This is a genomic window from Williamsia sp. (assembly GCF_036566845.1).
In the GTDB taxonomy this organism is placed as follows: domain Bacteria; phylum Actinomycetota; class Actinomycetes; order Mycobacteriales; family Mycobacteriaceae; genus Williamsia.
On record NZ_DATCVM010000171.1, the window covers coordinates 1 to 44,253 of the forward strand.

Genomic DNA, 44,253 nt, shown 5'->3' on the forward strand with positions numbered 1-44,253 from the left:
CCTGCCCCGCCGGACCCGACAAACCCGCCTCGCTGGAGGTGTTGATCAAACGGCCGAACACCGGACCACCGGCCGCCTTCGACTGCGACCGCCAGTACGCCGCGGCGTTTCGGCACATCAGGAAATGCCCGCGCAGATGAACCCGGATCACCAGATCCCAGTCGTCGTCGGACATGTTGAAGAGCATCTTGTCGCGGACCAGGCCCGCGTTGTTCATCACCACGTGGAGTCCGCCGTGTTGCTCGGTCGCGACACGCATGATCTCGGTGGTGGTCGCCGCGTCGGAAATGTCACCGACCACCGGCACACCCACTCCGCCTGCGGCCTCGATCTCCGCGAGCACATCGCTGCCGTCCAGCGCGCCGGCGAGGTCGTTGACGATCACCGTGGCGCCGAGAGCACCCAGTCCGATCGCCTCGGCGCGGCCCAGTCCGGCTCCGGCGCCGGTGACCACGGCCACCCGGCCTGCCAGGCCGGTTCCGGCCTCCAGGTCACGATCGGCATTCGAATTCGCGCTCACAGATCCTCCACTCGATGTCACCAGACCGGTGAAGCCTGGGGCACACGCCGGGTGCGTCGAGACCAATGTAGAACGTGTTCTCGATTTGGGGCAACTATCGACGGTCTGTGAACTCGGGATCAGATGCCCGGTGCGCCGCAGCGGGCACACCGGACATCGCGCATCACTCCTCTACGGACAGTGCCGACTTGGGGCAACTGCTGACAACCTGACGCATCTCCTCGCGCCGCTCTTCAGGAACGTCTTCTTTCAATATGACCAGGTAGTCGTCATCATCGAGATCGAAGACATCCGGCGCCATGCCCACGCAGACACCGTTGGACTCACACAGATCGAAATCAGCCTTGATCTTCATCGCCACGAGCTTCCTTCCCTTGCCGCCATCGGCGGCCCCAGTATTGACGGACACCTACCAACACGTTAGAACGTGTTATAGAAGAGGTGCGACCGGAGCCCCCCGGCCACGCCCCCGCATGCCACCCGAAACCCTGGAGCACAGATGCGCATCGCTTACACCGACCAGCAACATGAGCTTCAGCGCGAACTTCGGGCGTACTTCTCCCATTTGATCACGCCGGAGCGCCGATTGGCACTGTCTTCCACCAGCGGAGAGGTCGGTGAAGGCAACGTCTACCGCGAGGTCGTCAGCCAGATGGGCCGTGACGGCTGGCTCGCACTCGGCTGGCCGAAAGAGTACGGCGGCCAAGAGCGTTCGATGATGGATCAGCTGATCTTCACCGACGAGGCAGCCATCGCCGGAGCCCCCGTCCCGTTCCTCACGATCAACTCGGTCGCCCCGACGATCATGCACTTCGGTACCGAGGAGCAGAAGGCAAAGTACTTGCCCGCCATCGCATCCGGGGACGTCCACTTCGCGATCGGCTATTCCGAACCGGGTGCCGGCACCGACTTGGCGTCGCTGCGCACGACCGCGGTCCGCGACGGAGACGACTTTGTCATCAACGGCCAGAAGATGTGGACCAGCCTGATCCAGTACGCCGACTACATCTGGCTCGCCTGCCGTACCGATCAGGAGGCGAAGAAGCACAAGGGTATCTCCATGCTCATCGTGCCGACCGACGTCGAGGGCTTTTCGTATACACCGGTGCACACGATGTCGAGCGTGGACACCAGCGCCACCTACTACCAGGACGTCCGGGTCCCCGCCGATTCGTTGGTGGGCGAACTGAACGGCGGCTGGCCGCTGGTCACCAACCAGCTCAACAACGAGCGGGTCTCGTTGTGCAGCGCCGCACCGATCCAAACCGCACTGCGCGAAACAATCGAGTGGGCGCAGAACACAAAAATCGCGCGTGGTGGGCGGATCATCGACTCCGAATGGGTCCAGATGAATCTTGCCAAGGTCCACGCCAAGGTCGAGTTCCTGAAGCTGATCAATTGGAACATCGCGTCGGAAGCCACCGGCGGCGGGTCGCCTTCCCCCGCCGACGCCTCGGCGACCAAGGTGTTCGGCACCGAGTTCGCCACCGAGGCCTACCGGCTGCTGATGGAGGTCCTGGGGCCGGCGGCCACGCTGCGGCCGGGCAGCCCGGGCGTCCACCTGCGGGGTCGTCTCGAACGCTTCCACCGGTCATCGCTGATCCTGACCTTCGGCGGCGGCACCAATGAGGTCCAACGGGACATCATCGCGATGCTCGCACTCGGCCAACCCCCCGCCCGCCGCTGACTTCGGACAAGGACAACAACCATGGATTTCCATCGCAGCGAGCAGAGCGCAGACCTGGCCGGTCTGACCCGCGACATCGTCACCAAGCTGGTCACCAAGGAACGGCTGGAGACACTCGAGCACCGTGGGAGCGCACCCGGCGCCCACCAGGGTGACTTCGACTCCCACCTGTGGGCCCAGTTGGCCACCTCCGGACTCCTTGCCCTCGAACTCGAAGACGGCCTCACCGTGCTCGACAACACCGCGGTCGCAGAGGAATTGGGCCGGGCCCTGGCACTGGTCCCGTTCGGTCCGGTCGCCTTCGCGGCGGTCCCGGCCATCGCCCGCTTCGGCACCGAGGCGATCAAACAGCGCTGGCTCCCAGGGTTGTCCGACGGCACCTCGATCATCACCGTCGGCCTCGACGAGGACCTCGCCGACGACCCGCTGACACCGGTTGCGAGCGCCAAAGCCGTGGGCGACACCCAGATCCTGGCCGGCGCGAAACTGAATGTGTCGTATGCCGAAAGCGCCGACGCCATCATCGTCAACGTCTCGGGTCCCCACGGCGTCCAGGTGTTCATCGTGCCGACCGATCGCGACGGACTCACCATCACCCCGACCCTGTCGACGGGTCAGGGACCCGGCGCTTTTGTCGAACTCGACGGCGTCCACGTCACCGCCGACGATCAACTCGGAGATCCCGCCGCACCGGTGACCGAGTTCCTGCGCGACCGGATGACGCTCGCGTTGTGCGCCGAACAGACCGGAATCCTCGAGCGCGCACTGGACCTGACCGCCGAATACGGCCGTGAGCGTGAACAATTCGACCGCAAGATCGGATCATTCCAGGCCGTCGCGCAACGCCTCGCCGACGCGTACATCGATGCCCGGGGTCTCAAACTCACCACCCTGCAAGCCGCGTGGTTGTTGTCCGAAGGCCTGGGCGCCGACACGGAACTCGCGACCGCGAAGTTCTGGGCGGCCGACGCCGGCCACCGGGTGGCGCACACCGCGGTCCACATCCACGGTGGTGTCGGAATCGATGTCGATCATCCCGTCCACCGATACTTCCTGCGGGCCAAGCAGAACGAGTTCAACCTCGGCTCGGCACCGGTGCAGCTGCGACGAATCGGCGCGGCGCTCGCCGCCGAACCCGCGTGAGCGGATGAGCACGCCGAATCACGTCTCACCGGCACCGGGAACGGTCGGAGCCCTGCTGGCACCACTGGTCGAGACAACCGATGCGGGCCTGTACTTCGAAGACGAGTTCGTCTGCTGGCGTGACCATCTCAGATTGTCGGCCACCCGGGCGGCGGCGCTGCGCGGGCTGATCGACACCGGAGCACCTCCCCACCTGGCACTGCTGCTCGAGAACATCCCAGAGTTCAGCTACCTGTTGGGGGCCGCCGTCCTCGGAGAGCTGGTGGTGGTCGGCCTGAACCCGACGCGCCGCGGCGCTGCGCTGGCGGCCGACATCGCCACCTCCGACTGCCAGGTCGTGATCGTGGAGAACTCGACTGCCCATCTCCTCGACAACATCGTCAACGCCGACGTCCGGGTGTTCAACGTCGACGACCCGGGCTGGGATCAGCTACTCGCCCCGTACGTCGATACCGAGCCCGACTTCGGGAGCCCGGATCCCGATGCGCTGCTGATGCTGATCTTCACCTCCGGCACCAGTGGCGACCCGAAGGCCGTCCAGTGCAGTCATCGTAAGCTCGCGGCCAGCGGGGTGATGCTGTCGAAGCGGTTCGAACTGGGCCCCGAAGACGTTGTGTACCTGTCGATGCCGATGTTCCACTCCAACGCGATCATCGCCGGGTGGATGGTGGCGGTCGCGGGTGGTTCATCGGTGGCCCTGCGCAGGAAGTTCTCGGCGGGCGCCTTCTTCGACGACGTCCGCCGCTACCGGGCCACCTACGCGAACTACGTCGGCAAGCCGTTGTCGTATGTACTGGCCACCGCGCCCCGTCCCGACGACGCCGACAATCCACTGCGAATCCTCTACGGCAACGAGGCGTCCGCGTCCGACATCGCCGCCACCACAGCTCGATTCGATGTGCGGGTGGTCGACGGCTTCGGCTCCACCGAGGGCGGCGTCGCCATCGCCCGTACCCCGGACACCCCGCCGGAGGCACTCGGTCCGTTGACCCCACCCAATCAGGTACGCAACCCAGACACCGGCGAGATCTGCGCTGTCGCCCGCCTCGACGCGTCAGGCCGGCTCATCAATGCCGACGAAGCGGTGGGTGAAATCGTCAACAGTTCCGGCGGCGGCCTGTTCACCGGCTACTACCGCAATCCCGAGGCCGACGCCGAGCGCATGCGCGGCGGCATCTATCACACCGGCGATCTCGGGTATGTCGATGAGCGCGGATACGTGTATTTCGCAGGACGACTGGGTGATTGGGTCCGCGTAGACGGCGAGAACATGGGCACCGGCCCCATCGAGCGAGTGTTGCTCCGGCATCCGTCGATCACGATGGCCGCCGTGTACGGCGTGCGAGCCGCGGTGGGCGACGAACTCGCCGCCGCGCTCGTCGCACCCCGGCTGAGTGCCGATCAGCTCACCGAGTTCCTGGCCGCCCAGCCGGATCTGGGACCCAAGCAGTGGCCCAGTCGCATTCGGCTCGTCGACGATCTCCCCCGCACCGACACGTTCAAGATCCTCAAACGCACACTCGCCGCCGATACGTCCGCACCGACGTGGGTGCGCCCCGACCGCGCCCTGGAATACGTTCCCCCACCGACCCGATGATGTGCCCTTTTGGCGAACAAAAGCCCAGGTGAGCGCCGCCAAAAGGGCACATCATCGGGGGTCGGGGGTCAGCTCCGATCGACGCGGGCCAGATACTTGGCGCGCTGCGTCTCGTCGAACTCCAGAAACATTTCGTCGAAACCGAAGTATTTGCCGTACAGGTTCTTCATGAACCGCGGCGTCACCATCCAGCCGAGAACGGTCATGCTCTGGCGTGGGATCACCACCCGGTCCCGGTTGGTCTCGATACTCCGGACGATCTCTCGGGCAACACCTTCGGGTTCGATGGGCGGCATCATCTTGGTGGTCTGGAGACCGTCTATCAGTCCGGTCTTGGTGAAGTTCGGCATCACCGCGAGAACCCGCACACCGCCGGCGCTCAGTTCACCGTCCAGGGCCTCGGAGAACGCGATCACGCCGGCCTTGGCGGCACTGTAGATACTCAGTCCGGGCAAGGGGACCAGCCCGGCGACCGAGGAGACGTTCAGGATCTGGCCGCTGCCCCGGGCGACCATACGGCGGGCGGCGAGACGACTGCCCCGCACCACCGCGAGCAGATCGATCTCGAAGTTGCGGGTGATGACCGCATCGGAGAAGTCGAGGAACGGGCCGGTCGGCATGATCCCCGCATTGTTGATCAGCACGTCGAACCTGCCGAACTCCGCGTCGACCCGATCGAGGAAGGCCGAGAAGGACTCATCGCTGGTGACGTCGAGCGGATAACCCTCGCATCCGAGATTGGCGGCCGCCTTCGCGACAACCTCTTCGTCGATGTCGCCGAGCACCACCTTGGCGCCCTTGGCCCGCAGCTCTGCGGCTGTGGCGAGCCCGATACCGCGTGCGCCGCCGGTGATCACAACCACCTTGTCTCGCAACGAGATCGCGGCACCTCTGCGGCTCCGCACCACTGCTCGCACGTTTCCGGACTTCCCCATCTGATCCCTCACCTCATCTGCTTGCGGCCACGATCGATGACCTTCTCGCGTGACCGGGCCACCGAGGCCGGGTCGAACTCGGCCATCCAGGCCTCGGAATGTCTTGCCTCGGTATCGAGTTCCGGCCCGAGCGCGTGATGCTGGGCCTCGCGATACGACGCGAGCAACGCGGAGACGGCCGTGGTGTTGTTGCCGCCGATGTCGGCGGCCAGGGCCAGCGCGGCCGGAAGGAGTTCCTCGTGGGCGACAACCTCGGTCACCAGCCCGACCCGCAGCGCGGTCTGGGCGTCGACGAAGTTGCCGCTCAGGCTGATCCGCCGCGCAAAGGCCCACCCGACCGCGGCCGGGAGGCGTCCGGTCAGGCCCCAGGCCGGGACCATCCCGACGCGGGCGTGGGTGTCGGCGAAGCGAGCCCGCTCCGAGGCGACGAGAAAGTCGCACGCCAGTGCCAGTTCCAGACCTCCGGTGACCGCGGCCCCGTTGATGGCACCGATGACCGGCTTACCCAACGGCACCCACGGGAAACCGGTTGGCGGACCGGCGAAGTTGACGTCGTCCCATCCGCCTTCGGCACCCAGTGCCTTCAGATCGACACCGGCGGAGAAGGCCGGATCGCTGCCGGTGAGCACCACCGCACCCACCGAATCGTCGGCATCTGCGGTCGCCAGCGCGCTGCGGAGCTGCGCGATGACACGACCGGTGAGGGCATTGCGTGCTTCCGGGCGATGGAGTGTCACCACCGCGGTGGCACCGGCGTCGGTCTCGATCCGCGTCGTGACTACCACGTCGTCATCACGATCGGTCATATCCCCGCACCTCCTACGCCCCTGAGATTCCCCCGGCGGCTGGAAAGCCCCCGACGGCTGTGACCATATCTGATCACAGCCGTCGGCAAAAAGAGTCGGCGCGGTACCCAGCCCCACCGCTAGCGGTCGCTAGCGGGCCTTTTGCATCCGCTCCACGGCCACGTCGTACTCGCTGACCAGGTCGTCGATGAGCTCGGCGGTGGGAGTGATGGCGTTCATCCGCCCGACGATCTGGCCGGCGGGCATCGCCACGACCCCGGGATCGTCGGCAGCCGAAATCCTGGCGTGTGCCTCGGCCACGAGAATGTTCTGCAAGGGCATCGGCAAGGCCTCGGGTGCGCCGGGGGCATCCCAGGCGTCGGTCCACTTGGTCTTGAGCAGGCGTGCGGGCTTGCCCGAGTAGATCCGCCGGCGCACCGTGTCCTTCGAGGTGGCGTTCAGGATCGCCTGCTGCACCACCGACGGACCAGCGCCGCGGACACCGAGTTGGTACTCCGCGGCGGTGAGCCAGTAGGTGCCCATCCAGACACCGCTCGTGCCCATGGCCAAAGCGGCAGCGATCTGACGACCGCTGCCCACCCCTCCGGCGGCCAGCACATGTGCGGTATCCCCAACGGCATCAACAATTTCCGGCCACAGGATCATCGACGTGACCTCTCCGGTGTGGCCACCGGCCTCGTAACCCTGCGCGATCACCAGATCCACCCCGGCGGCAACATGCCGGAGCGCGTGCTCTTTGGCGCCCGCCAGCGCCGCGACCTTCACCCCGTGCGAGTGGACGTTGGCGATCACGTCATCGGGCGGTGAGCCCAGCGCGTTGGCGATGAGCTTGATCTGCCCGTACTTGTCGGCGTGGGTCATCGCCACGTCGACGTGGGACCGGGCCACCGAGTGCAGCCACCCCAGGACACCGGCGTTGACACGATCGCCGTCGGGCAACGGAGGTACGCCGAGGTCGTCGAGGGTGCGCTCGACGAATGCACGATGTTCCGGCGGGATCATCGCGTCGAGGTCGATCTGCGAACCCTCCGTGGGGATCTTCGCGGGCATCACCACATCCACGCCGAACGGTTTGCCGTCGGTGTTCTCGCGCATCCAGTCGAGGGTGGCGTCGAGTTCCTCCGCCTCGTTGAACCGCACGCAGCCCAGGACGCCGAGACCGCCGGCCCGGCTGATCGCCGCCGCCACGTGCTCGGAGGGTGTGAACCCGAAGATGGGGTACTGGATTCCGAACTCGTCGGATAGTGAGGTACGCACGGGCGTCAGGCCTTTCGGGTGCTGGTGGTCAGGGTTTCATCGGCCGGCCGGGAGGCCGCGATTTCCGCACCCCAGCGGTAGTTCGGTTTACCTGCCGGGGACCGCTTGATCTCGTCGACAAACCACACCGACCGCGGGCACTTGTAGCCGGCGATGTCGCGGCGTGCGGCTTCGTTGATGTCGGAGAGGCCCGGCCGGGCACCGCTGCGGGTGGCCACGATCGCAGCGACCCGCTCGCCGTACCGCTCGTCGGGCACGCCGACCACCACGGTGTCGAACACGTCGGGGTGTCCTTTGAGCGCGGATTCGACCTCTTCGGGGTGGATCTTCTCACCGCCCGAGTTGATGCAGACCGACCCTCGCCCGAGCATGGTCACGGTGCCGTCGTCCTCGACCCTGGCCTGGTCGCCGGGGATCGAATACCGAATTCCGTTGTACTCCTTGAAGGTTTTGTCTGTCTTGACCGGGTCGTTGTAGTACCGCAGCGGGATGTTGCCGGTGCGCGCGAGGATGCCAACCTCGCCGGCGCCCGGTTCGATGATCGAACCGTCCTCGCGCAGAACAACTGTCGATCGGTCCTTGTTGACCCGCGGACCGCCGCCGGTGTGCGCTGTGTCCTTGGAGATCACGCCCATACCCGAGAATCCGGTCTCCGACGATCCGATCGCGTCGATGATGACCGCGTTCGGGAACTTCTCGACGAACTGGTCTTTGACGCTGGCCGAGAACAGTGCCGCCGACGACGCAACGGAGACCACCGAAGTGACGTCGTAGTCCTTTTCTTCCAGCGCATCGATCATCGGACGGCCCATGGCATCTCCGGTGATGAAGATGACGTTGACCTTGTGTCGGTCCACGATCTCCCAGGTCTGGTGGGCACCGAACTCCGGATACACGATCGCCTTGCCTCCGCCGAACAGCGCCTGGAACACCGCCCACTGAGACCCGCCGTGGATGAACGGCGGAATCGGGAAGCGCACCAGCTGACCGCCCTCGGCCCCGGTCTTGGCGAAGTGCCACTCGTCGGTGATCGCCTCACCGGAGTACCAGTCGATACCGCCACCGAGGACCCGGAACACGTCTTCCTGCCGCCACACCACGCCCTTCGGGTTACCGGTGGTGCCGCCGGTGTAGAGCATGTAGATGTCGTCGTCTGAGCGCGGTTCGAAGTCTCGCTGCGTGCCGCCGTCGGCGACGGCCTTCTCGTAGGGCAGACCGTCGACGACGGCGAGATCGAGATCCGAGCCGTCCTCGATCACGATCACCGCCTGCAGCTTCGGCGCCTTTGGTAACACGTTCGCGACCCTGCCCAGGTACTGGCGCTCGACGACCAGGACCACCATGTCCGAGTCGGTGAAGATGTGTTCGAGTTCGCTCTCGACATAGCGGAAGTTGACGTTGACCATCACGGCACGGGCCTTGAAGATCGCCACCATCGCTTCGACGGCCTCGATACCGTTTCTGCTGTACAGACCCACGGAGTCACCCGGCGCGACGCCGAGCTCGCGCAGGGTGTGCGCCAGCCCGTTGGCCCGTTGGTCGAGTTCGGTATAGGTCTCGCTACGCCCGTCGGTTTCCAGCGCCACCCGGTCGCCCATCAAGTCGACGGCATGCTCGATGAGGTCGGCAATGTTGTAAGCCATACCGACAAACTAGAACGTGTTACCGTTTGATGGCAAGGCCCCCAGAGATACAGGTCACAGGCGCCCGCGCGCGTACTTGCCATGCAAAAAACCATCACTTCGTGCGAGAAATCAGGAGCAAATCATGTCGGACGCTGCCCCCCACTGTCTTGTCGAGAAGCGCGGGCACACGTTGATCGTGACGATGAATCGTCCCGAGGCCCGCAATGCCCTGTCGAGCGACATGCTCGCGATCATGAACGAGGCGTGGGATCAGGTCGACTCGGACCCCGACATCCGCGTGGCGATCCTCACCGGCGCCGGTGGCTATTTCTGCGCCGGGGCCGACCTGAAGAACATGAACAAGAAGGCCCCCGGCGATTCCTTCAAGAAGGGCGGCTTCGACCCGAAGATGCTCGACGCCCTCCTCAAAGGCCGCCGCCTGACCAAGCCCCTGATCGCCGCGGTGGAGGGACCGGCCATCGCGGGCGGAACCGAGATCCTGCAGGGCACCGACATCCGAGTGGCCGGCCAGAGCGCGAAATTCGGTGTCTCCGAGGCCAGGTGGGGCCTGTACCCACTGGGCGGATCGGCTGTCCGGCTGGTTCGGCAGATCCCGTACACCGTCGCCGCCGACATCTTGCTCACCGGACGTCACATCACTGCGACCGAGGCGCTCGAATACGGCCTCATCGGGCACGTCGTCGCCGACGGAACCGCCCTGGACAAAGCGCTTGAACTCGCCGACCAGATCTCGGCGAACGGACCGATCGCGGTCCAGGCCATCCTCAAGACCATCCGCGACACCGAGGGTATGCACGAGCAGGACGCATTCAAGATCGATGCCGATCAGGGCATCAAGGTCTTCATCAGCGACGATGCCAAGATCGGGCCAAAAGCCTTCGCGGAGAAGCAGACCCCCGAGTTCACCGGCAAGTAGGACCGGGGCCGGCCGGACCGCCTCCGGGCATTCCGGCCGCCCTCAGACCGTCGGGGTGCCGTAGCAGAGAAATCCGACGACGGTCTCGACGGTCTCCTCGACATCGAGTTCGGCGGTGTTGTCGAGCATCCGCGGCAGGACTGCGGCGAGCAGGCATGACACCATCGCCTCGCCGGCGTACTCCACGTCGAGGTCCTCGCGTAGGTAGCCGTCATCCACCCCGTGCCGGAAGTACTGCCCACACAACTGACCGAGCTGAACATAGCTACCGGTCAGCAACTCGAGGGAGGCCTCGTCGATACCCGGCGCCTCCATCACCACAAACGTCAGCACGTCGGGACGCTTGTCGACGTAGTCGACGAGCCTGCGCACGAGCGACTCCATCGCGGCCACGAACTCGGTCTCGTCCCGCGGGCCCGGGCGGTGCAACTCGGCGATGGCGGCGAGTTCGGCCAGCTCGCGCTCCAGGACTGCGTCGAGCACATCGCGTTTGCTGTCGAAGTAGTTGTAGAACGTGCCGTGACTGCAGCCGATCCGGGCGACGATCTCGGCGACTCCCACGGCGCTGTAACCGTATTCGATGAACGTCGACAGGGCAGCGTCCAGCAGCTGGCCACGACGGAGCCGGGTCCGTCGGGTATCCGTACGAGCTGTCGGCTGACCCATCACTCCCTATCCGTTGACGGCAGGACGCTTCATGATTCCATGGAACGCCAGGTCTGTGGCCGCGCCGACCAATCGCGCGCGTTTGTCCGGATCACTCTCGCCACGCAGCGTCATGACAACTCCGGGCAGCGCCAGCATCATGACCAACCGGGCAACGATCCGGCTCTGCGGTTCGGTCAACACGAACCATTCGTTCTCCACTGCCCGCTCCAGCGCCCTGACCACCAGCGAATTGATCAGGGACTCGAGCCCGACCACCCTCGCCTTGAGTTCTTTGTCGATCGCACTGGCCTGGATCCCGATCAGCTTGAGGATCGCCGGATCATCATCGACCAGCCGGTAGAGCCGGTCGCCGATGACCTGGATATTCGCCGCCATATCCCTCGCCGTCTCCGCTTCGGCGGCGAGCAGTTCGTAGGGATCGACCGTCGCGAATGTCTTCTCGACGGCCCAGTCGAAGACCATGTCGAGCAGTTCCCGCTTGCTGTTCACATAGCGGTAGACGGTGCCCTGCCCCATACCCGCCCGCTGCGCGATATCGGCGATACTCGTTCCGTCGTAACCCTTTTCCGTGAGGACCGCGAACGCGGCCTCGACGATCTGGGTACGCCGATGATCGGCGAGCCCCTCGATCTTGGGGCGTCCACGAGGCCGGCGCGGCGGAACGTCGGAGGTCATTGCCGGACGATCAGGCTCTCAGCACGCGGCTGGCCAGGAATCCGACGTACCCGATCAGGCCGACATACCCGACCGTGCGGGTCAGCTTGTTGGCGATCGCCAGACCGATCAGGGTCTCGCAGGCACCGTTCGAGTAGGTCCACCGGGTGGTGTTCTCGGGGAACGCCGGCTTGGTGATCGGCTCGAACAGCTTCGGGCTGATGAAGTGCGCAACCCCGGTGGCAGCCAGCCCGAGGCCCAACACCCTCGGCAGGATCGCGTTCCGCGGCGCTGCGGGGGCACCTTGTTCCAGAGCGTTTGTCATTCTTCACCTTTCGTCTGCGTCAACACTATCGAAGCCAACAACCGAGTCGGCCATCGGTGAACCCTGACCGTGTCAACGTGTCTGCACCCGGGAACCCGGTCGTTCCGATTCGGCCGGCAACCTGATTGGCGCGCTGCGGAATTCGTAGTCCCGCATATTGACGTCGCGGCTCTCCCGCCGGGCCTCGAACAGACTGGTCGGCCGGATGTACGGCATGTCGCCCTGCGAGTTGACGTAGTAGGTGCGCAATCCCTTGTTCAACGTGCCGAAGTAGTACGCGATGTTCGCCCCTGCTCACGCACTTTTCTGTGATATCGCTCGTGGGCTGTTTGTGACACTTCGGCAATCTGGTGCCCTTCCCGGCGTGCATGATCGATCACGTTGACCGCATGACCTGACGAGATCTCCACCAATTCATGCCATCCGGTCCCGATCCACGAATACGGACCCACGAGCATCCACCGGTTCGGGAGCCCGGGCACCGACACGGACTGATAGGCCTGCAACCGCTGCGTGTTGTAGAAGTCCGCGAGGTCGAAGCCGCCGCGGCCGACGACCGCCCCGTGGTGGTAGCTCTCGGGATCGGAGAACAATTCATATCCCGTCGCCAGGACTATCGCATCGACATCCCGCTCGACACCGTCGGCGGTCCGGATTCCGTGCGGTGTCAGGGTTGTGATGGCACTGGTGACGAGTTCGACGTTGTCGCGGTTGAAGTTCGGGACGTAATCGTTCGAGAGAGTCGGACGTTTCCCCAACACCCCATAGGACGGTGCCAGCTCCGTCCGCGTCCGTTTGTCCTTGACGATCGCGCGCAGGTAGGCCCGGTACACGCCGCGACCGACCGCGTCGAATGCGCGGGCGCCGGGACGAAACAGCGCCTTGGGCGTCTGGTAGACGACCCGGAGGACCGTCTCGACCACCACATTCGTGGCGAAGGCGATCGAGGTTCCCACACCCCGGATCCGCAGACCCCGCCGCATCCAGGGCCTCATCGCCATATCCGGTTTCGGCAGGCACCACACCGGAGTGCGCTGAAACACCGAAAGCTGCTGCACAACAGGGGCTATCGACGGCGAGATCTGCACCGAGCTCGCGCCGGTGCCGATCACCGCCACCCGCTTGCCGGACAGGTCGTAGTCGTGATCCCAACTGTCCGGCCGCAGGATCTCTCCACGGAAGTCACCGAGACCATCGATACCGGGATCGTCCTTCGCATGGATGTAGGCGCCGATGGCGGAGATGACAAACCGGCCGGTGATCACCCCGTGACCGTCGGTGTGTACCTCCCACCAGCCATTCCGCTCGTCCCAGACCTCGCGGACGACACACACACCGAACCGGGCGCGCGCACCGAGTTCGAACTCGGCGGCCACCTCCCGGTGATAGGCCAGCACCTCGTCGCCCTTGGGGAACATCCAACTCCAGTCCGGGTTCTTCCGGAACGAGTACTGATAGCAGAATCCCGGAACATCCACCCCCAGCCCCGGATAGTGATTATCTCGCCAACTGCCTCCAAAACCGTCGCCACGATCGAGAATCAGAAAATCCTCGATACCCCTCGTAGTCAGCTGAGCCCCGGCGCAGATACCCCCTGGACCTGCGCCGATGATGATCACTTCGTGGTCAGGCCGAATGGTGTTCACGTCCCGCTCCCCTCCACCTTTAACAGACTGACACATCAGTTATGCGAAGTCGAACGGAGCGAGACGTGTGCCCACCGTCAGATCAGGTCCCCCGCCACACCATCTCGCCCGCGGGCGCCGCGCCAGTTCTCGATCTCCACACCCATCGGCGTCGACGGCGCCGCGTCTTCGTAGATCCACTCCCGGACGATCGAACCCCAGGGCGCGGTGGCTTCGAGTTGCCCGAGGAGTTCGCACACACTGAGTTCGGTCCGGCGAGAGAACACATGAGCTTCGAGTAGGCCTTGGCGCTGGATCTGTCGAAAGTGCCCCGATCCGGGCAGGACAGCGCGGGCGAATGTACGCCGCGCGACCTCTGCGGTCACGGTCGACCGCTGCGACGACAGGTGCCACCCGGCCACCATGCGCATGTACTCCGCGAACTGATCCATCGACATCGCCTCTTCGTCGAGGATGAATCCGCCGTCGACCGCCAACCGGTAGACGTCCTCATCACGACCCTCGATCAGGGCCCCGAAGATGTTGCGCTGCAGCGCAACATCCGACTCATCCATGGTCAGGTAGAGGCCGAAGTCGAGAAACCCGACCTTGCCGTCCGCCAGCACAAGAACATTTCCCGGATGCGGATCCGCGCAGAACTCGCCGCGTGCGTACACGCCGCCGCAGTAGAAGCGGTACACCGCCTCCCCGATGCGGTCCCGGGCCTCCGCAGGCAATCCGCGGGCCTGTGCAAATCCGATCCCATCCAGGTACTCGGTGACCAGGACCTGATCGGTACTGAACTCCGCATGGGGCCGCGGGATCCTCCAGGCCGGGTGGCCGGCGTAGAAGTCATGGACCCGTTGATGATTGGCGAGTTCGGCCACGTAGTCCAGCTCCGCCAGAATTCGCCTCGACACCTCCGCCACCACGTCGTCGAGGTTTGCGGCCGGCATCCGGCTTCGGCCCATCTTCACAATCAACGCGAGGTTCTTCAGATCCGCCCGGACCGACGATTTCACATGGGGATATTGGACTTTCACGGCAACACGACGATCACCGTCCAGGGTTCCGAGATAGACCTGTCCGATGGACGCCGCCGCGATCGGCGTCGGCTCGACATCCAGCCGGGCCATCCTCGCCGGCCCCAGCGACGATTCCAGGACCGCCATCATCGCCTTGTCGTCCACTGCCGGTGCCCGGTCGAACAGTGGCGCGAGGCGGGCGGTGAACTCCTCCCGGGTGGCCTCCGAACTCAGGCCCACATCGAACATGGCCAGGAACTGCCCCAGTTTGAGGGCGGCACCTTTCATGGTCCCGGCAACCATGACCAGTTCGTCGGCGAAGCGGAGTATCTGTTCGTCCTGTTTGCGCGCCCTCGCGTCGGCATCGGCCTTCGAACCGATCAGCTTGCCGGTCGCGCTGCGGACGGCATGACCGGCCACCACCCGGCCGATCTTCTGTCCCCTCGCGAGGCGCACTCCCACCTGGCCCGACGACTTGGGATCTATCGGTGAATCCGGCACGTTCGCGACTCTACGCACCCACAACCCGCCGCGACCATGATGTTTCCGGACATTCACTCCGCGAGATACCTCATGGATCAGCCACCCGCACAAGGGAGGGGGGGTTCCCGCACATTCGCGGCCTGATGTGTATCGCGCCACACCGCACTGCAGACCCGCGACCGCGTGGATAAGGTCACCGTGCGCCGGTCACGAGACCGCGCACAACATCACAGATCGGGGATCAATCATGGGTTCAGTCGGAACCATCATCGGCATTTACCAGCTCTACCAACTGCTTTCGTCACTCGGTCTGTTCTGAGCGACGGGCGGAGGCCCCGGCGGGTCCGTCCTACGCCGGCCCGCCGGGCCTCGCGCCACCGAGACGGACGAAATTTAGAACACGTTCACCTCAGACCAGGGCACCGAGCCGAGCGATCTGATCCGGGTCCCGACTGGTCACCATGAGCATGGTGACGCCGGCCTGCTCCCAGCGTTTGATCTGGCGTCGAACCTCGTCCTCGTCGCCCACGATCATGGTCTCCCGAACCATCTCGTCGGGAACCGCCGCAACCGCTTCCTCCTTGCGCCCGGACAGGAACTTCTCACCGATCTCACGAACCACGTCGCCGTACCCCATCCGGGTGTAGACCTCGGCGTGGAAGTTCTGGCCCTTCGCGCCCATCCCACCGACATACAGGGCCGTCGTCGGCCGGTAGGCGTCGATGACCGCGGCGACGTTGTCGGTGATCTCGACCTGGACCGTGGCCGCCACCTCGAAGGTGTCGCGAGTGCGGCGCGCACCGGGCCGGGCGAAGCCTTCGGCGAGCCACGACTCGTACATGTCCGCGAGCCGGGGCGTGTAGTAGATGGCAAGCCATCCGTCGGCGATCTCGGCGGTGAGGGCAACGTTCTTCGGCCCCTCCGCCCCGAGCCAGATGGGCAGGTCAGCGCGTAGTGGATGGGTGATCGGCTTGAGTGATTTCCCGAGTCCCGTAGACCCGGCGGCCTGCGGCGGATAGGGCAGCGGATAGTGCGGCCCGGCATTGGTCACCCGATCCTCACGGGCCAGCACATCCCGGATCACCTGAACGTACTCACGGGTCCGCGCGAGCGGTTTGGCAAACGGCTGCCCGTACCAGCCTTCGACCACCTGCGGACCCGAGACCCCCAGCCCGAGGATGTGCCGGCCGCCGGACAGGTGGTCGAGTGTCAGTGCCGCCATCGCCGCGGAGGTCGGGGGCCGCGCCGACAGTTGCGCGATGCCGGTCCCGAGCTTGATCGTCGACGTCTGCGACCCCCACCACGCCAGCGGCGTGTACGCATCGGACCCCCACGACTCAGCGGTGAACACGGCCTCGTATCCCGCGGCTTCGGCGGCCGCGATCAAAGCCGGCGCGTCGGGGATCGGCGAAGCGCCCCAGTACCCCAATTGCAGACCGAGCTTCATCCCTGGCGACCTCCTGTTTCGACCGACCCTTGCGTGACAATCTAGAACCTGTTCTACTCGATTCTGTGAGCGTGAGCCAGATATCCGCAGGATTTGCCGCCGTTGTCGCCCCGATCGAGAACCCCGACGACCCCGTTCTGTCCGCCCCATTGCACAACGCCTTCGACTACACCCGCTCGCTCGGGCCGGTCCTGGGTCGTTTTGCACGGGGGCTGCTGGACGGCAAAGTCATCGGGGGGCGTAGCGCAGACGGCACCGTCTACGTCCCCCCGGTCGAGTTCGACCCCGTCACCCGCAATCAGATCGACGAATTCGTCGAGGTGTCCCCGGTGGGCACCGTGACATCGTGGACCTGGATGGCGGACCCGATCGAGGGGCAGCCTCTGTCGACACCGTTTGCGTGGGCCCTGATCCGCCTCGACGGCGCCGATACGAGCCTGTTGCACGCCGTCGCCGCGAACGGGCCGGATGACCTGAGCACGGGCGTCCGGGTGCACGTGGTGTGGAAGTCGGAGCGCACCGGGCGGATCGACGACATCGACCACTTCGCGCTCGGCGAAACACCGGATCCAGTGCCCGCCAACACATCCGATGTCACCCTCGGCGACAACCCCATGATCACCACACCGATCGAACTGACCATCGACCACACCGCCTCCATCGAGGAGACCTGGTATCTCCAGGGCCTGAAGGAAGGCAAGCTCTACGGCGGACGCACCGGACCGGATGCGCCCGTGTACTTCCCACCGCGCGGCGCCGACCCGACCAACGGGCATCCGACCGGAGAGAAGGTCGAACTCGCCGACAAGGGTGTGGTGACCACATTCTGCATCGTCAACGTTCCCTTCCTCGGGCAGCAGATCAAGCCGCCGTACGTGGCCGCGTACGTCCTGCTCGACGGCTCCGACATCCCGTTCCTGCACCTCATCCTCGAGACCGAGGCTGCCGATGTGCACATGGGCATGCGGGTGGAGGCCGTCTGGCGCCCACGCGAGGAGTGGGACCACACGTTGCGCAACATCAGCCATTTCCGTCCGTCGGGTGAACCCGACGCCGACTACGACTCCTACAAGGATCACCTGTGAGCACATACCGCGAGATCCCGCCGATCGCAGTGATCGGCTTTGCGCACAGTCCGCATGTCGACGAGACCTTCGGCACCACCAACGGCGTCGAGATGCTGGTGCCCTGCTTCCAGAAGCTCTACGCCGACCTCGGGATCACCCGCACCGACATCGACTTCTGGTGTTCCGGATCATCGGATTACCTTGCCGGGCGAGCATTTTCGTTCATCTCCGCGATCGACTCGATCGGCGCGGTACCACCGATAAACGAATCGCACGTGGAGATGGATGCCGCCTGGGCGCTCTACGAGGCCTGGGTGAAGATCGCCACCGGCGAAGTCGATGTCGCACTCGCGTACGGGTTCGGAAAGCCGTCGGCCTCCAACACCGACCAGGTGCTGGCACTGCAGACCGATCCGCACACCGTCGCCCCGCTGTGGCCCGACGCCCGGTCACTCGCCGCGTTGCAGGCCCGGGCCGGCCTCGACTCCGGGGCCTGGACCGAAGCCGACATGGCGGCGGTCGCCGCCCGGCACACCGGCACCTCGGTGGACGAACTACTCCGGTCCGACTACGTCGCCGACCCGCTTCGCGCCCATGATGTCTGCCGCTACACAGACGGCGCCGCCGCGATCATCCTGGCCAGCGAACACCGGGCCCGCGAACTGGTCGCCCGGCCGGCGTGGATCACCGGCTGGGACCATCGGATCGACACCCCGAACTTCGGCGCACGCGACCTGACGAAGTCCCCGTCGACGAAGCTCGCCGGCGACACCGTGCTCGGCAAGAACCGCAAGGTCGACGTCGCCGAGCTGCACGCGCCCTACAGCCATCAGGAACTGATCCTGAAGTCCGAACTCGGACTGGATGATTCGGTGGTCATCAACCCGTCCGGCGGAGCACTGGCGGCCAATCCGCTGTTCTCGGCCGGACTCGAACGCATCGGATTCGCCGCCACCACGATCCTGGGCGGCAACGCCGACACCGCGCTGGCGCATGCCACCAGCGGTCCACTGCTGCAGCAGAACATGGTCGTCGCCCTCAGTGGCCGGGCTGACCGGGAAGGCGAGAACTGATGGGGCGCTATCGCGCGGCGGTGCTCGGCACCGGGCAGACCAAATACGTTGCCAAACGCCATGATGTGTCGATGGCCGGCCTCTGCCGCGAAGCCATCGACAAGGCCCTGACCGACGCCCAGGTGTCGATGGACGACATCGACGCCATCGTCATCGGCAAGGCACCCGACCTGTTCGAGGGCACCATGATGCCCGAGCTCGCGCTCGCGCAGTCACTGGGCGCCGAGGGCAAACGGCTGATCCGGGTCCACACCGCCGGGTCTGTCGGTGGCTCCACCGCCAACGTGGGGGCTTCGCTGGTCACCTCCGGGGTGCACCGCCGGGTACTGGCCATCGCATGGGAAAAGCAGTCGGAGTCGAATGCCATGTGGGCGTTGTCGATTCCGGTCCCCTTCACGATGCCCGTCGGCGCCGGCGCGGGTGGCTTCTTCGCCCCGCACGTCCGTTCATACATCCGCCGGTCCGGTGCTCCCGACCACATCGGCGCGATCGTCGCGGCCAAAGACCGCCAGAACGGTGCCCTCAACCCCCTGGCCCATCTCCACCAGCCCGACATCACGGTCGAGAAGGTGATGAGCTCCCAGATGTTGTGGGATCCGATCCGTTACGACGAGACCTGCCCGTCCTCCGACGGCGCCTGCGCGGTTGTCATCGGCGACGAGGAGACCGCGGACGACGCAGTGGCCCAGGGCATCCCGGTGGCCTGGATCCACGCTTCGGCGATGCGCACCGAACCGCTGTCGTACTCGCACCGCGACACCGTCAGCCCCCAGGCCGGACGCGATGCCGCCGCGGCGCTGTGGAAGGCCGGCGGCATCTCCAATCCACTCGAAGAGATCGACGTCGCCGAGATCTACGTACCGTTCTCATGGTTCGAACCGATGTGGCTCGAGAACCTCGGCTTCACGCCCGAGGGCGACGGCTGGAAGCTCACCGAGGCCGGGGAGACCGCCATCGGCGGAAAACTCCCGGTCAACCCGTCCGGCGGAGTGTTGTCGTCGAACCCGATCGGCGCCTCCGGCATGATCCGATTCGCCGAGGCCGCCATCCAGGTCCAGGGCAAAGCGGGCGATCACCAGGTGGCCGGCGCACGCAAGGCACTCGGCCATGCATACGGTGGAGGTTCGCAGTACTTCTCGATGTGGCTTGTCGGCGCCGACAAGCCCACACACTGAGCGGGCCACCGAGACGAGCCGAACCACATGACGGAGACACCCATGACGGAGACACCATGACCAGGGCAGAACCGGCCTACATGAACATCGACCGCGCGAACAATCCCGCGGTCGTCGCGGGCCGGCTGTCCCGCGAATACGTGGGCTCCCGCAACAAGGCGGCGTGGGTGAACCTGTTCGCCGAAGACGGGATCGTGCAAGACCCCGTCGGCCCCTCGATGTTCGACGAAGAAGGCATCGGCTTCACCGGCCATGAGCGCATCGCCGCGTTCTGGGACATGTCGATCGCCGCCACCGAACAGATCGAGTTCATGTTCGACGAGGAGATCATCTGCGGCAACGAGGTCGCGTACATCGGCAAGATCGTGTCCCACATCTCCGGCCACGTGTCCGAGGCCCGCGGCGTCTTCACCTACCGCGCCAACTCAGACGGAAAACTCACTGCGCTCCGGGCCTTCTGGGAAGTCGAGAAGACGATCAACTCGGTACGCAAAGCCTGACTCACCAACCACCACCGACCGGGCCTCAAACGCCGCCGACCGGGCCTTTCCGAGCATCGACCGTGCCGAAGTTGCTCTCCACGGGAGCTTCTCGGCACGGTCATTTGCAATTATGGCCCACTCGGCGGCGACAAGAGCCCGCTCGACGGAGGATAAGACACGGTCGGCGGCGACAAGAGCCCGCTCGACGGCGGGTGGGAGGCGTCTGCAGACAGCAATGTGGCCCCACCCTTACCAGGGTGGGGCCACATCGTCATTCACGCTCAGTGGGCGACGGGGCAGCCGGTTCCGTAGTTGACCGTCATCTCCTTGACGCCGTTGATCCAGCCCGACCGCAGTCGGCGGGGCTCGGCGAGCTTGGTGATGTCGGGCATGTGGTCGGCGATGGCGTTGAAGATCAGGTTGATCTCCATCCGTGCCAGGTTGGCTCCGATGCAGTAGTGCGCACCGTGTCCACCGAATCCCACGTGCGGGTTGGGATCTCGCAGGATGTTGAACTCGAAGGGCTTTTCAAAGACATCTTCGTCGTAGTTCGCCGATCCGTAGAACATCCCGACGCGCTGACCCTTCTTGATCTCGACGCCGCCGAGGATCAGGTCATGACGGGCGGTGCGCTGGAAACAGTTGACCGGGGTGGCCCAGCGGACGATCTCGTCGGCAGCGGTCGCCGGACGTTCCCGCTTGTACAGCTCCCACTGTTCCGGATTGTCGATGAAGGCATTCATGCCGTGGCTGATGGCATTTCGGGTGGTCTCGTTGCCGGCCACCGCGAGAAGCAGCACGAAGTAGCCGAACTCGATCTCCTCGAGCGACTGCCCGTCGATGTCGGCGTGGACCAGCGCCGTGACTATGTCTTCTTGCGGGTTCTGCTTGCGCTGCTCGGCCATCGTGTAGGCGTATCCGAGGAGTTCGGCCGAGGCGATCTGCGCCGGGCTCAGTTCCTGGCCTTCGACGGGCTCGTTGAACTCGGGATCGTCGGTGTTCATCATCGTGTTCGACCAGTGGAACAGCCGCTCGCGATCTTCCGCGGGAACGCCGAGCAGGTCGGCGATGGCCATCAGCGGCAGGTTGACCGCCACATCCTCGACGAAGTCGCCTTCGCCCTTGGCCGCCGCATCGCGGGCGATCTTCTGTGCGGCTTCTTCGAGGGACTCCTCGAGCGCATGAACTGCCTTGGGCGTGAACAGCTTCGCCACGAGCTTGCGCAGGCGGGTGTGCTCCGGCGGATCGTGGTTGATCAGCAGCGCCTTGGTGATGTCGATTTGTTCGGTCGTCATCTCTTCGTCGAACCGCATGATCACACCGTTTTCGTTGGTGGACCAATCGTCGTTGCTCTTCGACACCGCCCGAACGTGCTCGTGCTTGCTGACGACCCAGTACCCACCATCGTGGAAGCCACCGCCCTTGCCCTCTTCCTGGGCGTTCCACCAGACAGGCGCGGTCTTGCGCAATTCCGCGAACTCCCGGACAGGGATACCTTGCTCCAACAGGTCAGGACTGGTGAAGTCGAACCCCTCTACGAATGGGCACACCTTCTCGGCCTGCGTCATTGCGTTCCCCTCATCCTCTACGTGAACGTGTTCTAGTCGATCGTAGAGCACAATGGTCAGCAGGGCCACTACCTGCTGTAATAGGACTTGTGTCCAGTTGGCAACTTGTTCTAGTTTTGTATGGACAACACGCTTTTTCGCCGCATGAGAGGAAATGACATGGGAACACCGGTGATCGTCGAGGCGACCCGCTCCCCGATCGGCAAACGAGCGGGATGGCTGTCGGGGCTGCATCCGGCGGAACTGCTCGGAGCAACCCAGAAAGCACTTGTGGAACGGGCGGGAATCGACCCGCACGAGGTCGAGCAGGTCATCGGCGGCTGCGTGATGCAGGTTGGTGCGCAGTCGAACAACGTGACCCGCACCGCGTGGCTCCACGCCGGGCTTCCCTGGCAGACCGGCGCGACGACCGTCGATTGCCAGTGCGGATCGGCCCAGCAGGCCAATCATCTGATCGCGGGCCTGATCGCGACGGGCACCATCGACGTCGGCATCGCCTGCGGTGTCGAGTCGATGACAACGGTGCCGCTCGGAGCCAACGTGATGCTCGAAGGTGCCGGGACCCGGCGTCCCGACTCCTGGGACATCGACATGCCCGACCAGTTCAAGGCCGCCGAACGCATCGCGACGCGACGCGGGATCACCCGGGCGGACGTCGACGCCCTCGGCCTGCGCAGCCAGCAGCTGGCCAGGCAGGCCTGGGACGAGGGCCGCTTCGACCGGGAGATCTTCTCCCTGAAGGCACCGGAACGGACCAAGGAGGGCGAGCTGACGGGCACCGTCCTCGACGTCGCCCGTGATCAGGGATTGCGCGACACGACCCTGGAATCGCTGGCCAAACTCAAGCCGGTCATCGAGGGCGGCATCCACACCGCGGGAACTTCCTCGCAGGTCTCCGACGGAGCCGCCGCCGTCCTGATCATGGACGAGGACAAGGCCAAGGCGCTGGGGCTCACACCACGGGCCCGTTTCGTCGCGCAGGCGCTCGTCGGCGCCGAGCCGTACTACCATCTCGACGGACCTGTGCAGTCGACCGAGCGGGTGCTGGCGAAGGCCGGCATGTCGATCTCCGACATCGACCGCTTCGAGGTCAACGAGGCGTTCGCGTCGGTGCTGCTGTCCTGGGCCGACGTCCACAAGCCCGACATGGACAAAGTCAACGTCAACGGCGGCGCGCTCGCGCTCGGACATCCCGTGGGATCCACCGGCGCCCGCCTGATCACCACCGCGCTGCACGAACTGGAGCGGTCCGATTCGTCCACCGCGCTCATCACGATGTGCGCAGGTGGAGCGTTGTCCACCGGCACCATCATCGAACGGATCTGAGGTCTGATGCCCCCGCAGGAAACCCCCAAGGCCCTCAACTCCAAAGCCGTCGGTTCCGTCATCAAGCTCGGATCACGTTTGAACACGCGGATCTACAAGATGAGCGGGGGCAGGTTCGGGTCGAAGTGGCGGGTCGGTGCAGGCTTCAAGAAGCCGGTCCCGGTCATCCTGCTGACGACCATCGGCCGCAAATCCGGGAAAGCCCGCACGGTTCCGCTGCTCTACCTGCGCGACGGCTCCGACGTTGTGGTCGTCGCGTCGCAGGGTGGCATGGCGTCGAATCCGGCCTGGTACCTGAATCTGTCAGCCAATCCCGATGTCACCATCCAAGAGGGGTCGGCGACCACGGTCATGCGGGCCCGGGAGGCGACAGACACCGAGCGAGCGCGACTGTGGCCGCAGCTGGTGGAGATCTACGCCGACTTCGACACCTACCAGGGCTGGACCGATCGCAAGATCCCGGTGATCATCTGTCAGCCGAAGTGATCTCGTCACCGCGGCCGGAGGCATAACCGCCAAGAGTTCATCGGCGGGTCGGCAAGAATTCTCTGCCGGGGTGACCCGATTGCATCCTCGGGGCCGGTGGGTATGCCAGGATTTGTGCGCGATGACAACAATCCCTGATTCCCAGTCCCCCGTCTCGACGACCGGCCGGACCCAGCCGTCGCGCCGCGCGTTCCTCGGCGGAGCCGCCGCCTCGACCGTCGGTGTCCTCGGGACGGTCTATGCCGGGCGCGCCGCTGCCGCCGATCCCGCATCCGGCGCCGTGTTCCGCCACGGCGTCGCGTCGGGCGATCCGCTGCCGGACCGCGTGATCCTCTGGACCCGCATCACGCCCACCGACGACGCCACACCGGGGTCCGGACGCGGCGGCTCGGCCTCGGTGGCCTGGGATGTCGCAACCGATCCCGGCTTCGCGTCGGTGGTCTCTTCGGGGACCGCGGATACGGGCCCCGACCGCGACCTCACCGTCAAGGTCGACGCGGGCGGCCTGGCACCGAACACCCGGTATCACTACCGTTTCCGTGTGGTCAGCGGACCGGCGGCCGGTGCCGTGTCACCGACCGGTCAGACGAAGACCGCTCCCGAGGCGGCCGCGGACGTGGCTCGGGTGCGATTCGGTGTCGCTTCGTGTTCCAACTGGGAGGCCGGATACTTCAGCGCCTACCGGCATCTGGCAGCACAACCCGACCTCGACGCGATCGTCCACCTCGGCGACTACATCTACGAATACGGCGTCGGTGAATACGTCGGTCACGACAGGTCTGTGCGTGAGCACCAGCCACCGCACGACATCGTCTCCCTCGCCGACTACCGAATCCGGCACGGCCAGTACAAATCCGACGCCGACCTGCAGGGCGCGCATCGCAGCGTGCCGTGGATCTGCACCTGGGACGACCACGAATCGGCGAATGACGCGTACGCGTCGGGCGCCGAGAATCACAGTCCGGCCCAAGGTGATTGGTCGGTGCGCAAGGCGAACTCCGAACAGGCCTACTACGAGTGGATGCCGGTCCGTCCCGAAGTCGACGCGAATGGCCGCCATCTCTATCGCCGCCTGCGTTTCGGGAACCTGCTCGAGCTGTCCATGCTGGATCTGCGGACGTACCGAAGCGAGCAGCAGTCGATGACGTCGGCGGCGACCGACAGTCCGTCCGCGACGATCACGGGTGCGGCACAGATGTCATGGCTGACCGGCGGAGTCGTCTCCTCGCCGACCGCGTGGCAGATCATCGGAAACCCGGTGATGATCAGTCCCATCCTGATCCCCCCGCTTGAGCCGAAGACCACCGCTGCGCTCACCGAACTACTCGGTGTCCCGCAGGCGGGCATCCCCTTGAACGCCGACGCCTGGGACGGGTACACGGCCGACCGCAAACGCCTCTACCAGGCATTACGCGACAACAACATCGACAACGCGGTGTTCATCACCGGCGACATCCACATGTCGTTCGCCAGCGAACTGCCCGCCGACGCCGCCAACTATCCCGGCGCCGGGACCGTGGGCACCGAATTCGTCGTCACCTCCGTGACCTCGAACAATGTCGACGACATCGTCGGAGTACCCGAGTACACAGCGGGCACGGTCGCTGCCGGTGCACTCACCACCGTCAACCGCCATCTGCGATGGGTCGACACCGATGCGCACGGCTATTCGGTGCTCACCGTGACCCCCGCTGCCACACAGATGGATTGGTTCTTCATCACCAGCCGGGAAGACCCGCGTTCGGGCCAGCGGTACGCCCAGTCCTGGCGGGTGCCCAACGGTGCCAAAAAGATACAGCCAGCGGCCGGCCCGGTGCGTTGATCCGCTATTCGGGCTGATCGGGCGCCTGGCCCAGATGAAGCCTGTTGCCGTCCGGATCTGCGACCTCGGCCACCCGTTCGCCCCAGGGCATATCTGCCGGAGGTGAGACCGCGGTCGCGCCGGCACCGACCGCGGACTCGAAAGCCTGGTCACACCGCTCGACGTACAGCCACAGGGACACCCGTCCCTGGGCCTCGGCAGACGGCACCGTCGGATCAGGGGAAACGCCCAGGCTCTGGGTTCCGAGTCGGAGTGAGACATACTGCGGCTCACCGTCTTCCGGGAACCGGTAGACGATCTCTGCGGCGAATGCGGTGCGGTAGAACGCCACGAGCCGAGTTAGGTCTCCACTGGACAGAATCGGGAACAGTTCCCGAACGGCGGTACTCATGGTCGATCCCCTTTTCACCGGCCCCGGCCATCGGAGAGTTTACCGGGGTCGACCGACCCCTCCCGCGGTTTCGCAATAGACTCACACCATGACTGATCCAGACCGCGCGGCGGTTCGCCGCGACATCACCGCCGCTCTCGAAGCCGCGTTCGAACAACGCCATGCCGTCCTCGATGCGATCGTCGAAGCCGAAGACCGCCCGGCCGCGGTCGCGGCCATCGCCGAGCTCCTCTCGGTGCCCGCGATCGGCGCGGAAGCAGTTCTCGGCATGGCCTTCGACCGCCTGACCGTGTCGGCGCGGCGCGCCAATGCCGCCGAGCTCGAGGACCTCAACAGCCAACTGACCTTCACCCAGACCGATCGTCCGGCGTCGACAGCGGAGACGCTGCGCCTTCGCGCGTTCAACGAGAGCGACGCCGACTTGTTCGCCGCCCGGACCGCCGACGTGGGCGCGGCCGGCGACGGCAGCGGCACCCCGGCTGCCGACATCACCGAAGAGATCTCCTCCGCCAACAGCCGGATGCACAACGAGGAAGCCGTTTGGCTGGTCGCCATAGAGGGCGACTCGAAGGTCGGCATCGTCTTCGGTGAACTGTCCGGCGGCGAGGTCGACGTCCGGATCTGGATCGCACCCGAGCACCGCAAGCACGGATACGGCACCGCTGCGCTCCGCCGCTGCCGCTCCGAACTCGCCGCCTACTTCCCCGGTGTCCCGATGGTGGTCCGCGCCCCCAGTTCGTAGCCCGCAAATGCTCCACCTATAGGAAGACGCTCCACGTGTACGTGGAGCGTCTTCCTATAGGTGGAGCGTGTGTGGATTTGTGTCAGTGCCGGCGCGGAATTCCGAACTTCGCGACGATCTTGGTGATCCGGCCGGTCTCGTCGAACTCGAAACCCTCCGTCACCAGAGCCCTCAGACGCAGCGGCTTCGGATGGACGTCTACGTAGAACGTGGTGTGAACAACACGGCCAATCGGGGTCGAGCTCCGCTTCGCTTCGTCTCCGGCGAATTGCGTCGAGCTCCGCTTCGCTTCGTCTCCATCGAATTGCGTCGAGCTCCGCTTCGCTTCGTCTCCATCGGTGACAACTGCGGTGAAGTCACCGATGGTGTGGATCAGACGGAACTGCGGTCCACGGGCCAGACTGCGCCGCAAGTGGTTTCCGTTGCGTCCGGTCTTGACACCGAGCTCGATGCGAACACAGTCCGGATGAAACGGCACCCCCGACGGGTCATGGCTGACCAGGGCGTCGACATACGACTTCGCCGCTGCGATCAGCTCTCCATCGGTGGGTGCGGTGGTCATCGTGCCCCGTACACCGGCATCGGTGTGGGCGCTTCTTCGAGAATGTCCTTCAGGACCGGTCCCAGCTCGGCCGGATCCCATCGAGCACCCTTGTCGCGCTTGATGCTTCGCTGCCAGCCATCGCTGACCGAGATGGTTCCACCCTCTACCTCGAAGACCCGGCCGCTGACCTGTGCCGACTCCTCCGACCCGAGCCAGACCACCAACGGCGACACGTTGGCCGGGTCCATCGCGTCGAACGATCCGTCTTCGGGCGCCGCCATCTGCGCGGCCATGGCCTCGCCGGATGCGGTGGTCATCCGGGTCCGGGCCGACGGCGCAATGGCATTCACCGTGACACCGTAACCCTTCATCTCGGCAGCCGCCTGGATGGTGAGTTCCGCGATCGCAGCCTTGGCCGCGGAGTAGTTGCCTTGCCCGACAGACCCGTACAGTCCGGCGCCCGACGACGTGTTGATGACGCGGGCCGCCCGCGCCCGGTCCGCCTTCGATTCGGCCCGCCAGTAGGCAGCGGCATGGCGCAGCATCGCGAAATGTCCCTTGAGGTGCACCCGGATGACGTTGTCCCAGTCTTCTTCGCTCATCATCACGAGCATCTTGTCGCGCAGGAATCCGGCGTTGTTCACCAGGACGTCGAGTCCACCGAACTCGGAGATCGCGGTGTTCACGACATTCTGGGCTCCCGCCCAATCGGCGACGTCGTCACCGTTCACAACTGCCTGACCACCCGCGGCGACGATCTCGGCCACCACCTGTTCGGCGGGAGACTCCCCGGTGGCCGACCCGTCGAGGCCGGCGCCGATGTCGTTGACCACCACTTTTGCGCCCTCTCGGGCAAAGGCCAATGCATGCTCGCGGCCGATCCCCCGGCCCGCACCGGTCACGATGACAACGCGTCCGGCAACAATTCCACTCATCAGTTGGCTCCTCAGTCAGTTCAGGTAGTGATGTTCAGGTAGTGGTGGGGGTGACCGAGTTCGCGGCGGTGGCGGCGTCCAGGAACGCCAGCCTCTCACCACCGCCGTGCACGGTCAGCGTCGAACCGGTGACGTAGGACGCCAACGGGGACAACAGGAATGCGACTGCGTTGCCCACATCCTCGGGTGATGCCAGGCGGCCCATCGGAATGGTCTTGCCCACGGCATCCACCCCCGCCGCGTCTCCGTAATGCAATTCGGCCAACTCGGTACGCACCGCGCCCGCGACCACGGAATTGATCCGCACGATCGGCGCCCACTCAGCAGCCAGCGATCCCGTCAAAGAATCGAGTCCCGCCTTGGCCGCACCATAGGCCGCGGTTCCCGGCGACGGTCGATGGCCGCTCATGCTCGACACGTTCACGATCGATCCCCCGCCGGGCTGATCTCGCATCACCTTCTGCGCCGCCTGCGAAACCAGCAGTGGTGCAAGCATGTTCAGTTCGATGATCTTCGAGTGGTACCGCGGTGACACGTCGGCGGCGAGCGCAAAAGGCGCGCCACCCGCATTGTTCACCAGCCCGCCGAGGCTTCCGTGGCGCTCCACGATTCCGGTCACCATGGCAGCGACCGCGTCGGCGTCACGGATATCGCAGCCCACGAAGTCGACCCGCGGATCAGCCGCCTCTGCCGGTCGCCGCGCGCAGGCCACCACGGTGGCACCCATGTCAGCGAGGACCGCACTGATGCCGGCGCCGACCCCACGCACGCCACCGGTCACCAGTACCACCTGGCCTTGCAAGCCGAGGTCCATCCACGCTCCGTTCCGAGTCGGCAATTTGAGTGTTAAGGTACCAAGCAATTGCTTGGTTGGTCTACACCAGCACGGTACGCGAGGAGCATTGATGCCGATCACCACATCTACGGTCGAACCGGGAATCGTCACGGTCACCGTCGACTTTCCGCCGGTCAACGCCCTGCCGTCAGCGGCATGGTTTGAACTCGGGGACGCGATAATGGCCGCCGGAGAACACCACGACACCCACGTGGTGATCCTTCGAGCCGAAGGCCGGGGGTTCAACGCCGGCGTCGACATCAAGGAAATGCAGGCCACCGAAGGCTACGACGCCCTGATCGGGGCCAACCGCGGTTGCGCGGCCGCCTTCGCCGGGGTGTACGACTGCGCGGTCCCGGTGATCGTCGCGGTGAACGGATTCTGTGTGGGCGGCGGGATCGGCCTGGTTGGCAACGCCGACGTGATCGTGGCCTCCGACGATGCAGTCTTCGGGCTGCCCGAGGTCGACCGCGGTGCGCTCGGGGCCGCCACCCACCTGGCCCGACTCGTGCCCCAGCACACCATGCGCACGCTGTACTTCACCGCGCAGAACGTCACCGCGCAGCAGCTTCTGCACTTCGGATCGGTGCAGCGGGTGGTGCCGCGTGATCAGCTCGACGAGGCCGCGCTGGAGATCGCCCGCAAGATCTCGGCGAAGGACACCCGCGTGATCCGGGCCGCCAAGGAGGCCATCAACGGCATCGATCCGGTGGATGTGAAGACCTCCTACCGGCTCGAACAGGGTTACACCTTCGAACTGAATCTCGCCGGAGTCGCCGACGAACACCGCGACGCCTTCGTCGAGACCGGCCGACCCAAATCAGAGACGAACAACTCCACCACATCCACCAGTAAGGGGGCCTGATCACAGATGGCAACCGACAAGACCAGCAGCCTCGACCACATCATCGGCGAGGTCAGCAGCGGCATGACCATCGGGATCGGCGGCTGGGGTTCGCGGCGTAAGCCGATGGCCCTGGTGCGAGCCCTCGCCCGCTCCTCCGTCACAGATCTCACCGTCGTCACCTACGGCGGTCCTGACCTCGGATTACTCTGCGCCGCAGGCAAAGTCAGCAAGGCATACTACGGATTCGTATCCCTCGACTCCCCGCCGTTCTACGATCCCTGGTTTGCCAAGGCCCGTACCACCGGCGCGATCACCGTCCGAGAGATGGACGAGGGCATGGTCAAGTGCGGTCTCGAGGCGGCCGCTGCCCGACTGCCGTTCCTGCCGATCCGGGCCGGCCTCGGCTCCGACATCCCCAACTTCTGGGACGGCGAGCTGCGCACCGTCACCTCGCCCTACCCGGACGACGACGGTCGCCATCAGACGCTGATCGCCATGCCCGCACTGCAACTCGACGCGGCATTCGTTCACCTCGACATCGCCGACCGCCACGGTAACGCCGCATACACCGGTGTCGATCCCTACTTCGACGACCTCTACTGCGCGGCGGCCACCCGACGCTACCTGGAGACCGACCGCCTGGTCACCACGGAGGAACTGGTGGAAAAGGTTCCGGTACAACGCCTACTACTCAACCGCTTGAACGTCGACCGGGTGGTCCACACGCCGAACGGTGCACATTTCACGTTCGCCGGCGAGTACGGCCGCGACGAAGCCTTCCAGCAGTTCTACGCCGAGTCGGCGCGAACACCCGAAGCCTGGCAGTCGTTCTCCGACCGGTTCCTGACCGTGCCCGAAGGCGTGTACCAGACCGAGGTCGAGAAGTGGAACGCCGAACGAGAGGACGCACAGTGACAACAGGACACGCAGGGAGCACCCCCGACACCTCGGCAGATGTGACGCGCGCCGAGTACTGCGTGATCGCGTGCGCCGAGATATTCTCCGGCGCAGGCGAAACCATGGCTTCTCCGATGGCGACAACCCCGCTGATCGGTGCCCGGCTGGCCCGATTGACCACCGAGCCCGATCTGCTGATCACCGACGGCGAAGCGCTGATATTCGCCGACACCCCCGCCGTCGGACGGTCCGGCGCCATCGAAGGATGGATGCCGTTCCGCAAGGTCTTCGACGTCGTCGCCTCGGGCCGGCGCCATGTTGTGATGGGCGCCAACCAGATTGACCGGTACGGCAATCAGAACCTGTCCGCATTCGGCCCGCTGCAGCATCCGACACGGCAGATGTTCGGATCTCGAGGGGCCCCGGGCAACACGATCAACCACCCGACCAGCTACTGGGTGGCCAAACACTCCGCCCGGGTCTTCGGCGACGTCGACGTGGTCTCCGGGGTCGGCTACGACAAGATCGACCACAACAACCCGGCCTTCAAATACCTGAACATTCCTCGCGTGGTGACCAACCTCGGCGTCTTCGACTTCGAGGGCCCCGACCACACCATGCGCGCGGTCTCGCTGCACCGCGGCGTCGAGCCCGCCGAGGTTGCCGAGAACACCGGCTTCGAGGTGTTCGGCCTGGCCGACGCCGCGGTTACCCGTGATCCCTCTCCCGAGGAGTTGAGGCTGATCCGCGAGGTGATCGATCCGAAGGGATTGCGCGAGAAGGAAGTCCGGCCAGTGGAGACCGGAGACGCAGCGAAGCGGAGCTCGACCCAAGCGACAGCACGATGACAGCGCCGCTGGTGACGCGGTTCACCGAGCTGGTCGGCATCGACTATCCGATCGTGCAGACCGGGATGGGATGGGTATCGGGTCCCTCGTTGACGTCGGCCACGTCCAATGCCGGCGGACTCGGGATCCTGGCGTCGGCGACGATGACCTATTCCGAACTCGAAGCCGCCATCGCCAAGACGAAGTCGTTGACGACCAAGCCGTTCGGCGTCAACCTGCGGGCCGATGCAACCGACGCACCGGAGCGGATCGACCTGCTCATCCGCGAGAAGGTCAAGGTCGCCTCGTTTGCACTGGCACCCAAACCCGACCTGATCGCGAAGCTGAAAGACCATGGGATCGTGGTCATCCCGTCGATCGGTGCGGCCAAGCACGCGGTGAAGGTCGCGTCGTGGGGCGCCGATGCGGTGATCGTCCAGGGCGGTGAGGGCGGCGGGCACACCGGACCGGTGGCCACCACACTGCTGCTTCCGAGCGTCCTCGATGCGTTGGGGCCCGATGGGATCCCGGTGGTCGCCGCCGGTGGATTCTTCGACGGTCGTGGACTCGTCGCAGCGCTGTCGTACGGCGCCGAGGGCGTGGCGATGGGAACCCGCTTCCTGCTGACCTCCGACAGTGCCGTACCCGACGCCGTGAAGGCCCAGTATCTCGAGCGCGGTCTCGGTGACACCGTGGTCTCGACGAAGGTCGACGGCATGCCTCACCGGGTTCTGCGTACCGAACTGGTGGAGAAGCTCGAATCCGGGAACAGCGCAACCGCGCTGGCGGCTGCGGCCAAGAACGCCAACAAGTTCAAGCGGATGACCGGGATGAAATGGTCGACGATGCTCAAAGACGGTCGCACCATGCGCAAGTCGGGCGAACGCACGTGGCAACAGGTGATCATGGCCGGCAACACCCCGATGTTGTTGCGGGCCGGGCTTGTCGAGGGCAACACCGAAGCCGGTGTGCTGGCGTCGGGTCAGGTGGTCGGAATGATCAACGATCTCCCCAGTTGCGCCGAGCTCATCGAGCAGATCATGACCCAGGCGCGTGAGCGGCTGGACCAGCTCAGCAAGTTCTGACCCGATGATGGTGGGTTCGGGTGACGTCGACCTGCGGGTTTACTCGCCAAAAGCCACCATCATCGGTCGCTGGGCGGCCGGTTGCTGTGCCTTCGGCCCGCCAGCAAACGTGCGCGATAGGACGACACACTTGCCCAGACCTCCTGCTGCACCGCCAGCGTCATCCAGCCCGCGATGGCCATCCCGAACAGGTTGACCACCAGCTGAAGGCCGCTGCCGAGGATCTCGTCGCGGAGTCCGAAGGCCACGCCGAGCGCGACGTTTCCGGCCGCGGGAATGGTTGTCACCGAGATGAACACGCCTGACAGCCCGCCCAATCGGGCCGATGTCAAGGACAACACGCCCGCGACACCCGCGATCAAGGCGACGATGAATGACCACTTGTCCGGGGTGTAGATGAAGGATGTATCCGGCCTGGACTCGGTCACGTCCGCGGCAGTGACCCAGCCGAGCCAGCGCGCGATGAGAGTCGCGATCGTCGTGGCGACGATGGCGAGCACGAATCCACCGGCAAGTGTTGTCATTGCACGTCGCAGCAGAGTGAACCGCCGCCGGACCAGAGCGACTCCAAGCGCTGCCACGGCCCCGAACTCGGGCCCGAGAACCATCGCGCCGATGAGCAGGATGCTCGAATCGATGACGATGGCAATGGCCACCAACACGGTCGCCAGAACCATGAAACTGCTGAAGATCCAGTTGAACTCGGAATCCTCGTAGGCCTGCTGAGTCACTTCTGCCCACACCACGGCGTCGGCGCTCGCCCCGGGTGTGACCCGGTCTGCTTCCAGTCCGCTCTCGGATATCCAGGTACGAACGGTAGCCAGATGGATGCTGCCGAAGCGATGGATACCCATCTCACGCAGCACATCGACAACCTCGTTGGCGCCCTCGCGTGCGATGTCGGCCTCGATCACATCGCCGTCGGGCTTCACCGACGCGCCACGATAAAGGGTCACGTTGCTGACCGCGGAGTCCTCGCACAGCAGCTCGACGATGCGATCGGAGTGTTCGCCGGGGGCGATGATCCGCATCTGCAGCATCCCGTCAGCTTGCCATGTCCGGCGCCGCCGAAACCGTTACGCGATCAGCGTGGCACGATTCCGTCGAGCACCACGCTCAGATACTGATCGGCAACCTGGCGGGCTGTCCGCTCGCCACCTGGCCGGTACCAGCGCACCGCAACCCAGACCGTGTCGCGCATGAATCGGTACACCAATTCGGTGTCGAGGTCGGGGCGGAAGCTTCCGTCTGCCACGCCTGTGGTCAGGACATCGCTCCACAGGGCGCGGAACTCGAGGTTGCGGTCCTGGATGTACGAGAACCGCTTCTGACTCGCGAGGCGCTTGGCCTCGTCCTGGTAGATGGCGACGGCCGAATGGTCGCGGTCGATACTCTCGAACGACGCGATCACCAAGGCGGTGAAGGTCTCCCGTGCCGGCAGGCCGGCGGCGACCACCTCGTGATACGTCTCGAAGAGCGAATCGAGGAACGACCTCAAGATCTCGTCGACCATCGACTCCTTGGAGTCGAAATGGTGATAGAGGCTTCCCGACAGAATGCCGGCCGAATCGGCGATGTCGCGAACGGTGGTGGTGCGTAGTCCACGTTCGGCGAACAGACCGCTCGCGACCGCCAGCAGTTCGTCACGTCGTGACGTGCGACCATTGACCTGGTCAGTGTGCGCGGCTCCCTGTTTCTTGGACGGGGACGCGCTGGGCTTTCTTGTTCCGCGGCTCTCCGCCACCTGCAACCACCTCCTTGACTAGCCTAGCAAGCGCTTGGTTGCTAGGCCGTCTCCGTGAGGGAGTTCGGCAGGTGGCGGATCGACCACTGAAACTCTGCGAACTACTACTTCCGACGGTTCTTCTTGGTGGACCGCTTCGTGAGGAAGCTCCAGAACTTGAGCTGGAAGTTGGTCGTCTTCACATCACGCGGTGTGAACGGTGCGGACATCATCTCCGACACCGCAACCTTCATCGACGAGAACGCCACCGCCCGCGTGTGCGAGAACGTGTCGAAGCCGGTCTTGCCGTGGTATCCACCCATGCCGCTGCGGCCGATGCCGCCGAACGGGAGGTCCGGCCCAAACATGTTGAGGGCGAAGTCATTACCGTTGATCGAACCCGACCGGGTCGAGTCGGCGAGCTGGTAGAACCGGTCGTTGCGGTCACCGTGCCAGTACATCGTCAACGGATGCGGATGGCTGGTGATGTGGGTGATCGCCTCGTCGAGCTCGCGGTACGGGTAGACGGTCAGCACGGGGCCGAAGACCTCGTCCTCTTCGATCTTCATTCCGGCCTTGACCCCGGTGAGCAGGGTCGGCGGGATCTTGCGGGTGCCGGCATCGGGCAGCTTCTCCCCGGCGGGGATCACCTGATGTTTGGTGGCGCCGAGGGACTCGGCGTCGTCGATGAGGCCGACGATGCGGTTGAAGTTCTTCTCGTTGATCGTCGACGTGTAGTGCGGATTGTCTTTGATCGTCGGCAGATTCGTGCGCCAGCGGGCCAGCACCCGATCCGTGAACTCACCGAGCTTGGCCTCCGGCACCCACACGTAGTCGGGGCACAGGCAGACCTGACCACCGTTGACCAGTCGGGCATCCGCGATTCGGGTGGCGGCCTTTGCGATGTCGGCATCGGCGTCGACGACAACCGGGTTCTTGCCACCGAGTTCCAGGCTGACCGGCACCAGATTCTTGCCCGCCTCGGCGGCCACCGAAGCGCCCACCTCGGGTGAGCCGGTGAAGAACATGTGGTCGACCTCGAGCTTGGCGAAGTCCGATCCACCTCCGTGGGCACTGGTCAGCACGGCCAGCTCTTCGAGGTCGAAGTAGCGGGGCGCGTACTTGGCGAGCACCGCGGTGGTCTTCGCGGTGACCGACGAGGGACGGATCAGCACGCGGTTGCCGGCGGCGAACGCCGACCCGGCGGGAACGATCGTCAGGTTCAGCGGGAAGTTCCACGGACCCATGATGCCGATGACGCCCTTGGGGTCGTGGCGGAGTTCCTGACGAAGACCCGCGCGGGCGAGCCACTTGCCCGGCGTCGACGTCTTCATCCAGCTTGTCAGGTGCTTCTTCTGGTGGGCCAGATCAACCATGCAGCCGGCGACGTCCGCAGCCATCGACAGCTCCCGGGGACGAGTACCGAAGTCTTCGTTCAGAGCTTCGGCGAGCTCCTCGGCGTGGTTGAGGAGCAACGACTGCAGGCGGTTGATCCGGTCGATACGGGTCTGGGCATCCGGGATCCCGTCGCGCAGGAATGCCGCGCGCTGCAGTTCTAGCAACGCCTGCAAAGACAGCGTGTCCGCCGACTTCTCCGTTCGGACCTGCCGCTTTGCCACATCTGCCGGTTTTGTCATTGCGCGAACCTCCACAAGCCGTTGGTTAGTTGCGAGACATTGGAACGAAAGTCCAAGTCTGTTGCAATCAAGTATGCGCCACCTCACACTCGGCGCGCCACCGCCTCGCGTGGTGGGCACCGCCGCGGGGCACGCGCCGCAGGTCAGAGGGCATCGCGCATGGACTGCAGGTGCGCCCGACTCAAGGCCTGGGCCGCCTCCCCGTCACGTCGGACGATGGCGTCGAGGACATCGGCATGGACATCTTGATCGGCATCACTACCGAACTCTCCCCGGATTCGCAGCATGTCGATCATCGCCGCGCGCAGGCGCGGAACGAACTCGTCGAACAGACCCAGCAAGATCTCGTTATGTGACGCCTCGACGATGCACCGATGGAACACCATGTCCGCATCGACATGCGCTTCCAGACCGGAGCGGTGCTCGTCGCGTGACTTGAGCGCTCGCCGCATGGCTCTGATCTCCGTGGGGGTGCGCCGCTCGGCCGCCAGCGCGGCGCCCTCCCCCTCGATGGCGCACCGGGCCTCGATGACCGCATTGATGTCCGCCCGCCTCAACACCAGATCCCAATCGTCGGCGACGTCGAGGGCTGTCACGAACACGCCCGAGCCCTGCCTGGACTGGAGCACCCCGCGGCCCGCGAGATCCCGAATCGCCTCACGAACCGTGGATCGCCCCACGCCGAGTTGCAGGGCGAGTGTGGTCTCGCCGGGCAGCTTCGCACCCAAAACCCATTCCTCCGAACGGATTCGGCCCAGTAAGAGTCCAGCCGCCTGCTCGGCCAGCGATTCTCGTCGGATCTGCGCCACACCTAAACCTGTCTACTTGTCTGAGGAGTTGTGTACAGTCTAGCCCATGTTCGAGCGCAGACCTCTCCTCCTTCTCCGCCACGACGGGCCCACTCCTACCGGCCGCCTGTCGTGGGGATCGTCGTGCCGGTCCTAGACCATCGATCTCTCGAATCGGAGAACTCGCAGTATGCCCACCCCACGCACCACCATCGCCACACAGCCCAATCCAAACCCGGCCGACACCCCGGTCTGGAACCGACAGCGTCCGTCACAGATGCCCTCGCACCGCTACCGAGAGGTCTTTGACCGCGTGGAGGTTCCGTTGACCGAACGCGAGTGGCCGACACGTCGACTGACACAGGCTCCGCTATGGGTACCCGTCGACCTCCGCGACGGCAATCAGGCACTGGCCGAGCCCATGGACCCTATCCGTAAGCGCCGGTTCTTCGAGCTCATGGTCGCCATGGGCTACAAGGAGATCGAGGTCGGGTATCCCTCGGCCTCTCAGACCGACTATGACTTCGTGCGGCTGCTCGCCGAAGGCGCACTCGCACCGCAAGACCTCACCATCGTGGTGTTCACCCCGGCCAGACGGGAACTCATCGAGCGCACGGTCGAAGCGATCCGCGACATCCCCAACCCGGTGGTGATCCACATGTACACCGCAACAGCTCCCATCTGGCGGGACGTCGTACTCGGTCACGATCGCGCAGTTCTGAAAGAACTGATCCTCACCGGCGGTCGCGACATCCTCGAGTTCACCGAGGATCTGCCGAACGTGCGGTTCGAGTTCTCACCCGAGGTCTTCAACCTGACCGAACCCGGCTACGCCCTCGAAGTGTGCAATGCGATGACCGAACTGTGGGACGCACGGCCATCCCGCCCGGTGATCATCAACCTGCCGGCCACCGTCGAGGTCGCGACCCCCAATGTCTATGCCGACCAGATCGAATACATGCACAGGAATCTCGAGCGCCGCGACAGTGTGATCCTGTCGATCCACCCCCACAACGACCGCGGCACGGGCGTGGCCTGCGCCGAACTCGCGGTTCTGGCCGGCGCCGAGCGTGTTGAAGGCTGCATCTTCGGCAACGGTGAACGGACGGGAAATGTCGACATCGCCACCCTCGCGTTGAATCTGCATGCGCAGGGCATCGATCCGATGGTCGATTTTTCCGACATCGACGAGATCCGGCGCACGGTCGAGTACTGCAATCGCCTCGAGGTGCACCCCCGGCATCCATATGTCGGAGATCTTGTCCACACCGCGTTCAGCGGCACCCATCAGGACGCGATCAAGAAGGGGCTCGCCGAACATCGGGAACGCGCCGATGCCGATGTCCGAAATCCGGCCGAGATTCCTTGGCGGGTACCGTATCTGCCGATCGACCCCACCGATATCGGACGCACCTACGACGCCGTCATCCGCGTCAATTCACAATCAGGCAAGGGCGGCATCGCATATCTGCTCCAGTCTCGATACGGCATCGTCATGCCCCGACGTCTGCAGATCGATTTCGCCCGGCACGTACAGAAACACACCGACACGACGGGAACCGAGATCGATGCCGACGACCTGTGGAAAGTGTTCCAGAGTACCTATCTCAGACCGCACCACGACGATTCGGTCGTTTCGCTCGTCTCCTACCAGGCCGACGAGATCGCGGGGCGTACTCACACACGTCTGGGCCTGCGGGTCGGTGGCGTCGACCACACGACTGCTCACGATGACATCGGCCCGGTCGAAGCTCTCACGAAAGCACTGGAGCAGCACGGACTACACGTCGATATCGCCGATATGCACCAGACCAGCGTCGGAGTCGGAAACGACAGTGATGCTCTGACGTTCGTCGAATGTCGCATCGGCACAGCACATTCACAGTGGTTCGCCGGTCGGGACCAATCGGCTCTCGGCGCCACGTTGAGCGCAGTTGTCGCTGCCGCTGCTGCTGCCGCCTGACCGACCAGAACTCGCGCCACCCAGCGGCAGTCGCAGCTGGGTGGCGCAGGACAAAGGGGAGGCCAAGCCGAGCCGAACTAGAGCCGTTCGATGATCGTGACGTTGGCGGTGCCGCCGCCCTCACACATCGTCTGGAGGCCGTAGCGGCCGCCGGTGCGTTCGAGTTCGTGGAGGAGGGTCGCGAAGAGTTTGGCCCCGGTGGCGCCGAGTGGGTGTCCGAGCGCGATGCCGCCACCGTTGCGGTTGACCTTGGCCGGGTCGGCGCCGGTCTCCTTCAGCCAGGCCAGGACCACCGGCGCGAAGGCCTCGTTGATCTCGACGACATCGATGTCATCGATGCTCAGGCCGGTCTTGGCGAGGGCGTATTTGGTGGCGGGGATGGGCGCGGACAGCATCATCACCGGGTCGTCACCGCGGACCGAGATGTGGTGGATCCGCGCACGAGGGGTGAGGCCGTAGTCCTTGAGCGCTGATTCCGAGACGACCAGGGATGCGGACGCACCGTCGCAGATCTGGGACGCGACCGCAGCGGTCAGCGACGACCCCTCGGCCAGTACCTTGAGACCGGCCATCTTCTCCAGAGAGGTCTCGCGCGGGCATTCGTCCACCACGCAATCGCCCAGGGCCACGGTCTCGGCGGTGAACCGGCCTTCCTTGATCGCCGCCAGTGCCCGCTGATGCGACTGCAGAGCCCACTGCTCCATGTCTTCGCGGCTGATGTCCCATTTCTTGGCCATCATGTCGGCGCCGACGAACTGGGAGATCTCGGCATTGCCGAACCTCTCCTCCCATCCGATCGATCCGGCGAACGGGCCGGCGAATCCATATTCGACGCCGGCGAGCATGGCCGCCGAGATCGGGATGGCACTCATGTTCTGAACGCCGCCGGCGACCACCACGTCCTGGGTTCCGCTCATCACTGCCTGTGCTGCGAAATGAATTGCCTGCTGGGATGATCCGCACTGTCGATCGACCGTGGTGCCCGGGATGTCGAGGGGCAGACCCGCGGCGAGCCACGCAGTCCGTGCGATGTTGCCGGCCTGCGGACCCACGGTGTCGACGCAGCCGAAGATCACGTCGTCGACCACGTTCGGGTCGATGCCGTTGCGCTCGATGACGGCCTTGATGACATGGGCGCCCATGTCGGCCGGGTGCGCTTTGGCCAGCGATCCGTTGCGTTTGCCGACGGGGGTGCGCAGGGCATCGACGATGTAGGCCTGGGGTGAAGACATGTTGTGCTCCTCGGATATTGGGTGTCAGGCGCGTTGGCTCGAGATCGAGACGACTTCGCCGGTCAGGTAGGTGGTGTAGTCGCTGGCAAGCATGGCGATGGTGGCGGCGATTTCCCAGACCTCCGCGGCCCGGCCGTATGCCTCGCGAGATGCCAGATCCTCCAACAACTCTTCGCTGGTGACCTTGGCCAGGAACGGATGCCTCGCGATGGACGGGGCCACCGCGTTGATCCGGACCCCGTATTCAGCGGCCTCGATCGCCGCGCATCGCGTCAAGGCCATGACACCGGCTTTGGCTGCGGCGTAATGGGATTGACTGTGCTGCGCGCGCCAGCCCAGCACCGAGGCGTTGTTGACGACGACGCCGCCGTGTGGTGCGTCCCGGAAATACCGCAGGGCAGCGCGCGTCGCCCGGAAGGTGCCGCCCAGAGTGATGTCGATGACACGGTCCCATTCGTCGTCGTCCATGTCGACCAGGGGTGTCTCACCACCGAGTCCGGCGTTGTTGACCAGGATGTCGATCCGGCCCAGTTCTCCTGCCGCAGCATCGATCAGCGCGTTCACCGCCGATGTCTCCTGGACGTTGCAGACCACCTGTGCCACGGTCTGGTCACCGAACTCGGCACGCAACTTGTCCGCCGTCTCGCCCAGCCGGCGTTCGTGCCAGTCGCTGACGACGACGTCGGCGCCCTCGAGCAACGCGCGACGGGCGGTGGCGAACCCGATTCCGGTTCCCGCCGCCGCTGTGACAACAACTTTGCGGCCGGCGAGCAGACCGTGGCCGGGAATCTCCTCCGGCACTGCGGACAGGGGGCTGGGACGCCTCTCGGAGTCGGGGCGATGTTCAACTGTCACGATCGAGCCTCTCGAGGTAGTCCGAGCACACGCTCGGCAATGATGTTGCGCTGCACTTCATTCGACCCGCCGTAGATCGTGTCCGCGCGGGTGAACAGATACAGGCGCTGCCACCGGTCGAGTTCGACATTCCCGGGATCGAAGATGTTGTTCGCCGCACCCTCGCTGGTCGCGTCGGGAGCGATCAGCGACGGCGCTCCCTGTACCGCGACGGCGAGCTCACCGAGCCCGCGATGCCAGTTGGCCCACAACAGTTTTGCCACCGACGCCTCGCCGCCCGATCCACCGGTGTCGACCGTGGCGAGTGTGCGTTGCACATGGGCCCGCATCACGCGGAGTTCGAGCCAGGCACGCGCGATCCGCTCGCGGATCACCGGATCTTCGGCTGCGCCGTTCTCCTTGGCCATCTCGACGATCTCGCCCAGCTCGCGGGAGAACCCCACCTGCTGACCCAGCGTGGAAACGCCGCGTTCGAACTGGAGCAGTCCCATCGCGACCTTCCAGCCGTCGCCCGGCTGCCCGACGACAAGACCGGCGTCGGTGGTGGCGTTGTCGAAGAACACCTCGTTGAACTCCGAGGTTCCGGTGAGCTGCTGGATGGGACGCACCGTCACACCGGGCTGGTCGAGTGGGACCAGCAAGAAGCTCAGTCCGCTATGACGAATCGAACCGGGTTCGCTGCGGCACAACACAAACGCCCACTGGGCGACGTGGGCGAGCGACGTCCAGATCTTCTGACCGTTGATCACCCACTTGCCATCCTCCAGGCGGGCTGTGGTCGAGATGTTGGCCAGGTCGGACCCCGCCCCGGGCTCGGAATAGCCCTGCGCCCAGAGTTCGTCAACCGTGGTGATCGGCGGCAGGAACCGTTCCTTCTGCTCCTGGGTTCCGAACTCGATCAGCGTCGGCCCGAGGAGTTCCTCGCCGACGTGACTGACCCGTGCCGGAGCGCCGGATCGCGCGTATTCCTGATGGAACAGGATCCGCTGCTCGATGGTGGCCCCCCGTCCACCGAACTCGGCCGGCCAGCCCAGACAAGTCCACCCCGCCTTGGCGAGCAGCCGATCCCAGGCCAGCCGGGGGCCGAAGAATTCATGTTCGCTGCCGGGCCCACCCCGCGACTTCAGATGCTCGAACTCACCGGCCAGGTGTTCATCGAGCCAGGCCCTCACAGCGGCCGAGAACTCGGTCGCCGTTCCGTCCCATCGTCCCAGGTCCACGCCTCGGTCAGCGAGATTGATCGCCGTCATGCGACCAGACTAGCCGACCAAGCACTTGCTTGGGCACGGCACCCAAGCAAGTGCTAGGTTTTTGGCGACAAAGCCTGCTGCCGCGGCACAGGTATTAGCCTTTTGAGCAGGTGAGACCAGGAGGAATCGTGTCCGTGACGCCGGAACAGTCAGCAGGCCCGGAAGAGTCAGCGAGCGCCGAGTTCGACGAAGTGACCACCACACCCCAGGCATTGATCCGCGCCGCACGACTGTGGCCCGATCAGCCCGCGATCATCGACGACCAGTGGGGCGAAACCGTCACCCTCACCTGGTCCGACCTGTTGAACGCGGTCCGGGATGCGGCGACGGTCCTCATCGAGCAGGGCGTCGATTCCGGAGATCGGGTGGCGATCTGGGCCCCGAACAGCTACCACTGGCCGATCGCCGCACTCGGTGTCCACTTCGCCGGCGCCACTCTGGTTCCACTCAACACCCGCTACACCGCGGCCGAAGCCCTCGAGATCATCCAGCGAACCCGGGCCACCGCATTGGTCATCGCCGGGACGTTCCTGGGCACCGACCGCCTCGGTGAGCTCACCACACAGGCAGGGGGCGACCTCACCGCCGCCACGGACCTCCTCGCCGCGCTCCGGATCCGGCTGGGTCCCGACGACTCACGCACCGCGGGCAGTCTCGACTGGGACGATGCCCTCGACTCGGCAACCGGACTCGATCACGGCGAGGCGGATCGGCGCGCGGCCGCGGTCGGCCCGACGGACATCTCCGACATCCTGTTCACCTCTGGCACCACCGGGAAGTCGAAGGGCGCGCTCGCCGAGCATCAGCAGACCATCGCCGGCGCCGCGGCCTGGGCCGGGAACGGCGGGCTCGGCCCCGACGACACCTACGTCATGGTCAATCCCTACTTCCACACGTTCGGATATAAGGCCGGGATCCTTGTCTGCATGCTCACCGGGGCCACCATGGTGCCGCTGGCGGTGTACTCGCCCGACAGAGCCATGCAGCTCGTCGCGAACAGCCGCGCCACGGTCTTCCCCGGTGCCCCCACGATCTTTCAGACCCTCCTGGACGCACCCCGCCGCGTCGAGTTCGATCTGTCATCGCTGCGACTGGCCGTGACCGGCGCCGCGATCGTCCCTGTCGTCCTGGTCGAACGCATGCAACACGATTTGGGCATCGACACGGTCATCACCGCCTACGGCCTCACCGAGACGAGCGGGTTCGTCACCACGTGCACTCCGGAGGACGACGACGTCACCGTTGCGAACACCTGCGGGCGGCCATTCCGGGGGATGGAGATCCGGTTGTCCGACGAGGGCGAGGTTCTGGCCAGGGGAAAGATGGTCATGGCCGGCTACCTCGACGACCCGGCGGCCACCGCGGAGGCGATCGACGCCGACGGCTGGCTCCACACCGGCGACATCGGGACCATCGACGCGGCCGGCAACCTCACCATCACCGATCGCTTGAAAGACATGTACATCTGCGGCGGATTCAACGTCTATCCCGCCGAGGTCGAACAAGTGCTGTCCCGCATCGACGGCGTGACCGAAGCCGCGGTGATCGGTGTTTCCGACGAGCGACTCGGAGAGGTCGGCCGCGCTTATCTGACAATCGCTCCGGGGGCCGAAATCGATGAATCCTCAGTTCTGGCACACGCCCGCGTGAACCTGGCGAACTTCAAGATCCCGCGCTCTGTGGTGTTCATCAAAGAGTTCCCCCGCAATGCAGCCGGGAAGATCCTCAAGCGCGAACTCGGTTGACAATGGTCGCCCACGCGATGATTCTCGAACCCTGGTTCAACTGCCCGCTTCACACAATTAATCGCCTCGCTTCAATTAATGGGTGCCAACGCTAAGAATATTGTTACTAGAGTGCAAAAGTGATCGCGAAGATCATTTCTTCCCTATGTATTTACCTTGAAATCCCCAGAACAATTCTTCAGCGGAACCAGGCAAACAAAAAGGCGGGCCGTCCGGATAGCCG

The 44,253-nt window shown here is 65.1% G+C and carries 42 protein-coding genes and 1 pseudogene; 18 read left to right on the forward strand and 25 right to left on the reverse strand.

Annotated features, from left to right (window positions below; translation table 11 throughout):
* Both VIQ49_RS16340 and VIQ49_RS16345 read right to left on the reverse strand, forming a co-directional pair.
* Positions 1-520, reverse strand: a 520-nt coding sequence (locus tag VIQ49_RS16340; protein ID WP_331886455.1) for an SDR family NAD(P)-dependent oxidoreductase, incomplete at its 3' end; no start/stop codon positions are given.
* 163 nt (positions 521-683) lie between these two features.
* On the reverse strand, positions 684-875 hold the full coding sequence (locus VIQ49_RS16345) for a ferredoxin (protein ID WP_028462875.1): 192 nt from the start codon (positions 873-875) through the stop codon (positions 684-686).
* Positions 876-1,019: 144 nt separating this feature from the next.
* Between VIQ49_RS16345 and VIQ49_RS16350 the strand changes: the two genes are divergently transcribed.
* From VIQ49_RS16350 to VIQ49_RS16360, 3 genes are read left to right on the forward strand one after another with little or no spacing between them, the layout of a single operon-like run.
* Positions 1,020-2,207 carry an acyl-CoA dehydrogenase family protein gene (locus tag VIQ49_RS16350; RefSeq protein ID WP_331886457.1) on the forward strand — a complete coding sequence of 396 codons (1,188 nt, stop codon included), beginning with the start codon at positions 1,020-1,022 and terminating at the stop codon, positions 2,205-2,207.
* 21 nt (positions 2,208-2,228) lie between these two features.
* A complete protein-coding gene (locus tag VIQ49_RS16355; RefSeq protein WP_331886459.1) occupies positions 2,229-3,350 on the forward strand; it encodes an acyl-CoA dehydrogenase family protein in 1,122 nt (373 codons plus the stop codon).
* Between the two features lie 4 nt (positions 3,351-3,354).
* Positions 3,355-4,947 (forward strand): long-chain-fatty-acid--CoA ligase, encoded by a 1,593-nt coding sequence (locus VIQ49_RS16360; RefSeq protein WP_331886461.1) that lies wholly within the window; start codon positions 3,355-3,357, stop codon positions 4,945-4,947.
* A gap of 68 nt (positions 4,948-5,015) precedes the next feature.
* Here the strand turns inward: VIQ49_RS16360 and VIQ49_RS16365 are convergent, their stop codons facing one another.
* The 4 genes from VIQ49_RS16365 to VIQ49_RS16380 all read right to left on the reverse strand — a co-directional run bounded on the left by VIQ49_RS16365 (position 5,016) and on the right by VIQ49_RS16380 (position 9,588).
* Positions 5,016-5,882, reverse strand: coding sequence for an SDR family oxidoreductase (locus tag VIQ49_RS16365; protein ID WP_331886463.1), 867 nt, complete (start codon positions 5,880-5,882; stop codon positions 5,016-5,018).
* A gap of 8 nt (positions 5,883-5,890) precedes the next feature.
* A complete protein-coding gene (locus VIQ49_RS16370) occupies positions 5,891-6,688 on the reverse strand; it encodes an enoyl-CoA hydratase (protein WP_331886465.1) in 798 nt (265 codons plus the stop codon).
* A 129-nt stretch (positions 6,689-6,817) separates the two neighbouring features.
* Positions 6,818-7,945 (reverse strand): nitronate monooxygenase family protein, encoded by a 1,128-nt coding sequence (locus VIQ49_RS16375; RefSeq protein ID WP_331886467.1) that lies wholly within the window; start codon positions 7,943-7,945, stop codon positions 6,818-6,820.
* 5 nt (positions 7,946-7,950) lie between these two features.
* A complete protein-coding gene (locus tag VIQ49_RS16380) occupies positions 7,951-9,588 on the reverse strand; it encodes an acyl-CoA synthetase (protein WP_331886469.1) in 1,638 nt (545 codons plus the stop codon).
* Between the two features lie 124 nt (positions 9,589-9,712).
* Between VIQ49_RS16380 and VIQ49_RS16385 the strand changes: the two genes are divergently transcribed.
* Positions 9,713-10,507, forward strand: coding sequence for a crotonase/enoyl-CoA hydratase family protein (locus VIQ49_RS16385; protein ID WP_331886471.1), 795 nt, complete (start codon positions 9,713-9,715; stop codon positions 10,505-10,507).
* 42 nt (positions 10,508-10,549) lie between these two features.
* On the opposite strand, the gene VIQ49_RS16390 is transcribed toward VIQ49_RS16385, so the two are convergent.
* The 7 genes from VIQ49_RS16390 to VIQ49_RS16420 all read right to left on the reverse strand — a co-directional run bounded on the left by VIQ49_RS16390 (position 10,550) and on the right by VIQ49_RS16420 (position 16,735).
* The gene (locus VIQ49_RS16390) at positions 10,550-11,173 is read right to left on the reverse strand and encodes a TetR/AcrR family transcriptional regulator (RefSeq protein WP_331886473.1); all 624 of its coding nucleotides are present in this window, start codon (positions 11,171-11,173) and stop codon (positions 10,550-10,552) included.
* Positions 11,174-11,179: 6 nt separating this feature from the next.
* The gene (locus tag VIQ49_RS16395; RefSeq protein WP_331886475.1) at positions 11,180-11,851 is read right to left on the reverse strand and encodes a helix-turn-helix domain-containing protein; all 672 of its coding nucleotides are present in this window, start codon (positions 11,849-11,851) and stop codon (positions 11,180-11,182) included.
* A 10-nt stretch (positions 11,852-11,861) separates the two neighbouring features.
* Complete coding sequence (locus tag VIQ49_RS16400; protein WP_331886477.1) at positions 11,862-12,155, reverse strand: hypothetical protein; 294 nt, start codon at positions 12,153-12,155, stop codon at positions 11,862-11,864.
* Between the two features lie 72 nt (positions 12,156-12,227).
* Positions 12,228-12,416, reverse strand: coding sequence for a hypothetical protein (locus tag VIQ49_RS16405; RefSeq protein WP_331886480.1), 189 nt, complete (start codon positions 12,414-12,416; stop codon positions 12,228-12,230).
* Positions 12,413-13,801 carry an NAD(P)/FAD-dependent oxidoreductase gene (locus tag VIQ49_RS16410; RefSeq protein ID WP_331886483.1) on the reverse strand — a complete coding sequence of 463 codons (1,389 nt, stop codon included), beginning with the start codon at positions 13,799-13,801 and terminating at the stop codon, positions 12,413-12,415. Before VIQ49_RS16410 ends, VIQ49_RS16405 begins: the two co-directional genes overlap by 4 nt.
* 77 nt (positions 13,802-13,878) lie before the next feature.
* Entirely contained in the window at positions 13,879-15,267 is a 1,389-nt protein-coding gene (locus tag VIQ49_RS16415; RefSeq protein ID WP_414731648.1) for an ABC1 kinase family protein, read from the reverse strand.
* A 430-nt stretch (positions 15,268-15,697) separates the two neighbouring features.
* Positions 15,698-16,735, reverse strand: coding sequence for an LLM class F420-dependent oxidoreductase (locus VIQ49_RS16420; protein WP_331886487.1), 1,038 nt, complete (start codon positions 16,733-16,735; stop codon positions 15,698-15,700).
* A 65-nt stretch (positions 16,736-16,800) separates the two neighbouring features.
* Here VIQ49_RS16420 and VIQ49_RS16425 point away from each other — a divergent pair, with 65 nt between their 5' ends.
* The 4 genes from VIQ49_RS16425 to VIQ49_RS16440 are packed head-to-tail and all read left to right on the forward strand — an operon-like array spanning position 16,801 to position 20,550.
* A complete protein-coding gene (locus VIQ49_RS16425; protein ID WP_414731646.1) occupies positions 16,801-17,820 on the forward strand; it encodes a Zn-ribbon domain-containing OB-fold protein in 1,020 nt (339 codons plus the stop codon).
* A complete protein-coding gene (locus VIQ49_RS16430; protein ID WP_331886489.1) occupies positions 17,817-18,875 on the forward strand; it encodes a thiolase domain-containing protein in 1,059 nt (352 codons plus the stop codon). Before VIQ49_RS16425 ends, VIQ49_RS16430 begins: the two co-directional genes overlap by 4 nt.
* A complete protein-coding gene (locus tag VIQ49_RS16435) occupies positions 18,875-20,050 on the forward strand; it encodes a thiolase domain-containing protein (RefSeq protein ID WP_331886491.1) in 1,176 nt (391 codons plus the stop codon). The genes VIQ49_RS16430 and VIQ49_RS16435 overlap by 1 nt, the downstream gene beginning before the upstream one ends.
* 56 nt (positions 20,051-20,106) lie before the next feature.
* Positions 20,107-20,550, forward strand: a complete 444-nt coding sequence (locus VIQ49_RS16440) for a nuclear transport factor 2 family protein (RefSeq protein ID WP_331886493.1) — start codon at positions 20,107-20,109, stop codon at positions 20,548-20,550.
* 263 nt (positions 20,551-20,813) lie between these two features.
* On the opposite strand, the gene VIQ49_RS16445 is transcribed toward VIQ49_RS16440, so the two are convergent.
* Positions 20,814-22,100: a cytochrome P450 gene (locus tag VIQ49_RS16445; protein WP_331886495.1), complete on the reverse strand. Its 1,287-nt coding sequence runs from the start codon at positions 22,098-22,100 to the stop codon at positions 20,814-20,816.
* A gap of 159 nt (positions 22,101-22,259) precedes the next feature.
* On the opposite strand from VIQ49_RS16445, the gene VIQ49_RS16450 reads away from it, so the two are divergent.
* From VIQ49_RS16450 to VIQ49_RS16460, 3 genes are all read left to right on the forward strand, one after another.
* Positions 22,260-23,426 (forward strand): steroid 3-ketoacyl-CoA thiolase, encoded by a 1,167-nt coding sequence (locus VIQ49_RS16450; protein WP_331886497.1) that lies wholly within the window; start codon positions 22,260-22,262, stop codon positions 23,424-23,426.
* Positions 23,427-23,432: 6 nt separating this feature from the next.
* Positions 23,433-23,912 (forward strand): nitroreductase family deazaflavin-dependent oxidoreductase, encoded by a 480-nt coding sequence (locus VIQ49_RS16455; RefSeq protein ID WP_331886499.1) that lies wholly within the window; start codon positions 23,433-23,435, stop codon positions 23,910-23,912.
* Positions 23,913-24,033: 121 nt separating this feature from the next.
* On the forward strand, positions 24,034-25,734 hold the full coding sequence (locus tag VIQ49_RS16460; protein ID WP_331886501.1) for an alkaline phosphatase D family protein: 1,701 nt from the start codon (positions 24,034-24,036) through the stop codon (positions 25,732-25,734).
* 4 nt (positions 25,735-25,738) lie between these two features.
* Here the strand turns inward: VIQ49_RS16460 and VIQ49_RS16465 are convergent, their stop codons facing one another.
* Positions 25,739-26,125, reverse strand: a complete 387-nt coding sequence (locus tag VIQ49_RS16465; RefSeq protein ID WP_331886503.1) for a VOC family protein — start codon at positions 26,123-26,125, stop codon at positions 25,739-25,741.
* Positions 26,126-26,213: 88 nt separating this feature from the next.
* On the opposite strand from VIQ49_RS16465, the gene VIQ49_RS16470 reads away from it, so the two are divergent.
* On the forward strand, positions 26,214-26,867 hold the full coding sequence (locus VIQ49_RS16470) for a GNAT family N-acetyltransferase (protein ID WP_331886505.1): 654 nt from the start codon (positions 26,214-26,216) through the stop codon (positions 26,865-26,867).
* A gap of 337 nt (positions 26,868-27,204) precedes the next feature.
* On the opposite strand, the pseudogene VIQ49_RS16475 reads toward VIQ49_RS16470, so the two are convergent.
* From VIQ49_RS16475 to VIQ49_RS16485, 3 genes and pseudogenes are all read right to left on the reverse strand, one after another.
* Positions 27,205-27,429: pseudogene (locus VIQ49_RS16475) on the reverse strand (hypothetical protein); the annotation flags it as partial.
* Positions 27,426-28,346, reverse strand: coding sequence for an SDR family oxidoreductase (locus tag VIQ49_RS16480; protein ID WP_331886507.1), 921 nt, complete (start codon positions 28,344-28,346; stop codon positions 27,426-27,428). The gene VIQ49_RS16480 and the pseudogene VIQ49_RS16475, both read right to left, overlap by 4 nt.
* Before the next feature lie 34 nt (positions 28,347-28,380).
* Positions 28,381-29,160: an SDR family oxidoreductase gene (locus tag VIQ49_RS16485; RefSeq protein ID WP_331886509.1), complete on the reverse strand. Its 780-nt coding sequence runs from the start codon at positions 29,158-29,160 to the stop codon at positions 28,381-28,383.
* 91 nt (positions 29,161-29,251) lie between these two features.
* On the opposite strand from VIQ49_RS16485, the gene echA20 reads away from it, so the two are divergent.
* The 4 genes from echA20 to VIQ49_RS16505 are packed head-to-tail and all read left to right on the forward strand — an operon-like array spanning position 29,252 to position 32,837.
* The gene (gene echA20, locus VIQ49_RS16490) at positions 29,252-30,046 is read left to right on the forward strand and encodes a (7aS)-7a-methyl-1,5-dioxo-2,3,5,6,7,7a-hexahydro-1H-indene-carboxyl-CoA hydrolase (RefSeq protein ID WP_331886511.1); all 795 of its coding nucleotides are present in this window, start codon (positions 29,252-29,254) and stop codon (positions 30,044-30,046) included.
* A gap of 6 nt (positions 30,047-30,052) precedes the next feature.
* The gene (locus VIQ49_RS16495; protein ID WP_331886513.1) at positions 30,053-30,943 is read left to right on the forward strand and encodes a CoA transferase subunit A; all 891 of its coding nucleotides are present in this window, start codon (positions 30,053-30,055) and stop codon (positions 30,941-30,943) included.
* Positions 30,940-31,773 (forward strand): CoA-transferase, encoded by an 834-nt coding sequence (locus VIQ49_RS16500; RefSeq protein WP_331886515.1) that lies wholly within the window; start codon positions 30,940-30,942, stop codon positions 31,771-31,773. Before VIQ49_RS16495 ends, VIQ49_RS16500 begins: the two co-directional genes overlap by 4 nt.
* Positions 31,770-32,837 carry an NAD(P)H-dependent flavin oxidoreductase gene (locus VIQ49_RS16505; protein ID WP_331886517.1) on the forward strand — a complete coding sequence of 356 codons (1,068 nt, stop codon included), beginning with the start codon at positions 31,770-31,772 and terminating at the stop codon, positions 32,835-32,837. The genes VIQ49_RS16500 and VIQ49_RS16505 overlap by 4 nt, the downstream gene beginning before the upstream one ends.
* Positions 32,838-32,896: 59 nt before the next feature.
* On the opposite strand, the gene VIQ49_RS16510 is transcribed toward VIQ49_RS16505, so the two are convergent.
* The 4 genes from VIQ49_RS16510 to VIQ49_RS16525 all read right to left on the reverse strand — a co-directional run bounded on the left by VIQ49_RS16510 (position 32,897) and on the right by VIQ49_RS16525 (position 37,006).
* Positions 32,897-33,877: a DUF389 domain-containing protein gene (locus VIQ49_RS16510; protein WP_331886519.1), complete on the reverse strand. Its 981-nt coding sequence runs from the start codon at positions 33,875-33,877 to the stop codon at positions 32,897-32,899.
* Between the two features lie 44 nt (positions 33,878-33,921).
* Positions 33,922-34,476 (reverse strand): TetR/AcrR family transcriptional regulator, encoded by a 555-nt coding sequence (locus tag VIQ49_RS16515; protein WP_331886536.1) that lies wholly within the window; start codon positions 34,474-34,476, stop codon positions 33,922-33,924.
* Positions 34,477-34,685: 209 nt separating this feature from the next.
* On the reverse strand, positions 34,686-36,197 hold the full coding sequence (locus tag VIQ49_RS16520; RefSeq protein WP_331886521.1) for an aldehyde dehydrogenase family protein: 1,512 nt from the start codon (positions 36,195-36,197) through the stop codon (positions 34,686-34,688).
* A 143-nt stretch (positions 36,198-36,340) separates the two neighbouring features.
* Positions 36,341-37,006, reverse strand: coding sequence for a FadR/GntR family transcriptional regulator (locus tag VIQ49_RS16525; protein WP_331886523.1), 666 nt, complete (start codon positions 37,004-37,006; stop codon positions 36,341-36,343).
* A gap of 169 nt (positions 37,007-37,175) precedes the next feature.
* Here VIQ49_RS16525 and VIQ49_RS16530 point away from each other — a divergent pair, with 169 nt between their 5' ends.
* The gene (locus tag VIQ49_RS16530; protein ID WP_414731647.1) at positions 37,176-38,948 is read left to right on the forward strand and encodes a 2-isopropylmalate synthase; all 1,773 of its coding nucleotides are present in this window, start codon (positions 37,176-37,178) and stop codon (positions 38,946-38,948) included.
* Positions 38,949-39,025: 77 nt separating this feature from the next.
* Here the strand turns inward: VIQ49_RS16530 and VIQ49_RS16535 are convergent, their stop codons facing one another.
* The 3 genes from VIQ49_RS16535 to VIQ49_RS16545 are packed head-to-tail and all read right to left on the reverse strand — an operon-like array spanning position 39,026 to position 42,285.
* Complete coding sequence (locus tag VIQ49_RS16535; protein WP_331886525.1) at positions 39,026-40,180, reverse strand: acetyl-CoA C-acetyltransferase; 1,155 nt, start codon at positions 40,178-40,180, stop codon at positions 39,026-39,028.
* Positions 40,181-40,204: 24 nt separating this feature from the next.
* Positions 40,205-41,035 (reverse strand): SDR family oxidoreductase, encoded by an 831-nt coding sequence (locus tag VIQ49_RS16540; protein WP_331886527.1) that lies wholly within the window; start codon positions 41,033-41,035, stop codon positions 40,205-40,207.
* Positions 41,032-42,285 carry an acyl-CoA dehydrogenase family protein gene (locus VIQ49_RS16545; RefSeq protein ID WP_331886529.1) on the reverse strand — a complete coding sequence of 418 codons (1,254 nt, stop codon included), beginning with the start codon at positions 42,283-42,285 and terminating at the stop codon, positions 41,032-41,034. Before VIQ49_RS16545 ends, VIQ49_RS16540 begins: the two co-directional genes overlap by 4 nt.
* 191 nt (positions 42,286-42,476) lie before the next feature.
* On the opposite strand from VIQ49_RS16545, the gene VIQ49_RS16550 reads away from it, so the two are divergent.
* Positions 42,477-44,030: a FadD3 family acyl-CoA ligase gene (locus VIQ49_RS16550; RefSeq protein WP_331886540.1), complete on the forward strand. Its 1,554-nt coding sequence runs from the start codon at positions 42,477-42,479 to the stop codon at positions 44,028-44,030.
* Positions 44,031-44,253 lie beyond the last annotated feature (223 nt).

Coding starts and splice junctions, on each gene's coding strand:
- VIQ49_RS16345 (WP_028462875.1), bottom strand. CDS start 875: ATGAAGATCAAGGCTGATTTCGATCTGTGTGAGTCCAACGGTGTCTGC.
- VIQ49_RS16350 (WP_331886457.1), top strand. CDS start 1,020: ATGCGCATCGCTTACACCGACCAGCAACATGAGCTTCAGCGCGAACTT.
- VIQ49_RS16355 (WP_331886459.1), top strand. CDS start 2,229: ATGGATTTCCATCGCAGCGAGCAGAGCGCAGACCTGGCCGGTCTGACC.
- VIQ49_RS16360 (WP_331886461.1), top strand. CDS start 3,355: ATGAGCACGCCGAATCACGTCTCACCGGCACCGGGAACGGTCGGAGCC.
- VIQ49_RS16365 (WP_331886463.1), bottom strand. CDS start 5,882: ATGGGGAAGTCCGGAAACGTGCGAGCAGTGGTGCGGAGCCGCAGAGGT.
- VIQ49_RS16370 (WP_331886465.1), bottom strand. CDS start 6,688: ATGACCGATCGTGATGACGACGTGGTAGTCACGACGCGGATCGAGACC.
- VIQ49_RS16380 (WP_331886469.1), bottom strand. CDS start 9,588: ATGGCTTACAACATTGCCGACCTCATCGAGCATGCCGTCGACTTGATG.
- VIQ49_RS16385 (WP_331886471.1), top strand. CDS start 9,713: ATGTCGGACGCTGCCCCCCACTGTCTTGTCGAGAAGCGCGGGCACACG.
- VIQ49_RS16390 (WP_331886473.1), bottom strand. CDS start 11,173: ATGGGTCAGCCGACAGCTCGTACGGATACCCGACGGACCCGGCTCCGT.
- VIQ49_RS16395 (WP_331886475.1), bottom strand. CDS start 11,851: ATGACCTCCGACGTTCCGCCGCGCCGGCCTCGTGGACGCCCCAAGATC.
- VIQ49_RS16400 (WP_331886477.1), bottom strand. CDS start 12,155: ATGACAAACGCTCTGGAACAAGGTGCCCCCGCAGCGCCGCGGAACGCG.
- VIQ49_RS16420 (WP_331886487.1), bottom strand. CDS start 16,735: ATGAAGCTCGGTCTGCAATTGGGGTACTGGGGCGCTTCGCCGATCCCC.
- VIQ49_RS16435 (WP_331886491.1), top strand. CDS start 18,875: ATGGGGCGCTATCGCGCGGCGGTGCTCGGCACCGGGCAGACCAAATAC.
- VIQ49_RS16440 (WP_331886493.1), top strand. CDS start 20,107: ATGACCAGGGCAGAACCGGCCTACATGAACATCGACCGCGCGAACAAT.
- VIQ49_RS16445 (WP_331886495.1), bottom strand. CDS start 22,100: ATGACGCAGGCCGAGAAGGTGTGCCCATTCGTAGAGGGGTTCGACTTC.
- VIQ49_RS16450 (WP_331886497.1), top strand. CDS start 22,260: ATGGGAACACCGGTGATCGTCGAGGCGACCCGCTCCCCGATCGGCAAA.
- VIQ49_RS16455 (WP_331886499.1), top strand. CDS start 23,433: ATGCCCCCGCAGGAAACCCCCAAGGCCCTCAACTCCAAAGCCGTCGGT.
- VIQ49_RS16460 (WP_331886501.1), top strand. CDS start 24,034: ATGACAACAATCCCTGATTCCCAGTCCCCCGTCTCGACGACCGGCCGG.
- VIQ49_RS16465 (WP_331886503.1), bottom strand. CDS start 26,125: ATGAGTACCGCCGTTCGGGAACTGTTCCCGATTCTGTCCAGTGGAGAC.
- VIQ49_RS16470 (WP_331886505.1), top strand. CDS start 26,214: ATGACTGATCCAGACCGCGCGGCGGTTCGCCGCGACATCACCGCCGCT.
- VIQ49_RS16480 (WP_331886507.1), bottom strand. CDS start 28,346: ATGAGTGGAATTGTTGCCGGACGCGTTGTCATCGTGACCGGTGCGGGC.
- VIQ49_RS16485 (WP_331886509.1), bottom strand. CDS start 29,160: ATGGACCTCGGCTTGCAAGGCCAGGTGGTACTGGTGACCGGTGGCGTG.
- echA20 (WP_331886511.1), top strand. CDS start 29,252: ATGCCGATCACCACATCTACGGTCGAACCGGGAATCGTCACGGTCACC.
- VIQ49_RS16495 (WP_331886513.1), top strand. CDS start 30,053: ATGGCAACCGACAAGACCAGCAGCCTCGACCACATCATCGGCGAGGTC.
- VIQ49_RS16505 (WP_331886517.1), top strand. CDS start 31,770: ATGACAGCGCCGCTGGTGACGCGGTTCACCGAGCTGGTCGGCATCGAC.
- VIQ49_RS16510 (WP_331886519.1), bottom strand. CDS start 33,877: ATGCTGCAGATGCGGATCATCGCCCCCGGCGAACACTCCGATCGCATC.
- VIQ49_RS16520 (WP_331886521.1), bottom strand. CDS start 36,197: ATGACAAAACCGGCAGATGTGGCAAAGCGGCAGGTCCGAACGGAGAAG.
- VIQ49_RS16530 (WP_414731647.1), top strand. CDS start 37,176: ATGCCCACCCCACGCACCACCATCGCCACACAGCCCAATCCAAACCCG.
- VIQ49_RS16535 (WP_331886525.1), bottom strand. CDS start 40,180: ATGTCTTCACCCCAGGCCTACATCGTCGATGCCCTGCGCACCCCCGTC.
- VIQ49_RS16545 (WP_331886529.1), bottom strand. CDS start 42,285: ATGACGGCGATCAATCTCGCTGACCGAGGCGTGGACCTGGGACGATGG.